The sequence below is a fragment of the Rhodococcus sp. 05-2256-B1 genome (assembly GCF_002258465.1).
Taxonomy (GTDB): Bacteria; Actinomycetota; Actinomycetes; order Mycobacteriales; family Mycobacteriaceae; genus Rhodococcoides; species Rhodococcoides fascians.
Genome location: NZ_NOZA01000017.1, coordinates 395,819 through 453,489 on the forward strand (window position 1 = coordinate 395,819; position 57,671 = coordinate 453,489).

General features: G+C 65.3%; 48 protein-coding genes (2 of these 48 running past the window's edge). 21 read left to right on the forward strand and 27 right to left on the reverse strand.

The genetic code is table 11. From position 1 onward, the window contains the following. A protein-coding gene (locus CH285_RS10150) for an AMP-binding protein (protein WP_052066530.1) crosses the window boundary here: on the reverse strand, nucleotides 1–1,359 show its 5' portion. The gene continues 186 nt to the left of window position 1, outside the view; the window shows 1,359 of its 1,545 coding nt (coding positions 1–1,359); its start codon is at nucleotides 1,357–1,359; the stop codon falls past the left edge of the window. Between the two features lie 161 nt (nucleotides 1,360–1,520). Between CH285_RS10150 and CH285_RS10155 the strand changes: the two genes are divergently transcribed. Genes CH285_RS10155 through CH285_RS10180 form a run of 6 tightly spaced genes read left to right on the forward strand, consistent with a single transcriptional unit; the run spans nucleotide 1,521 to nucleotide 7,894 of the window. After that, nucleotides 1,521–2,549, forward strand: a complete 1,029-nt coding sequence (locus tag CH285_RS10155; RefSeq protein ID WP_230591693.1) for a thiamine pyrophosphate-dependent dehydrogenase E1 component subunit alpha — start codon at nucleotides 1,521–1,523, stop codon at nucleotides 2,547–2,549. A 21-nt stretch (nucleotides 2,550–2,570) separates the two neighbouring features. Continuing rightward, a complete protein-coding gene (locus tag CH285_RS10160; protein WP_217900714.1) occupies nucleotides 2,571–3,608 on the forward strand; it encodes an alpha-ketoacid dehydrogenase subunit beta in 1,038 nt (345 codons plus the stop codon). 3 nt (nucleotides 3,609–3,611) lie between these two features. Then, nucleotides 3,612–5,093 carry a 2-oxo acid dehydrogenase subunit E2 gene (locus CH285_RS10165; RefSeq protein WP_032389127.1) on the forward strand — a complete coding sequence of 494 codons (1,482 nt, stop codon included), beginning with the start codon at nucleotides 3,612–3,614 and terminating at the stop codon, nucleotides 5,091–5,093. 5 nt (nucleotides 5,094–5,098) lie between these two features. Continuing rightward, nucleotides 5,099–5,479 carry a Zn-ribbon domain-containing OB-fold protein gene (locus CH285_RS10170; protein WP_032369194.1) on the forward strand — a complete coding sequence of 127 codons (381 nt, stop codon included), beginning with the start codon at nucleotides 5,099–5,101 and terminating at the stop codon, nucleotides 5,477–5,479. Then, on the forward strand, nucleotides 5,476–6,630 hold the full coding sequence (locus tag CH285_RS10175; RefSeq protein WP_032369193.1) for a thiolase family protein: 1,155 nt from the start codon (nucleotides 5,476–5,478) through the stop codon (nucleotides 6,628–6,630). Before CH285_RS10170 ends, CH285_RS10175 begins: the two co-directional genes overlap by 4 nt. A gap of 13 nt (nucleotides 6,631–6,643) precedes the next feature. Continuing rightward, nucleotides 6,644–7,894: an acyl-CoA dehydrogenase family protein gene (locus tag CH285_RS10180; RefSeq protein ID WP_032369192.1), complete on the forward strand. Its 1,251-nt coding sequence runs from the start codon at nucleotides 6,644–6,646 to the stop codon at nucleotides 7,892–7,894. 6 nt (nucleotides 7,895–7,900) lie between these two features. On the opposite strand, the gene CH285_RS10185 is transcribed toward CH285_RS10180, so the two are convergent. The 3 genes from CH285_RS10185 to CH285_RS10195 are packed head-to-tail and all read right to left on the reverse strand — an operon-like array spanning nucleotide 7,901 to nucleotide 12,149. After that, entirely contained in the window at nucleotides 7,901–8,971 is a 1,071-nt protein-coding gene (locus CH285_RS10185) for an acyl-CoA dehydrogenase family protein (protein ID WP_032381560.1), read from the reverse strand. 11 nt (nucleotides 8,972–8,982) lie between these two features. Next, nucleotides 8,983–11,526, reverse strand: a complete 2,544-nt coding sequence (locus CH285_RS10190; RefSeq protein WP_032389126.1) for a putative PEP-binding protein — start codon at nucleotides 11,524–11,526, stop codon at nucleotides 8,983–8,985. Further along, a complete protein-coding gene (locus tag CH285_RS10195; protein WP_032369190.1) occupies nucleotides 11,523–12,149 on the reverse strand; it encodes a hypothetical protein in 627 nt (208 codons plus the stop codon). Before CH285_RS10195 ends, CH285_RS10190 begins: the two co-directional genes overlap by 4 nt. A gap of 242 nt (nucleotides 12,150–12,391) precedes the next feature. Here CH285_RS10195 and CH285_RS10200 point away from each other — a divergent pair, with 242 nt between their 5' ends. Both CH285_RS10200 and CH285_RS10205 read left to right on the forward strand, forming a co-directional pair. Further along, nucleotides 12,392–13,834, forward strand: a complete 1,443-nt coding sequence (locus CH285_RS10200) for an aldehyde dehydrogenase family protein (RefSeq protein ID WP_032369189.1) — start codon at nucleotides 12,392–12,394, stop codon at nucleotides 13,832–13,834. A 1-nt stretch (nucleotide 13,835) separates the two neighbouring features. After that, the gene (locus CH285_RS10205) at nucleotides 13,836–14,309 is read left to right on the forward strand and encodes a nuclear transport factor 2 family protein (protein WP_032381486.1); all 474 of its coding nucleotides are present in this window, start codon (nucleotides 13,836–13,838) and stop codon (nucleotides 14,307–14,309) included. A gap of 21 nt (nucleotides 14,310–14,330) precedes the next feature. Here CH285_RS10205 and CH285_RS10210 read toward each other — a convergent pair whose 3' ends face one another. After that, the gene (locus CH285_RS10210) at nucleotides 14,331–14,819 is read right to left on the reverse strand and encodes a VOC family protein (RefSeq protein WP_094643462.1); all 489 of its coding nucleotides are present in this window, start codon (nucleotides 14,817–14,819) and stop codon (nucleotides 14,331–14,333) included. 238 nt (nucleotides 14,820–15,057) lie between these two features. Here CH285_RS10210 and CH285_RS10215 point away from each other — a divergent pair, with 238 nt between their 5' ends. Genes CH285_RS10215 through CH285_RS10235 form a run of 5 tightly spaced genes read left to right on the forward strand, consistent with a single transcriptional unit; the run spans nucleotide 15,058 to nucleotide 20,719 of the window. Next, the gene (locus CH285_RS10215) at nucleotides 15,058–16,602 is read left to right on the forward strand and encodes a sugar ABC transporter ATP-binding protein (protein ID WP_094643463.1); all 1,545 of its coding nucleotides are present in this window, start codon (nucleotides 15,058–15,060) and stop codon (nucleotides 16,600–16,602) included. A 10-nt stretch (nucleotides 16,603–16,612) separates the two neighbouring features. Beyond that, nucleotides 16,613–17,641, forward strand: coding sequence for an ABC transporter permease (locus CH285_RS10220; RefSeq protein ID WP_052053442.1), 1,029 nt, complete (start codon nucleotides 16,613–16,615; stop codon nucleotides 17,639–17,641). A gap of 19 nt (nucleotides 17,642–17,660) precedes the next feature. Next, the gene (locus tag CH285_RS10225; RefSeq protein ID WP_176458456.1) at nucleotides 17,661–18,785 is read left to right on the forward strand and encodes a sugar ABC transporter substrate-binding protein; all 1,125 of its coding nucleotides are present in this window, start codon (nucleotides 17,661–17,663) and stop codon (nucleotides 18,783–18,785) included. A 6-nt stretch (nucleotides 18,786–18,791) separates the two neighbouring features. Next, nucleotides 18,792–19,634 (forward strand): sugar phosphate isomerase/epimerase family protein, encoded by an 843-nt coding sequence (locus CH285_RS10230; RefSeq protein WP_032381490.1) that lies wholly within the window; start codon nucleotides 18,792–18,794, stop codon nucleotides 19,632–19,634. A 38-nt stretch (nucleotides 19,635–19,672) separates the two neighbouring features. Further along, the gene (locus CH285_RS10235) at nucleotides 19,673–20,719 is read left to right on the forward strand and encodes a zinc-dependent alcohol dehydrogenase (RefSeq protein WP_094643534.1); all 1,047 of its coding nucleotides are present in this window, start codon (nucleotides 19,673–19,675) and stop codon (nucleotides 20,717–20,719) included. Here the strand turns inward: CH285_RS10235 and CH285_RS10240 are convergent. The 3 genes from CH285_RS10240 to CH285_RS10250 form a co-directional block, all read right to left on the reverse strand. Further along, nucleotides 20,716–21,483, reverse strand: coding sequence for an SDR family NAD(P)-dependent oxidoreductase (locus CH285_RS10240; protein ID WP_255032517.1), 768 nt, complete (start codon nucleotides 21,481–21,483; stop codon nucleotides 20,716–20,718). The two genes, CH285_RS10235 and CH285_RS10240, sit on opposite strands and share 4 nt — an antisense overlap. 64 nt (nucleotides 21,484–21,547) lie before the next feature. After that, entirely contained in the window at nucleotides 21,548–22,492 is a 945-nt protein-coding gene (locus tag CH285_RS10245; protein ID WP_094643465.1) for a TIGR03619 family F420-dependent LLM class oxidoreductase, read from the reverse strand. Further along, nucleotides 22,489–24,228 carry a PEP-utilizing enzyme gene (locus CH285_RS10250; RefSeq protein WP_094643466.1) on the reverse strand — a complete coding sequence of 580 codons (1,740 nt, stop codon included), beginning with the start codon at nucleotides 24,226–24,228 and terminating at the stop codon, nucleotides 22,489–22,491. Before CH285_RS10250 ends, CH285_RS10245 begins: the two co-directional genes overlap by 4 nt. A 232-nt stretch (nucleotides 24,229–24,460) precedes the next feature. On the opposite strand from CH285_RS10250, the gene CH285_RS10255 reads away from it, so the two are divergent. Then, nucleotides 24,461–27,844 carry a pyruvate carboxylase gene (locus CH285_RS10255; protein WP_094643467.1) on the forward strand — a complete coding sequence of 1,128 codons (3,384 nt, stop codon included), beginning with the start codon at nucleotides 24,461–24,463 and terminating at the stop codon, nucleotides 27,842–27,844. Nucleotides 27,845–27,861: 17 nt separating this feature from the next. Here CH285_RS10255 and CH285_RS10260 read toward each other — a convergent pair whose 3' ends face one another. From CH285_RS10260 to CH285_RS10275, 4 genes are read right to left on the reverse strand one after another with little or no spacing between them, the layout of a single operon-like run. After that, the gene (locus tag CH285_RS10260) at nucleotides 27,862–28,914 is read right to left on the reverse strand and encodes an acyl-CoA dehydrogenase family protein (RefSeq protein ID WP_032391853.1); all 1,053 of its coding nucleotides are present in this window, start codon (nucleotides 28,912–28,914) and stop codon (nucleotides 27,862–27,864) included. A gap of 9 nt (nucleotides 28,915–28,923) precedes the next feature. Then, the gene (locus tag CH285_RS10265; RefSeq protein WP_094643468.1) at nucleotides 28,924–30,114 is read right to left on the reverse strand and encodes an acyl-CoA dehydrogenase family protein; all 1,191 of its coding nucleotides are present in this window, start codon (nucleotides 30,112–30,114) and stop codon (nucleotides 28,924–28,926) included. Continuing rightward, complete coding sequence (locus CH285_RS10270) at nucleotides 30,111–30,908, reverse strand: enoyl-CoA hydratase-related protein (protein WP_052053443.1); 798 nt, start codon at nucleotides 30,906–30,908, stop codon at nucleotides 30,111–30,113. The genes CH285_RS10265 and CH285_RS10270 overlap by 4 nt, the downstream gene beginning before the upstream one ends. 8 nt (nucleotides 30,909–30,916) lie before the next feature. Beyond that, nucleotides 30,917–32,548 (reverse strand): AMP-binding protein, encoded by a 1,632-nt coding sequence (locus tag CH285_RS10275; RefSeq protein WP_032389116.1) that lies wholly within the window; start codon nucleotides 32,546–32,548, stop codon nucleotides 30,917–30,919. A gap of 115 nt (nucleotides 32,549–32,663) precedes the next feature. Between CH285_RS10275 and CH285_RS10280 the strand changes: the two genes are divergently transcribed. Then, nucleotides 32,664–33,413, forward strand: a complete 750-nt coding sequence (locus CH285_RS10280) for a FadR/GntR family transcriptional regulator (RefSeq protein WP_032369176.1) — start codon at nucleotides 32,664–32,666, stop codon at nucleotides 33,411–33,413. Nucleotides 33,414–33,937: 524 nt separating this feature from the next. On the opposite strand, the gene CH285_RS10285 is transcribed toward CH285_RS10280, so the two are convergent. Both CH285_RS10285 and CH285_RS10290 read right to left on the reverse strand, forming a co-directional pair. Next, the gene (locus CH285_RS10285; protein WP_094643469.1) at nucleotides 33,938–34,348 is read right to left on the reverse strand and encodes a nuclear transport factor 2 family protein; all 411 of its coding nucleotides are present in this window, start codon (nucleotides 34,346–34,348) and stop codon (nucleotides 33,938–33,940) included. 95 nt (nucleotides 34,349–34,443) lie between these two features. Beyond that, nucleotides 34,444–35,004: a PadR family transcriptional regulator gene (locus tag CH285_RS10290; protein ID WP_094643470.1), complete on the reverse strand. Its 561-nt coding sequence runs from the start codon at nucleotides 35,002–35,004 to the stop codon at nucleotides 34,444–34,446. 93 nt (nucleotides 35,005–35,097) lie between these two features. Here CH285_RS10290 and CH285_RS10295 point away from each other — a divergent pair, with 93 nt between their 5' ends. Next, nucleotides 35,098–35,874, forward strand: a complete 777-nt coding sequence (locus CH285_RS10295; protein WP_094643536.1) for an SGNH/GDSL hydrolase family protein — start codon at nucleotides 35,098–35,100, stop codon at nucleotides 35,872–35,874. A gap of 41 nt (nucleotides 35,875–35,915) precedes the next feature. Here CH285_RS10295 and CH285_RS10300 read toward each other — a convergent pair whose 3' ends face one another. From CH285_RS10300 to CH285_RS10310, 3 genes are read right to left on the reverse strand one after another with little or no spacing between them, the layout of a single operon-like run. Continuing rightward, on the reverse strand, nucleotides 35,916–37,232 hold the full coding sequence (locus tag CH285_RS10300) for an esterase/lipase family protein (protein WP_141214932.1): 1,317 nt from the start codon (nucleotides 37,230–37,232) through the stop codon (nucleotides 35,916–35,918). Nucleotides 37,233–37,286: 54 nt separating this feature from the next. Further along, the gene (locus tag CH285_RS10305) at nucleotides 37,287–38,273 is read right to left on the reverse strand and encodes a phytanoyl-CoA dioxygenase family protein (protein WP_094643472.1); all 987 of its coding nucleotides are present in this window, start codon (nucleotides 38,271–38,273) and stop codon (nucleotides 37,287–37,289) included. Continuing rightward, a complete protein-coding gene (locus CH285_RS10310; RefSeq protein WP_027495686.1) occupies nucleotides 38,264–39,076 on the reverse strand; it encodes a class I SAM-dependent methyltransferase in 813 nt (270 codons plus the stop codon). Before CH285_RS10310 ends, CH285_RS10305 begins: the two co-directional genes overlap by 10 nt. Nucleotides 39,077–39,139: 63 nt before the next feature. Between CH285_RS10310 and CH285_RS10315 the strand changes: the two genes are divergently transcribed. Further along, nucleotides 39,140–40,000 carry a class I SAM-dependent methyltransferase gene (locus CH285_RS10315; RefSeq protein WP_027495687.1) on the forward strand — a complete coding sequence of 287 codons (861 nt, stop codon included), beginning with the start codon at nucleotides 39,140–39,142 and terminating at the stop codon, nucleotides 39,998–40,000. A 65-nt stretch (nucleotides 40,001–40,065) separates the two neighbouring features. Here CH285_RS10315 and CH285_RS10320 read toward each other — a convergent pair whose 3' ends face one another. From CH285_RS10320 to CH285_RS10335, 4 genes are read right to left on the reverse strand one after another with little or no spacing between them, the layout of a single operon-like run. Continuing rightward, nucleotides 40,066–40,995 (reverse strand): aldo/keto reductase, encoded by a 930-nt coding sequence (locus CH285_RS10320; RefSeq protein WP_037219064.1) that lies wholly within the window; start codon nucleotides 40,993–40,995, stop codon nucleotides 40,066–40,068. Nucleotides 40,996–41,053: 58 nt separating this feature from the next. Continuing rightward, nucleotides 41,054–43,939 (reverse strand): aminotransferase, encoded by a 2,886-nt coding sequence (locus CH285_RS10325; protein WP_094643473.1) that lies wholly within the window; start codon nucleotides 43,937–43,939, stop codon nucleotides 41,054–41,056. Further along, nucleotides 43,932–44,297 carry an amidohydrolase family protein gene (locus CH285_RS10330; protein ID WP_032369169.1) on the reverse strand — a complete coding sequence of 122 codons (366 nt, stop codon included), beginning with the start codon at nucleotides 44,295–44,297 and terminating at the stop codon, nucleotides 43,932–43,934. The genes CH285_RS10325 and CH285_RS10330 overlap by 8 nt, the downstream gene beginning before the upstream one ends. Nucleotides 44,298–44,299: 2 nt before the next feature. Continuing rightward, complete coding sequence (locus CH285_RS10335) at nucleotides 44,300–46,324, reverse strand: amidase (protein WP_094643474.1); 2,025 nt, start codon at nucleotides 46,322–46,324, stop codon at nucleotides 44,300–44,302. 105 nt (nucleotides 46,325–46,429) lie between these two features. Between CH285_RS10335 and CH285_RS10340 the strand changes: the two genes are divergently transcribed. Then, nucleotides 46,430–47,053 (forward strand): TetR/AcrR family transcriptional regulator, encoded by a 624-nt coding sequence (locus CH285_RS10340; RefSeq protein ID WP_032367318.1) that lies wholly within the window; start codon nucleotides 46,430–46,432, stop codon nucleotides 47,051–47,053. Between the two features lie 24 nt (nucleotides 47,054–47,077). Here the strand turns inward: CH285_RS10340 and CH285_RS10345 are convergent, their stop codons facing one another. Next, nucleotides 47,078–49,288 (reverse strand): sensor domain-containing protein, encoded by a 2,211-nt coding sequence (locus tag CH285_RS10345; RefSeq protein WP_094643475.1) that lies wholly within the window; start codon nucleotides 49,286–49,288, stop codon nucleotides 47,078–47,080. A 227-nt stretch (nucleotides 49,289–49,515) separates the two neighbouring features. After that, nucleotides 49,516–50,115, reverse strand: a complete 600-nt coding sequence (gene wrbA / locus CH285_RS10350) for an NAD(P)H:quinone oxidoreductase (protein WP_027495694.1) — start codon at nucleotides 50,113–50,115, stop codon at nucleotides 49,516–49,518. A 151-nt stretch (nucleotides 50,116–50,266) separates the two neighbouring features. Here wrbA and CH285_RS10355 point away from each other — a divergent pair, with 151 nt between their 5' ends. Beyond that, nucleotides 50,267–51,445 (forward strand): acyl-CoA dehydrogenase family protein, encoded by a 1,179-nt coding sequence (locus CH285_RS10355; protein WP_032389109.1) that lies wholly within the window; start codon nucleotides 50,267–50,269, stop codon nucleotides 51,443–51,445. A gap of 29 nt (nucleotides 51,446–51,474) precedes the next feature. Here the strand turns inward: CH285_RS10355 and CH285_RS10360 are convergent, their stop codons facing one another. Next, nucleotides 51,475–52,080: an NAD(P)H-dependent oxidoreductase gene (locus tag CH285_RS10360; RefSeq protein WP_032389108.1), complete on the reverse strand. Its 606-nt coding sequence runs from the start codon at nucleotides 52,078–52,080 to the stop codon at nucleotides 51,475–51,477. Between the two features lie 79 nt (nucleotides 52,081–52,159). Here CH285_RS10360 and CH285_RS10365 point away from each other — a divergent pair, with 79 nt between their 5' ends. After that, entirely contained in the window at nucleotides 52,160–52,735 is a 576-nt protein-coding gene (locus CH285_RS10365; protein ID WP_032389107.1) for a TetR/AcrR family transcriptional regulator, read from the forward strand. Between the two features lie 19 nt (nucleotides 52,736–52,754). Here CH285_RS10365 and CH285_RS10370 read toward each other — a convergent pair whose 3' ends face one another. Then, the gene (locus CH285_RS10370) at nucleotides 52,755–54,179 is read right to left on the reverse strand and encodes an amidase (RefSeq protein WP_094643476.1); all 1,425 of its coding nucleotides are present in this window, start codon (nucleotides 54,177–54,179) and stop codon (nucleotides 52,755–52,757) included. Nucleotides 54,180–54,430: 251 nt separating this feature from the next. On the opposite strand from CH285_RS10370, the gene CH285_RS10375 reads away from it, so the two are divergent. Next, nucleotides 54,431–56,005, forward strand: a complete 1,575-nt coding sequence (locus tag CH285_RS10375) for an AbgT family transporter (protein WP_080729091.1) — start codon at nucleotides 54,431–54,433, stop codon at nucleotides 56,003–56,005. A gap of 27 nt (nucleotides 56,006–56,032) precedes the next feature. On the opposite strand, the gene CH285_RS10380 is transcribed toward CH285_RS10375, so the two are convergent. Then, the gene (locus CH285_RS10380) at nucleotides 56,033–57,022 is read right to left on the reverse strand and encodes an Lrp/AsnC family transcriptional regulator (protein WP_094660258.1); all 990 of its coding nucleotides are present in this window, start codon (nucleotides 57,020–57,022) and stop codon (nucleotides 56,033–56,035) included. A gap of 108 nt (nucleotides 57,023–57,130) precedes the next feature. After that, nucleotides 57,131–57,671 carry the 3' portion of a 1-aminocyclopropane-1-carboxylate deaminase gene (locus tag CH285_RS10385; RefSeq protein WP_032381509.1) on the reverse strand. 464 nt of this gene lie beyond the right edge of the window, so the window shows 541 of its 1,005 coding nt (coding positions 465–1,005); its start codon lies beyond the right edge, outside the window — the gene reads right to left on this strand; its stop codon occupies nucleotides 57,131–57,133.

The following is a 57,671-nucleotide window of genomic DNA, read 5'->3' on the forward strand; positions in this document are numbered from 1 at the left end:
CACCACAAGGGCCAGCAAGGCTTCGCCCAGGTCGTCGTTCGGCACGCCGATCACTGCGACTTCCTCGACGGCGGGGTACGTCGACAGAACTCGCTCGCTTTCTGCGGGATATAGGTTCACGCCACCGGAGACCACCATGTCGGCCACTCGATCGGTGATGAACACGTACCCGTCGTCGTCCACGTAACCGACGTCGCCGAGGGTTGCGACGCCCGGCAAAATGTAAGCAGCTGCTGTCTTTTCGGGATCGGCGTGGAAGACGACGCCGCGCTCGGGCGGGGTTCGGAACCCGAGCACCCCCACCTCTCCGCGGCCCAGCTCGACTCCGTCGGATCCGACGACGACGGCTTCGAACGGCGGGACCGCTCGGCCCACCGACCGTGGGTGCTCGAGCCACTCCATCGAGTCGATCTTGCACACCGACCCGATTTCGCTACCGCCGTACGACTCGACGAGTACCGGACCGAACCAGTCGATCATCGAACGCTTCACGTCCTGAGGGCACGCCGAACCCGTGTGCGCGACGTACTCCAGTGAGGAGACGTCGTGGCGCGAGCGGACGCGATCGTCGAGTCCCAGCAGACGCTGGAAGTGCGTGGGAACCATCAGTGTCGACGTGACCCGGTGACGGTCGATCAGCTCCAACGTGCGTTCGGCGTCGAAGCGGCCCATCACCACCACGGGCCGGCCGGAGAGCAGATGGCGTATCGCGGTCAACGGGCCGTTGTGCTGCAGCGGTCCGACGACGAGGTGGACGCCGGCGGGATAGCCGGACCGGGCGGACACCGCGTCGACGAAGTCCGCGGCGGTCTCGGCTGGAGCGGGCAACCAGCGCACCTGCGTACCCCGGGCGCGGCCGGTGGTGCCGGAGGTGTAAACGAGCGGTGGTCGGGCCGGGCGTTCGGGCGCAGGTGCCGACGCGGGCGCGTCCACTTTCGATTCGACGAACTCGGACCAGTCGACGCCGCCGAAGGCGTCGGCATTGTGGATGATCACTGCCCGAAGGCCTACCTCGACGCCCGCTTCGAGGGACGACATCAGACCGAGTGGCCCCGTCACCACCGCCACGGACCCGGAGTCCAGCAGCTGATCGGCCATTTCATCGGGCTTGAGCTGTCGGGAGACGGCTACCGTGCCGACGCCGCGCCGGATCCCGGCTACGTGCGCCAGCAGAGTCTCGACGGTGTTCTCTCCGATCACCGCGACGCGTTCGTCCGAGTTCGGTGCGATGGCGATCAGTCTCTCGCCCAGGGCATCGACGGTGGTGGCGACGTCCATCCAGGTCATCGCTCTACGGTCGTCCACCAGAGCCAGGCCGTGCGGGTCGGCCGTCGCTCGGTCCCTGATCAGGTCGAGCATGGCTCACTCCTTCAACGGTTCGGTCCTCGGATGTGCAATAGTAACTTTATAGTGATTCTACTTACATTCGGCTACTGTTGCAGCCATACTGTAGAAGACGTAAACAAAGTCCTCGCCGTAATGCTCGTTGCATCGTTCGGACCAGAGAAGAGGTGTACGTGGTGACTTCGACCGCGACCGACCCAACCCGTGAGGCCGTCGAGCCCATCGGATCCAACGATCCGACACCGAGCCGGGAGATCCTGCTGGATTTGCACCGGCGCATGGTTCGGATCAGGCAATTCGAGACCGAGGCCGGCCGACTGATGGAAGGCGGCAAGCTGCCCGGGTTCCTGCACCTCTACGTCGGCCAGGAAGCCGTCGCAGCCGGTGCGATGAGCAACCTTCGCGACACCGATCAAATCTCCTCGACCCACCGCGGACACGGTCACGCCGTCGCGAAGGGTGCCCAGTTCCGCGAGATGTTCGCCGAACTCTTCGGCCGCGTCGACGGATACTGCAAGGGTCGCGGTGGCTCGATGCACATCAACGACCTGTCCATCGGAATGCTCGGCGCGAACGGCATCGTCGGCGGCGGTATCCCGATCGCCGTCGGTGCCGCGTTCGCCGCCAAGTACCGCGGCGAGGACTCCGTCGCCATCCCGTTCTTCGGTGACGGGGCCAGCAACATCGGCGCGTTCCACGAGGCCGCGAACATGGCCGGCATCCTCGAACTCCCGGTCGTATTCGTTTGCGAGAACAACGGATACGCGGAATTCACCGCACTGCGGGATCACATGAAGCTCGAGAACGTCGCCGATCGCGCACCGGCCTACGGATTTCCCAGCGAGATCTGCGACGGCATGGATGCGATTGCGGTGCGTGCCGCCGTCGGGCGTGCGGTCGAACGGGCTCGCAACGGCGGTGGACCCACTCTGGTGGAGGCCAAGACCTACCGCTACTACGACCACCAGGGCGTGAAGGGACTTCGCAAGACCTACCGCACCCAGGAAGAGGTCGAGGCGTGGAAGGAACGCGACGCCATCAAACTCCTCGAAGCCCGGGCCGTCTCGGAAGGCCTGGTGACCGAATCCGAGTTCGCCACCGTCTGGGCCGAAGTGGACGCGGACATCGCAGAATCCGTGAGCTTCGCCGAGGCCAGTCCATTCCCGGACGTGGCCGACTTCGCCCTCAACGTCTACAGCGACTGAAGAACCGAAAAGGCTGAAACGATGTCCACTGCAACAGAAACATCTCCGAACACGACCACTTCGGCCGAGTCCTCGACGGCTCGCATCACCACCTACGTCAAGGCGTACAACGAGGCCGTCGCGCAAACTATGCGTGAGAACGAGGACGTCTTCGTCATCGGCGAGGACGTGGCCGGGTACGGCGGCGTCTTCCACATGTACGACGGGCTTCTCGACGAGTTCGGGCCGCGGCGCATGGTCGACACGCCGATCGCCGAGATGGGTCTCATCGGTCTCGGCGTCGGTGCGGCAGCGCGAGGGCTGCGTCCCGTCGTCGACATCATGTTCATGGACTTCCTGGCCGTCGCCCTCGACCAGGTGGTGAACCAGGCCGCCAAGATGAAGTTCATGTACGGCGGCGAGGTCAAGGTCCCGATGGTCATCGCGGTCGCCTACGGCGCAGGCGTGAGCGCGGGTGCGCAACATTCGCAGTCGCTCGAAGCCTGGCTGGCCCACACCCCGGGACTGAAGGTATTGATGCCGTCCAACGCGTACGACGCCAAGGGCCTGATGGTCTCGGCCGTACGCGATGACAATCCTGTCGTGTTCATGCTGAACAAGGTGCTCCTCGGAGCGCGCGCCGAGGTGCCGGAGGAGATCTACTCGATCCCCATCGGTCAGGCCGCGATTCCGCGTGAGGGTGACGACATCACCATCGTCGCCTTCGGTCGCATGGTCACCGAGGCACTGAAGGCCGCTGACATTCTCGCCGAATCCGGAGTCTCGGTCGAGGTCGTGGACCCGCGATCGGTGCAGCCTCTCGACACCGCCACTATCGTGAAATCGGCCTCGAAGACCAACCGCATCCTCGTGGTACACGAGGCCGTCACGTTCGGTGGCATCGGTGCCGAAGTGGCCGCGCAGATCCAGGAAGAAGCGTTCGACTACCTCGACGCACCGGTCCTGCGTGTCGGCGCGCCGTTCACCCCCGTGCCGTTCAGCACCCCGCTCGAAAAGGCCTACGTGCCCGACGCCGACCGCATAGTCGCCGGAGCCCGCCGCCTGCTCGAAAGGAACTGAGAAGTGGCTCAGCAGATTGTGCTTCCGAAGCTGGGTCTCACCATGCAGGAAGGCGTCATCGGGGAATGGGTGGCCGAGGCGGGCCAGCGCATCGGCCTCGGTGACGTGCTCCTGCGTCTCGAGACCGACAAGGTCGATGTCGACGTGGAAGCCGAAGCCGAAGGTATTCTCGCCACCACCGCGAAGGCCGGCGACGTCCTTCCGGTCGGCGCGGTGATCGGCTGGCTCCTCGGTGAAGGAGAGCAGGCACCGAACGGGGCCGCCCCCGCGACGGACGCCGCCCCCGCGACGGACGCCGCCGCCGTCGACGACACCACATCGGCCGTGGCTCCCGCGGCAGCACCGGTTCCGGCCGACGGCACTCGACTCAAGTCGTCGCCGAACGCCCGTCGCGTCGCTGCGGCGTCGAATGTCGACCTCGCTGCCGTACGGGGCACCGGCCCCGGTGGGCGCATCGTTTCCGAAGACGTCGAGGAGTTCCTCGCCGCATCCCCGGCTCCCGCATCTGAGCTACCCGCATCTCCGGCACCCGCATCTCCGGCACCCCTGAGCGTGGCATCCGAGCCGACGATCATGTCCGAGTCCAGCGTCTCCGAGCCGAACAGTGCGGCCGAACAGTTCGTCGGCCCGCTGGTACGTCGCCGGGCCGCCGAGCTCGGTGTCGACCTGACCCAGCTCGTCGGCACCGGAATCGGTGGCCGCGTCACCACAGCCGACGTGGAGAACGCGGTTGCGCCACAGCAAGTTTCGACTGCCTCAGCGCCCAAGCCCGCACGTGTCTCCGGTCCGCAGCCCGGTGACGTCATTCCGCTCTCGGGTATGCGCGGCGCGATCGCCCGCAACATGGTCGACAGCCTCCACACCATGGCTCAGCTCACCCACGGTTACGAGGTGGACGTCACCGCGCTCGTCGCCGTTCGCGCACAACTCAAGACCGAAAGCGCGCAGACCGATTCGAGGCCGCCGAGTCTGAACGACTTCGTCGTCAAGGCTGCCGCTCTTGCGTTGCAACAGCATCCGGTGCTGAACGCCGGGATCGCCGACGACAAGGTGACACTGTTCGAGGAGATCAACATCGGAATCGCGGTCGCAGTAGACGGCGGACTCGTGGTTCCCGTTGTGCGCAATGCCGACGCTCTGTCGCTCGCCGTGATCGCCGGCCGCACCGCCGCGGTGGCCACCGCGGCTCGGACGGGCAAACTGGGGTTGACGGATATGGAGGGTGCGACGTTCTCGGTCAGCACACTCGGTGCCTACGGTGTCGACTTCTTCACCCCGGTGGTCAATCCGGGCAACGTGGCCATTCTCGGTGTCGGCCGGGTCAAGGACGGGTTCCGTTGGGAGGGGGAGACTCCGGTGCGGACGCAGGTCATGACCCTGAGCCTGACCTTCGATCACAGAGCGGTGGATGGCGCTCCCGCGGCGGAGTACCTGCGCACTCTCGGCATGATTCTGGCCCGGCCGCTGAGTTTGCTGGCCGGATAGCGCGCATGCTCGCGGTCGACGAAGCGCTCTTCGTGCAACTGGATCCACCTGTGCTGGCCGGAAGTGCGTGCGACGACTGCGAGGTCGTCGCGTTTCCGTCAGCGGCACGGTGCCCGGGGTGCGCCGGTACTGCGGTGTCGCGGCGCGCGCTTCCGACACGAGGGACGGTCTGGACCTGGACCACCCAGGCATACGCGCCGAAGCCCCCGTTCGAGGAGCCCCCGTCGGGGTTCGAACCGTTCGTCGTCGGTTACGTGGATCTCGGCGGCGTGCTGGTGGAGTCCCGCATCATCGGCGCTGTCGCGATAGGTGACGAGGTCGAATTGCGGTTGCTTTCGGTCAGCGACACCGAGGTCACGTTCGCCTTCGAGAAGGTCGAGCGATGAGCGACGACGGTATCTACATCATCGGGGCCGGCATGCACGCCTTCGGTCGGCACGACGGGGTCTCGGGCCTGGACATGGGTGAGTACGCGCTGCGCGCCGGCCTGGCCGACGCCGGACTCGAGTGGTCCGACGTCGACGCCGCCGTCGGGGGCAGCAACGTCTCTGGAAAGCCGGACTCGCTGGTCTCCCGTCTTGGCCTGACCGGAATCCCGTTCACCACTGTCAAGAACGGTTGTGCCACAGGGGGAGTGGCGCTGGCGACCGCCACCGACATGCTGACCGCACGCCGCGCGAAGGTGGTGGCGGTGGTCGGCTTCGACAAACACCCGCGCGGTGCGTTCGCGTCGGACCCGGCCGCCTACGGTCTCGACCCCTGGTACGCCCGGACCGGCATGATGGTCACCACCCAGTACTTCGCGATGAAGACTCGCCGGTATTTCCACGAGCACGGACTGGACGAGTTCGCGCTGGCAGCAGTGTCCGAGCGCGCCTTCGCCAACGGGGCGGCACATCCCATGGCGTGGCGGCGACAAGAACTCACCGCCGAGCAGGTCCGCGCGTCCGCCATGGTCAACGACCCGCTCACGCGATACATGTTCTGTTCGCCGGGTGAGGGCGGTGTGGCACTCGTTCTCGCACGCGGCGACCGAGCACACGACCTGTGCGACAGACCGGTTCGGCTTGCTGCGGTGGAGGTGCGCACCCGGCGGTCCGGATCGTTCGAGGTGTTCTCGCCGTGGCTCGCTCCCCGTCCGATACACAGCCCGAGCATCGATGCGGCGGCGGCGGCGTTCGCCGCTGCCGGCCTCGAGCCCGGCGACGTCCACGTGGCGCAGTTGCAGGACACGGACTCCGGCTCCGAGATCATTCATATGGCGGAGACAGGTCTGTGCGAGCACGGCGAGCAGGCGAAGTTGCTCGACTCCGGTGCCACACACCACGACGGCTCCATACCGATCAATACCGACGGCGGGTGCTTGGCGGGCGGCGAGCCGATAGGCGCGTCGGGGCTGCGTCAGGTACACGAGGTCGTGCGGCAATTGCAGGGCCGGGCAGAGGGCAATCAGGTGCCGGGCCGGCCGACGATCGGCTTCACCCACGTCTACGGCGCACCCGGGTTGTCGGCGTGCACCGTCCTGACTGCGGAATGACGAAAGGTCCATTGTGACGACGAGTTTCGGTGACAACTTCGAACTGACCGACTTTCAGGCGGACGTGCGCTCGTGGCTGGGCTCGATCCTTCCGCCTCGACCGGCGCCGTCACCGCAGGACCGGCCCGACCTCGCCGTCTTCCGCAACTTGTCCGACGAGGACGAAATTTCGTTGCTCGACGCCGCCCGGCAGTACCGCAGACAACGGTTCGACGCCGGCTACGGCGCGGTTACCCTGTCCGTCGAGCACGGCGGTCGCGGACTGCCCGCGTCCTACGCCTCGGCCATAGCGCAGGCAGAGCGTGAATTCGACGTACCGCCGTCCACTGAACTGATCAGCGTCACAACGGGTCTCGTCGGACCTGCGGTGGCGATGTTCGGAAGTGACGATCAGCGGCGTGCCTACGCAAACCCGTTGCTCCGCACCGACCTCCTCGCGTGCCAGTTGTTCAGCGAGCCCGGCGCCGGATCGGACTTGGCGGCACTGGGGTGTCGCGGCGTCCGCCGCGGCGACGACTGGGTGTTCGACGGGCAGAAGGTGTGGTCTTCCGGAGCGCGCTTCGCCGATCTCGGGATGCTCCTGGCCCGCACCGATCCGGATGCACCGAAACACAAGGGCATCACGGCGTTTCTGGTTCCCCTCGACCTCGCGGGCGTCGAAATTCGCCCGATTCGACAAATGAGTGGAGGATCCTCGTTCAACGAGGTGTTCCTCCACGAGGTTCGGGTGCCGGACAGCATGCGTCTCGGTGAGGTGGGTCAAGGGTGGAAGGTAGCCAATGCCACGCTGGCCTTCGAACGCACTGCCTCCGGATCGGTGACGCGCAAGAAGGGTGGCTCGGTGGCCGAATTGATCTCGCTGGCACAATCTCTCGGGGCCGCGAACGATCCGTTGGTACGGCAGAACCTCGCGGACGTGTACATCCGATCGGAACTGCGGGCGGCCACCGCAGATCGGGTTGCCCGCGCCGCTGCGGCGGGTGTTTCTCCCGGGCCGGCAGCATCGGTCGGCAAACTGATGGCGTCGGACGTTCTGGGCAAGATCGGCGAGATCGCGGCGGACCTGCTGGGTACCGAGATCACCGCTGCAGTCGACGACGACCGCTTCGCGTGGACCGAACACTTACTGGGAAGCCCGGGTTACCGGCTCGCAGGTGGTACCGATCAGATCCAGCGCAACGTCATCGGCGAGCGGGTTCTCGGGTTGCCCCCGGAGCCGCGGGAGAACCGCGACCAGCCGTGGTCCCAGCGCGACAAGCGCTGAACGCTGTCACCAGGCGAGAGAAGTGGCGAGCCGTTCCCGATGGAACGCGGCCCCGCCGAAGAGCTGAGCGTCGGCGCGGGCTCGCCGAAAATACAGATGGCAGTGGTGTTCCCACGTGAAGCCGACACCTCCGTGCAGTTGTACGGCTTCGGCGGTCACGGTCCGGTAGGCGTCCGAACACCACGCCTGCGCCACCGCGCCTGCCTCGGTGAGGTTGGTGGCCTCGACCGCGCGAACCACTGCCGATCGGCAGGACTCCACGAGAATCAGCATGTCGGCGAGCGTGTGCTTGACGGCTTGGAAGCTGCCGATGGCCCGCCCGAACTGGCGTCGTTCCTTTGCGTAAGCGGCGGTGCGATCGAGGCTCACCTGAGCGCCACCGAGTTGCTCGGCGGCCAGCACGATGCAGGCCACGTCCAGCGCTGGGCCGACGGCAGCCGAGGCGCTTCCCCCGATTGTCAGCCGCCGGGCCGGTGTACTCGACAGGGTCAGTGCGGCCTGCGCGCGCGACAGGTCGAGAGTTCGCAGCGGTATGACCGCGGGTTTCGTTGCGGCAGTGTCCACCACGAAGACGTCGGGACCGTCCGACGTGTGGGCTACGGCCACGAGCCACCGAGCTCCGGCGGCACCGAGGACAGCCGGTGCGTGGCCGGACAGAGACCACCCGGCACCAGTCTCGGTGGCGGTGAAAGTCTCGTGGCCGGGCGACCACCAGCCACGCCTGTCGAGTCCCGCGAACGCCGCCGGTCGGCCCTCGGCGATGTCCGTGATCACGTCGTCGGCACCGGCGGCGTGGACGAGCACCTGTCCGGCGAGGATCGTCGACAGTAACGGGATCGGAAGCAGTCCGGCACCGATTTCTTCGGCGGCCACGGCGAGTTCGGCCAGACCGCCGAGGCCGCCGCAGGATTCGGGCAGTCCCAAGCCGGCGACCCCGATCTGACCCGCCATGACCGACCATGCGTCGGCATCCCAACCCGGGCCCGCGGAATCGAGCGAGCGGCACAGATCGGGTCCACCGAGATCGGCCGCCGCACCACGCACAGCGGCGCGCAGGTCGTCGAGTTCGGTACTCACGCCGGCTGTGCTCACTTACCGTCGAGAGCTGCGTGCGCAGCCGCCAATCGGGCCACGGGAACACGCCTGGGGGAACACGAGACGTAATGCAGCCCGACCGAATCGAGGAACGCGATGGACTCCGGGTCGCCTCCGTGCTCACCGCAGACGCCCAACTTGACGTCGGGGCGCACGGAGCGCGCATTGTCTGCGGCCAGGGAGACCAGGGCACCGACCCCGTCACGGTCGAGTACCGCGAACGGACTGTCGGTCAGCAGTCCGTGCTCGAGGTAGTGCGCGAGCATCGTCTTCTCGACGTCGTCTCGCGAGAATCCGTACGTCAGCTGGGTCAGATCGTTGGTGCCGAACGAGAGAAATTGCGCCTCGGCGGCCAATGGTGCCGCGAGCAGCGCAGCCCGCGGAGTCTCGATCATGCTGCCGACGAGATAGGGAACCGTGACCCCGGTGTCCGCGGCGACCGTCTCGGCGGCGCGGTGCACCTGTGCGATGGCCTCGGTCAGCTCCCCTGGCAGAGATACCAGCGGGATCATGACTTCGAGTGCAGGCGTGAGTCCCTCGGCATTCACCGTGACCCATGCGCGGAACAATGCTTCCGCCTGTGCGGGGTAGAGGCGGGTCTGCACCATGGCGAAGCGCACCCCGCGTAAACCGAGCATCGGGTTCGACTCGTGTGTGGCAGCAGCTCGTTCGGCCTGGGCATCGTCTCGGTAGTGCCCGTCCGACGGCAGAAATTCGTGCAGCGGTGCATCGAGGAGCCGGACGGTGATGGGCCTGTCGCCCACGACGCGCAGCAGTTCGGTGAAGTCCGATTGCTGAGCCGCCGTCAGAGCAGCGATCGCCTCGATCTCCTCGGCTTCGCTCTCGGCGAGAACGAGCCGCTGCACCAGCGGCAGTTGATCACCCAGGAATTGATGTTCGGTGCGGCACAGCCCGATTCCCTCGGCACCGAGACGGAACGCGGTCGCGGCGTCTTCGGCGTTGTCGGCGTTGGTGCGCACACCCAGTTCACGGATCTCGTCCGCCCACCCGAGTAACACCTCGAGCTCCGGCGATGGTTCCGCGGGCCGGATCGGCACGGCACCTGCGTAGACGTCGCCGGTTCGGCCGTTGACGGACACTGTGTCACCCTCGGACAGGGTGATGCCGTCGGACGTCACGGTGGCGGCACCGAGGTCGATGCGTAGTGTCGTCGCCCCGCACACGGCCGGACGGCCTGCGCCGCGCGCGACGACAGCCGCATGCGACGCCAATCCACCGTTGGACGTGATCACCGCGGTCGCGGCGAGCAGGGCGGGGACATCTGCCGGGCTGGTCTCCGACGCGACCAGGATGACGTTCTTGCCTTCGGCGGCGAGCCGGAGGGCCCGCTCGCTCGACAGGGCGATCTCGCCGATCGCTGCGCCCGGCGACGCGGGAAGACCATGGGCGAGTAGTTGTTCCCGGCCGCTGAGCGTGAGCTGGGCGTGGAGGAGGTCCTGCATCAGATCGGGTTCGAGCATGCGGACGGCCTCGCTGCGTCCGATCGACTGACCGGTGGCGAGATCGACGGCAAGATTGGTGACCGCACGTGGGCCCGGGTGTTCCAGCGCGCCGGCGCTGAGCAGTGCGAGTTGGCGGTCGCGGACCTCGAACTCCACTTCGGCGACCGCGCGGAGATGCGGCTCGAGCGTGGCGAAGATCTGGTCGAGAATCTGCACGCCACCGGGAGTGTGGGTGAGCGGTGCGCCCGGACCGGGGTTGGGGTCGGCCCGGCGAACTCCGAGATGAAAGACGCCGTGAGGCGCGTATTTTCCGCTCTCCAGGTCGCGACTGATCGCCGACCCGTATCCGGACTCGTCCCAGGAACCGAGCCGTAGGGCGCGAACGTGGAGAGCGATTCCCAGGTCGCCCGGCAAAGAAAGGGCTTTGCGCGCCCGCTGTCCGCGTGGAGAGGCCCAGCGGGCGAGCATGGCTTTCGCGGCGAGGCCGAGCTGTTCGGCAGGATCCGTGGGAAACGCTGCACCGGTGGACTTCTCGATCAACTCGAGAAGAGCCGGTACGCGAGCGCGGCTGTCGGGGTGGTCGTCGTCGAGGTCATCGAGATCGTCGGTGTCGATCTCCAGAGCGCCCTCGGCGACGAACCGCAGGTTGGCCGCCCAGGAGTCGTAGATGTCGCGTTCGCGGCCGATCACCTCGACGAGCGCGTCGATGTTGCGGCTCGACAGACCGATGGCCGAGATGGCCGGCGGCAGAGCGGATACTGCCACCGGAGCGCTGCAGCGCAGATGCATCAACATGGGCCTGCGTTCGGTACGAACCTCGGGCCAAATTCCGCGAACTGCCAGCTTTTCGAGCAGATCGATTGCAGTGGAGGCGGTCTCGCGGTTCTCGAGTCCGGTACCGGACCCGATCGGCACGGTCAGCCCCGGCACCACCGGCAGCCCGAGCGCCACGAGATTGTCCATCTCCACACCGTGAACACCCAGTACGTCGGCACCGAGTCCACGGGCCCGGCCCTGACCGTATGGCACAGCCGCTCGTGTCGAAGCATGAATGACGTTGTCGGACACGGTCATTCTGGGCTACCGGATACAAGCTTCTCTTCGAGGGCCTCGTCCTCGGCCCGGGTCATGCCCAGCATCATGAGAACGTGCTGATGCAGCCACATCCACACGGTGTGGTAACCGTCGGTCAGAGGCGACGTAAGAGACGCGGTGTCGCCGTTGTCGAAGCGCTCGAGCGCCACGACGAGTCGCTCGCGGTAGTCCAGGAGCGGGGGACACTGCTTGGCCGACCGGCGGAGCATCTTGGCCACGTCGGTGTGAATGTCTTCGAGCTGATCGCGGATCTTCGCGTCGTACTGGGCGTCCGAATGGTCGTTTGCGGAGCCGTCGGGGCGGCACTGCCATGCGGTGCACAGTTCGCGCAGGCGACGGTTGACCGGAAGGAAGACATGGAGCAGGTCGGTGACGGCCCTGGCCTCGTCGCTGCCCTCGGGGAGGCGAACCTGCGCTCCCGCGTGGGCGATACCGGCCTGTGTCGGCATCACGACGGGACCCTTCGCGACGGCATCTCCGGCGTCGACCACTGCCTGCAGTTCGGGCGTGATCGGGCCGCGGACCATGCCCTTGACCACCAGATCGACCAACTCGCTCGTGACGACGGTCGGTGCGGACGTGTTGATCGCGAGGTCGTTCATGGTGTTCCTCGTTCTTCTCCGGTCCCTGTCGGGACGGTCATCGGCGAGTGATCTGGCACTCGCTGTCAGGGGACTGTGACGGTGCTCATAACCTACCCAATTAGTAGTGGATGTCAAGAAACAACCGCTAACTATGTACAGACTTGATTCGACGTAGTTACTTGACAACAAGTCGTCTAACATCGTTAGGGTGATTGTGATGGCCGCCACTCGGCCGTACAGCAGACGAAGTGAGGCTTCGAATGAACGACCGGCACGAGCTCTACATCGGCGGTAAATGGGTTCCGTCGTCAGGCGGTGGAACGATCGACGTGCTGGAAGCGGCAACGGGACAGCTGCTGGCCCGGGTACCGGCCGGCACCGAATCCGATGTCGACGACGCCGTCGCCGCAGCGCGTTCCGCCTTCGGCGAATGGTCCCAGTCGACGATCGCCGAACGCGTGAGAGTGCTGCGGCAGATCGCCGACGGGCTCGTCGAGCGTGAGACCGAGCTCGCCGAGATGATGGCGCGCGAAGTCGGTACGCCCATTGCGCGGTCGCGGACCGTGCAAGTCGGACTGGGCGTCACGATCTTCCGATCGATGGCCGACACCCTCGAGGGCATCTCGCTCGAGGAGCGCCGAGGTACGTCGCTGATCATCAAGGTGGGTATCGGGGTCGTCGGAGCGATCACCCCGTGGAACTACCCGCTCTATCAGCTGGCAGCCAAGGTGGCACCTGCGATCGCGGCTGGTTGCACCACCGTGGTCAAACCCAGCAGCGTCGCGCCGCTGGCGGCGTTCGTCGTCGCCGAGATCGCCCACTCGGCCGGGCTGCCGCCGGGCGTGCTGAACATCGTGACCGGTGCGGGCGGCCGGGTCGGGGAGCGATTGGCCGGCCATCCGGACGTCGACCTGGTGAGCCTCACCGGTTCGACTTCGGCCGGTGCCCGCGTCGGACAGGTAGCTGCAGCCGGAATCAAGAAAGTGACCTTGGAGCTCGGCGGCAAGTCCGCATTCATCGTCGCTCCCGACGCCGACCTGGACGCCGCGATCACCGCAGCAGTTCGGGGCTGCTACGTCAACAACGGTCAGACATGTACTGCCACCACACGATTGCTGGTTCCCGCCGAGCGCATCGACGAGGTGGAGAAGAAGCTGGTGGAACTCGTGGGGTCGCAGACGGTCGGCGACCCTCTCGACGAGTCGGTGGACATCGGACCGATGGCGTCGCAGGAACAGCAGCAGTCCGTGCTGAAACATCTGGCAGAGGTGCCGCAGGGCGCGGTCTTCCTGGTCGGTGGACCCGGCGACGTCCAGGGACTCGACGCGGATCTGCGATCGGGATTCTTCGTGCGCCCGACTGTGGTCTCCCGCGTGGACAACACGTCCGCGATCGCGCGCGAAGAGGTGTTCGGTCCCGTCCTCACCGTGATCACCTACGACGGCATCGACGACGCGGTCGAGATCGCGAACGACTCCGACTACGGACTCTCGGGAGCGGTGTTCGCCGGCGACGACGACGCCGCGATCGCCATCGCTCGCCGGTTGCGCACGGGCCAGGTCTCCGTCAACGGTGGCCGGTTCAACGCGGCCGCACCGTTCGGTGGCTTCAAGAAATCGGGAATCGGCCGTGAGCTCGGGCCGGACGGCCTCGACGAGTACTTCGAGACGGTTTCGCTGCAGCTGCCCGCGAAAGCGACGTGACATGAGTGCCGACGATCATCGGGAGATCACGAAGCTCATGGCCCGCTTCGCGCGCGGAATCGATCTGCGGGACTGGGCTATGTACCGGTCGGTGTTCACCGACGACATCGAGATCGACTACACGAGCTACCGCGCGGGCAACGGTGGTCCGTTCACGGCGGACGACTGGGTGCAGCGAGGGCGGATGCTCTTTCCGGGACTCGCAGCGTCGCAGCACTTTCTGTCCAATCTCGACATCACCGTCGACGGCGACAGCGGAACGGTCATCTCGTACGTGCGCGCGGAGCACGTGCTCCCCAACACGGGCGGGGACGCGATGTTCACCATCGGCGGCTACTACACCGATTCGCTTCGGCGGGTCGACGGTGAGTGGAAGATCTGCAAGAAGCAACTGACGGTGCTGTGGAACTCGGGTAACCCGCAGATTCTGGCCATGGCCCGAGAACGTGCGGCCGCCTTGCTCGCAGACGTCTGACCGGTTCGGCACCGACCGCCGTCACAGGTCACGAACCGGGTTGGTGCCGTCCCAGTTCGTGGCTGCGTCGGCGACGCGACGGTACAACGCCAGAATGCTCGGCCGCGGTTCGTAGATCTCGACGAGATGTCCCAGTTCGCCGCGGGCATCGTGGAACGCAAAGCTGTTTCCGTTCGGCGTGGTCGAAGAAAACAGTGCGGGCCAGCCGCTTTCGGTGAAGATGCGTTGCTGCTCGGCGAACGAGTTCACCATGATCGCAACATGGTGAACGCAGTGTCGTGCCGTCGTGGTCTCCGCGAACTCCGGTGGAGTTGCCGCATGGGTCTGCACCAATTCGATCTGGGTGCGCCCCCACTGGCCGTAGGCCGAGGTGTGATCGAACGCTCCGGGATTATGCCGGACGAAGAACGGCCCTGCTCCGGTGCGGGACGAGAAGTCCGCGGCCGCCTCCCGTGCGTCATCGACCATGTAGGCGATCTGTACGACGCCGCCCAGCGGATACTCGCTCATGGGCTTCTCCTTGGGGGACCTTGTCCAACTTGGCATCGACTATAAATACTCCGACGGTGCGAAAGGCCGGTTTCCGCGCCAGCGCCCGTCGAGTGCGCGCCCTATCGGTCCTATTTTGGCACGTCAGTGCACAAAACGAACTTTCTCGGAATGCTGGACTTATTCATGTACATAGTTGAGTATGACCTAGGTAACAACAGCAGCATTCAAGTTACTCACCTCACGTAGGTAGGATTCCATGACAGATGCGCTGAGCATCAACGGTCTCTCCAAGACTTTCGGCGGCCATCGGGCACTCGACGACGTCGAACTTCTCCTCGCACCCGGCGAGATCCGGGGCCTGGTCGGGCAGAACGGGTGCGGCAAGTCCACTCTCATCAAAGTGCTTGCCGGATATCACGATCCCGACGACGGTGCATCGATCGCGGTCGGCGGTGACCAGCTGCATGTCGGAACTCCTGGTAGCGGCGAGGCTGCCGGTCTTCGCTTCGTTCACCAGGAACTCGGACTGGTCGAGAGCCTCGACGTGGTCGACAACCTCGCGCTCGGGCACGGATACAAGACCACCGCCATCGGCACCATCGACTTCAGGGCAGAACGCGCTGGGGCCAAGGCTGCTCTCGCCGAGCTCGGTGTCGACCTCGCCCTCGACAAGCTCGCCGGGGCGTTGACCATGAGTGAACGCACCATGCTGGCCATCGCCCGTGCGGTCCAGGACCGATCCGGCGAGGCCCGTGTGCTGGTACTCGACGAACCCACCGCGAATCTCCCTGCCGCAGAGGCGGTCCGGTTGTTCGATCTGGTCCGCCGAATTCGCGACCGCGGGGTAGCCGTGCTGTTCGTCTCGCATCACCTGAACGAGATCTTTTCCCTGTGCGACAGCGTGACGGTCATGCGAGACGGCAAGATCGTGACCACGAGGGCCCTCGACGGTCTCGACGAATCAGGTCTCGTCGAACTGATGATCGGCCGCCGCGTCGAGGAGTTCCTCGCCGAGCCGGAGGAGACCACCGACTCCCTCGGTGACCCCGTTCTGCAGATCGTCGACTTGTCCTGTGGCGCAATGGAAGAATTCAGTTTCTCGATTCGTTCCGGTGAAGTACTCGGCATCGCCGGCATCACCGGCTCCGGTCGAGAGCAGATAGTGCCCGCGCTCTTCGGTGCGGAGACCCGCGGCGGCACGATTACCGTGGACGGGAAGACCGTCGAACAAGGTCGCCCGGACCTGGCGATGTCGGCGGGTATCGGCTGTGTGCCGGCCGAACGCCTGTCCAACGCAGCGTTCGCAACAGCGTCGTTGCGAGAGAACGTGTCGGTTGCCGATCCGTGGGGTTTCGCCAAGGGCGGTCTGGTGCGCGTCAAGCGTGAGAAATCCGATGTGGCGCACTGGCTCGAACGTCTCGGAGTGCGGCCCACGGGTGATACCGAACGACATCTGAGCACCCTCAGCGGCGGCAACCAACAGAAGGTCGTGCTCGCGCGGTGGCTGCGTCGCAATCCCCGAGTGCTTCTCCTCGACGAGCCCACACAGGGCGTCGACATCGGCGCGAAGGCCGACATTCACGCTCTCGTGGACGCCGCCGCTCAGGCCGGCGCAGCGGTACTGGTGGTGTCCACGGACCACGGCGAGCTCACCCGACTCTGCGACCGGGTGATCGTGCTGTCCGTCGGCCGTGTTGTCGACGAATTCTCGCGGCCCCGGATCGACCCCGATCGGCTGACCGCCTCCACGTTGAAGAAACCTGCTCCCGCCGCGTCCCTCGCCGGCACTCGGACTCGGTGAAAGGATCACCATGACAACACAATCCCACGAAGAAGCGGCGGCCGCGCCCGCGAGCCCACCATCGGGCGGAAGCGACGGCGCGGGTGCCCGAACCAAGGGGCGCACGTTCTCACTCGGACTCGATCGCTTCAGCGGTCTGTACGTGTGGGTCGCCATCATCGTGCTGTTCGCGATCTGGATTCCCGACACCTTCATGACCCAGGGCAACTTTCGCATCGTCGCCGGTGATCAAGCGATCACCGCCATCTTGGCCATCGGCCTCATCGTGCCGTTGGCCGCGGGTGTGTTCGACCTGTCCATCGCCGGCGTCATGGGGTTCTCGGTCGCTATGGTGTCCTACCAACTCTCTCAGGGCATCAGTACGCCTGTCGCCATCGTCACCACCCTGCTGTGCGGCGCGCTGATCGGTGCCGTCAACGGCTTCGTCGTGGTCAAACTGCACGTCGACTCGTTCATCGCGACCCTCGGTATGTCGAGCATCCTGCTGGCCGGAACGTACTGGGTGACCGACGGAAAGCAGATCACCGAGGGCTTCACCGACGGCTTCCTCGACATGGGCAGCAAGCCCTTCCTCGGCCTGCCGCTGCCGTTCTTCTACATGATCGCCGTCGCTGCGGTGATGTACGTCCTGCTCGAGAAGACACCGTTGGGCCGCTACCTGTACGCCACCGGCGGCAATCGTCAGGCAGCACGACTCGCCGGATTGCGTGTCGAACGAATCATGTTCGGTGCCTTGATGACTTCGGCAACGATCGCTGCGCTCACCGGGGTGGTGCTGGCTGCCAAGCTGGGCACCGCCGCGCCCGATATCGGGCCGTCGTACCTGCTTCCCGCCTTCTCCGCCGTGTTCCTCGGCTCCACCCAGATCCGCGCCGGCCGCGTCAACGTACTCGGCACGCTGATCGCCATCTACCTTCTCGCCACCGGCGTGAAGGGCCTGCAACTGGCCGGCGCACCCAGCTTCGTCAACGACCTCTTCAACGGACTCGCCCTCATCGTCGCCGTCGCGCTCGCCGCGCGGACCGCTCGCCGCAATTAGTTCTTCGAAAGGAACTCACGTGAAAACCACTACTTGGACGAAGGCGTTGGCCGGCATTGCCGCCGCGAGCCTGGTCCTGACCGGCTGCAGCAGCTCGGAGGACACGACCACCGGCGAGGCGGCAGACGTCGCCGGTGCGCAGGCGGTCGCCGACCAGTACGAGGCCGCACCTACCGATCTCGTGCTGACCACACCGTTGAGCAAGGCACCGGAGGAGGGCAAGTACGTCATCAGTATCGAGACGCCCCAGCCCATCTCCAGCGCCAAGAACGACGCCATTCAAGAGGCCGCCGACGTACTCGGGTGGCGATACCAGCGTGTTCTGATGGGTACCGACGCCGAAGCGGCACCGAAGGCCATGGATCAGGCCATTGCCCTGAAGCCGGACGCCATCCACATCTCCGGCACACCGTTGACGATGCTGTCGAAGCAGATCGCCTCGGCCGAGGCCGCCGGCATTCCGGTGGTTGCGGACAGCATTGCGGGAGAGCCGGTTCCGGGTGTCATCTCCACCGCTCTCGACGGCGATGCGCAGGTGCAGGAGTGGGGCAGGATGGTGGCCAGTCAGGTGGTAGCGGACAGCAACGGTGAGGCCAATGTCGCGATCTTCTCGATCACCGACTACTCGATCCTCAACGTCTTCACCGATGCCTTCACCGCGCAGCTGGAAAGTCAGTGCCCGGACTGCAAGGTTCAGCTCGTCAACCAGCAGGTCACCGATCTCGGAACCAAGACCCCGCAGAGCGTCGTCAGCACGCTCCAGCGTGACCCGACCATCAACTACGCGGTCTTCTCCTTCGGGGACCTCGTCCTCGGTGTCGATGCGGCACTGCGCGGAGCGAGCCTGCAGGATCAGGTCACGTTCGCCGGTCAGACGCCGACGCCGGACAACCTGCAGTCGCTGAAGGACGGCGACAACAGTGTGTGGGTAGGTTTCCCGGTCCAGATTCTCGGCTGGCGTGTGCTCGACACGTTGGCCCGCCAGTTCAACGGTGACGATGTCGCCGAAGCGGACGCGGCGTTCATGCCGACTCAGTTGCTGAACAAAGACAACATCGAGGCGGCGGTGCTCGACGAGGAGACCGGTTACTACGTGGGTGTCGCCGACTACCAGGATCAGTTCAAGACGCTCTGGAAGAAGTAGATTCGCATGATCCACGCGGCAGCCGAGCGCATCGTGTCGTTGTCGTCCCTGTCCGCGATCGAGGTACCGCCTCCACAGTTCGTCGAATTCGCCGCCGCGGGCGGGTTCGACGCGGTGGGTGTCCGAGCGGCGCAGACCGGGCGGGACAGGGGATTTCAGCTCCCTGCCGGGTCCGCGCTGCTCCGAGATACCAAGTCCGCTCTGGCGGACAACGGGATGCGCGTGCTCGACGTCGAAGTGGTGAAACTGCATCCCGGGAGCTCACGCGGTGATTGGTCGGCGGTGCTCGATGCCGGCGCGGAACTCGGCGCTGACCATCTTCTCGTCACAGTGCTCGACGACGATCGGGTTCGCGCCGAGAGCAACTTCGCGGAACTCGCAGAACTGTCCGGCGACTACGGACTTCGCACCTGCCTGGAACCGATGATCTTCTCGTCGGTGCGGGACGTGACGGCGGCCGCAGCATTCGTCGAGGGTGTGGCCGGCCGGGCGGGCGTGCTCGTCGATGCGTTGCACTGGGCGCGTGCGGGTTCCGAGGTCGCCGACATCAGCGCCGTCGCGGAGGATCTGCTGCCGTACTGCCAGCTGTGCGACGCGGTGTCGGCAGCCCCGTCGACGGATCCGAACGCGGCCATCACCGAGGCCCGAACCCACCGTCTGGCACCGGGCACGGGTGCCCTTCCGCTCGTCGAATTTCTGCGCGCACTCCCGGCGTCGGCTGCCGTGAGCGTGGAAGCACCCTCGGCCCGGAGCGTCACCGATCCGGGCGGGTGGATCGTCGAACTCGGCCGGGCGACGCGGACGGTGCTCGACAGGCTTGCGGACACGAATGAGAAACTGTACTCATGAGCAAAAAAGTTGATGCCGACCGGAAAGCGAACGCTGACATGACATCTGCAGTCGAGAACAAGTTCGTCCACGTCGTCGCACCCAAGGAAGCGGAGACCGTGGTCGAGGATACGGTGACACCGGCCCCGGACGGGGTGGTCGTCGACATTCGGTACTGCGGCATCTGCGCGACCGACACGCACGGATACGCGTCGGCAGCGTTGCCGCCTGCGGTGTTCGGACATGAATGGACGGGGACGATCAGCGCGGTCGGTGCCGAGGTGACGACGGTGCGTGTCGGGCAGCGTGTAATTGCGGGCGTCGGGCCGGCGTGCGGGGTGTGCGCTCAGTGTCGCGCCGGGCACGCGGCCAACTGCGATCTCGCGTTTGCGGAGGCCAACGGAATCACCGACGATGCACCGGCCCACGGTGGCTTTGCCACCAGGTTGAAAGTGTCCGCACGGCGAGCGATTCCGGTGCTGGACGCGCTGACCGACGAAGAGGCCGCGTTGATGGAGCCGGCTACCGTGACGTTCCATGCCGTCAAGCGCGCGGCCATCACGCTCGGGTCGATCGTCGTGGTCCAGGGCGCAGGACCGATCGGCTTGTTGACCGCGCAGCACGCGCGCACCGCCGGCGCCGGTCGAGTGCTGGTGAGCGAACCGTCGCCCGCGCGTCGTTCGGCGGCAACCGATCTGGGCTTCACCGACGTGGTGGAGCCCGGGGACCTCGCTACTCTGATCGATGACGTCACCGACGGTCTCGGTGCAGACGTGTTGTTCGAATGCACCGGCGTGGCCGCGCTGTTCCAGCCCTCGGCGGAGTTGGTAAGGCGAGGTGGAACGCTGGCGCTGCTCGGCTATCCGGGAACCGACTCGTCGGTGAGCTACGGGGATTGGCAGTCCCGAGAACTGACCGTCATCGGTTCGCTGGCGTACTCGCACGAAGACTTCAAGGGCACGATGACGCTGATTGCCGAGGGCCGAATCGACGTGAAGTCGTTGCACACCGGGACGATCGGTTTGGGTGAGCTGGTGGACATGTTCGACGAGCTCGACAGCGGTACCAGCACCCACGCCAAGGTGCTGGTCGACCCGAAACTCTAGAGGCCTGCGGGGACCGGGACGGTTTGGCCGCTGCCGCAGGTTGCGCCGCCGTCGACAGGGATCGCCGCCCCGGTGACGAACGATGCGAGCGGAGAGGCGAGGAAGGCGATGACCTCGCCCACCTCGCGGGCGGTGCCCCAACGGTGCAGGGGCACCATGCTTTTGAGCGACTCGTAGCGGTCTGGCGTGTTCTCTTCGATGCGCTTGGTCATTCCGGTAGTGATCGGACCGGGGCAGACTGCGTTGACACGAATGCCGTCGTTGGCAAGGTCGAGGGCGAACGACCGCGCCATGTTGACCGCGCCCGCTTTCGCGGCGGCATACGGCCACCGGTTTGGTTCACCGCCCAGCGCGGTCGCCGACGCGGTGATGACGACCGCGCCGCCTCCGGAGCGGCGGAACGCCGGAATCGCCTCGCGCACACCCAGTGCGATAGCGCGTAGGTTCACGTCGATCGACCGGTCGAAGACATCCATGTCGAGTGTCTCGATCGAGCCCGACGCCGCAACTCCGGCGTTCAGTACCAGGGCATCGAGTCGGCCAAAGCACAATTCGGCCTGCTCGACCGCGGCCCGGTTGTCTTCGGATCGGGTGACGTCACCGACGAAGGCCACCGCATGGTCGTTGCCCGCCAACCAGTCCAGCGACTCCGGGGTCGTGTCGAAGGCAACCACCGACCCGCCACGTTCGAGGATGATTTCGACTGCGGCACGGCCGATTCCGGATGCTGCGCCGGTCACGACCGCCACCAGACCGGCGGTCACAACGATTGCTCCAGCCGCACCGGACCGGTCGACGACGGACAGGTGCTCTCGGACACTGTGGATTTCATAGTGCACTCGCTTTCGGCGGGGTCAATTCTGCGGCGGTGTCGAGCAGGGTGGCCAGTCGTTCCGGTGCCGCAGCCCAATCGGCGGGTGAACGCATGTCGTCCCAGAAGTTGACCTCGACGATCAGCTGCTCCGCGCCGGCGGCGATCGCGGTCCGGATGTCCTTCTCGACACCCTCGATGCCTTGCCCGGCCGAGCCGACGGCATCCGTCGGTCGCTGCAGATAGGACCGCAGGAACAGCCGGACGGGATCCAGACCCGCGGGCCGCATTCCGGCCATGGTGTCGAGTTGGTCCAGCAGTGCGTCGGGACTGCCGCTGCTCGGATTCCAGATATCGAACAGTGCTGCGGTGCGTGCCAATCCGGTTGCCGACCGGAGACCGGACAACAGTGGCGGATGTGGTTGCTGCACGGGTTTGGGTCGAACGACGGAGCGGGGGATGGTGAAGAATTCGCCGTCGAACTGCACGGGATCAGGACCCCAGCACGCTTGAACGGCGTGCACGAGTTCACTCATCCGTCGACCTCGGGTACGTGGATCGACATCCATCTGGGCGTGTTCCTCGTCGGACCAGCCGGCACCGAGGCCCGCGACGAGACGCCCGCCGGAAAGGATGTCCAGAGTCGAAAGTCGTTGCGCCAGTTCGATAGGACGGTGGTAGCCGGCGACCAGGATGCTGCTGCCGATCGTGACCGTCCGAGTGCAGGCCGCCACGTACGCCATGAGTTCTGTGGCACCGAGCACCGAGCGATAGGCCGGGTGGACGCTCGTGGTGTGGCGACCACCGTAGATCGATTCGTTCTCTTCCGGATAGAACAGATGTTCCTGGACCCACAGGCTCGCGAACCCGAGTTCCTCGGCCGAGGTAGCGAACTCGCGCACCGCACCGACGTCGACGTGTTCGCCGAGCTGGGGGAGGCTCAATCCGACACGGAGACTCACAGGACGGTCACCGTTCCGGTGTTGCCGTCGACCTCGATCATCGCGCCGTCGGGAATCCGGGACGTGGCGTCCTGCACCGACACGGCACAGGGGATGCCGAGCTCGCGGCAGACGATCGACGAGTGGGTGATGGTGGCACCGACGTTGACCACCACACCGCCGGCGAAGACGAACAGTGGCGTCCACGCCGGATCGGTCTGCGGCGCAACGATGATGTCGCCCTCGGCCAGATCGCCGACCTGGTACGGATCGTGCAGGATTCGGGCACGGCCACGGCTCACGCCCGGTGCGCCACCCACACCGGACAGCGCGTCGCCCGGCGCTGCGATCTGTGCCTTGTGCTCGGTCCGCCTGGGCCACTGTGACAACGGAAGTTTTTCGAACAGGAAGAACGGTGGTTCGAGGTCGAACAGTGCCAGATATTGCTCACGCCGGTCCGCAATGGTGTCCACGAACGACTCGGGGTCCGCCACGAAGGCGTCGAGTTCGTCGTCGAGCAACATGGTGACGTCGTGGTGATCGCCCATGACTCCTCGATCCACCATGCGATGGCCCAACTCGTACAGAGCTGTCCGCATTTCGCCCATGACCTTCACGCATGCGGTCTTGGTTCGTTCACGCCACGGCATGAACTTGGTGATGGATTTGGCTGCGTCGAGAAAGCTCTGCCGAGTGGCGTCGTCGGGCATCTTGGCGGCGAGTTCGGCGGTGAGCGCGATGCGCTTGGCCTGGTTACGCTCTCGGATGAGCTCCGGGTCGTTCTCGGCGGGGCTCATCCGCATGCCGTTGACGGCAAGCAGCGCCAGGACCGGCTTGGATTCCCAACTGTCCGAGCGGATGTCCCATTCGTTCGGTGCGCGCGATCCGTACTTGTAAAGGAAGTCGTCGAAGTCCGTTCGGAACTGTTTCGCGTCGGGGGTGCCGCTCGCATCGACGGCCTCGAGCAACGTGGCGAGGCCGTCGTCGAACAGAGCGGTCAGTTCTGCTGACCCGGCGACGAGGCGGCCCATGCTCCACAGCGCGTAGGAGGGCTCCGCGGAGTCGACTCCGCCGAGGCCGCTGAGAAGATCGCCGAGCTTGTCTGCCTCGCCGATGGATTCGAGCAGCGCGCCCGCCACGGCCGGCCCCATCGTCGACAGGGTGGTGGTGACGGGGTGGTAGGCGTAGCAGAAGATCAGGTCCGGAACGAAGGAGCGGGCGTGATCGACGAGCGCCTGGTCATTCATGGCCGTGACATCGGGACGATTCGCGCGCGCGAGATCGGCACGGTGCTTGGCTTCTTCGGCCTCGGGGAACGTGTCGGTGGTCAGCGACCACGCGGTCTTCTCCGCCAGGCCCGCGGTCAGTTGGGCGTTCTGGTGGCCGGGCTGCTCGACGTACTCGGGGATGTCCGGATGGTCGCCGACCCACAGGCTGTTCCAGACCGGGACGGTCAGTCCGGGAAGTCGGGCACCGTTGAGTTCTGTCATCGAGAAGTTCGTGTAGTGGTACCCGCCGAAGTTGCCGATGATCTCCGGCATCTCCTCGTCGATCTCGGACGCGAGGTGAGTCCCGAGGTGCTCGACGTAGCCTTCACGCCAACCGATGTTCAAACCCTTGTTCCACACGAGGGTCACGTTGAGCGGACTCGACGGGTCGGGCAGAACCTCACCGGCGTTCGCCCGTGTGTAGACCGGGTACCGCTCGCTGAACTCCCAATCGGTGATCCAGCTGTCGGGATTCTGGTCGCTGCTCATCGGGTCCTCCTCATCCGTGGTCGTGGACTGTATTTCAAGTCACACTATAGAAACAACGGGTCAATAGAAACATGCACAGAGATATTGCGCAGCAGTTTGAGGAGCTGATTCCTGAGAAGGTTCCGCTGCACTAACTTTACTTGTGATCTAGTAAGTAGTCCGGTTGTGTGGGAGACTCAGCTCACACCCCGTCTGTCGCCCTTTTCGTCGGCCCCTACCCGGGAGGAACATCGTGTTCGCAAAAGTCCTCGTTGCAAACCGCGGAGAAATTGCCGTCCGCGCATTCCGTGCGGCGGTCGAACTCGGTGCCTCGACCGTCGCCGTCTATCCCTACGAGGACCGCAACTCTGCGCACCGCGCCAAGGCGTTCGAGTCGTATCAGATCGGCGAGCCGGGTCACCCGGTCCGCGCCTACCTCTCGGTGGACGAGATCATCGCGGCGGCACGCAAAGCCGGTGCCGATGCGGTCTATCCGGGGTACGGCTTCTTGTCGGAGAACGCCGCCTTGGCCGCAGCCTGCAAGGCGGCAGATATCACGTTCGTCGGCCCGTCCGCCGAGATCCTCGAGCTCACCGGCGACAAGTCGCGCGCCGTTGCCGCAGCCGCCGCGGCAGGGCTTCCGGTCCTCGCATCATCGGCTCCGTCGGAGGATCCCGACGTGTTGCTCGCGGCGGCCGTGACGATGTCGTTTCCGATGTTCGTCAAGGCGATCGCCGGCGGTGGCGGTCGCGGAATGCGCCGGGTGGCCGCGCCGGAAGATCTACGCGACGCCATCGAAGCCGCATCCCGTGAGGCGAGGACCGCGTTCGGCGACGGCACCGTGTTTCTCGAACAGGCGGTGGTCGACCCCCGGCACATCGAGGTACAGATTCTCGGCGACGCGACGGGTGAGGTCATCCATCTGTTCGAGCGTGACTGTTCTCTGCAGAGGCGGCATCAGAAGGTAGTCGAGGTCGCCCCGGCACCCGGACTCGATCCCGAACTGCGAGAACGAATCTGCGCAGACGCGGTCAGGTTCGCCCGCCACATCGGATACACGTGCGCGGGTACCGTCGAATTCCTGCTCGACCCGCACGGGAATTACGTGTTCATAGAGATGAATCCGAGAATTCAGGTCGAACATACGGTGACCGAGGAGATCACCGACGTGGATCTGGTGGGCTCGCAACTGCGCATCGCGTCCGGGGAAAGCCTGGCCGATCTGGGATTGAGCCAAGAGTCCATCGTGATCCGCGGCTTCGCGATGCAGTGCCGCATCACCACCGAGGATCCGACCGACGGTTTCCGTCCTGATACCGGGCGCGTCACCGCCTACCGCACCCCAGGAGGATCGGGTGTGCGCCTCGACGGAAATGTCGGTGTGGGGTCGGAGATCGGGTCGCATTTCGATTCGATGCTCGTCAAATTGACCTGCCGCGGGCGTGATTTCGCGACCGCGTCCGCGAGATCACGACGGGCGATCGCCGAATTCCGGGTACGCGGCGTCGCGACGAACATTCCGTTCCTGCAGGCGGTGCTGGACAACCATGACTTCCTCTCGTGGAAGGTCACCACGACCTTCATCGAGGAGCATCCGGAACTGTTGACGCAGAACATCTCTGCCGATCGTGGCTCACGCATCCGGCAGTACCTGGCCGACATCACCGTCAACCGCCCGCACGGCGAGCGACCGTCGCCGGTCTATCCGATCGACAAGCTTCCATCCGTCGACACCCGGTTCCCGCCTCCGGCCGGTTCCAGGGACCGGCTGATCGCTCTCGGACCGACCGGTTTCGCAACCGAGCTGCGATCCGCCACCGCACTTGCGGTCACCGACACCACTTTCCGCGACGCACACCAGTCCCTGCTGGCTACCAGGGTGCGCACCCGGGATCTCGTCGAGGTGGCACCCCACGTTGCGCGCCTCACCCCGCAATTGCTCTCGGTGGAGGCCTGGGGCGGCGCGACGTACGATGTCGCGCTTCGGTTTCTGCACGAGGACCCGTGGGAACGACTCGCCGCCCTGCGCGCGGAGATGCCCAACATCTGTCTGCAGATGCTGCTCCGTGGGCAAAACACGGTCGGGTACACAGCGTACCCCGATCGCGTCACGCACGCCTTCGTCCAGGAAGCCACCGACACCGGAATCGACATCTTCCGAATCTTCGACGCTCTGAACAACGTCGATCAGATGAAACCGGCCATCGATGCAGTCCGGGACACCGGGACCGCTGTCGCGGAGGTGGCGATGTCCTACACCGGAGATCTGGCCGATCCGAACGAAACCCTGTACGACCTCGACTACTATCTGCGCCTGGCCGAACGGATCGTCGACGCGGGTGCCCATGTCCTGGCGATCAAGGACATGGCCGGCCTGCTACGCCCGCCTGCCGCAGCGACTCTGGTCTCCGCGCTGCGGTCGCGCTTCGATCTACCCGTGCACCTCCACACCCATGACACCCCCGGCGGCCAACTGGCGACGTATTACGCGGCGTGGCAAGCCGGCGTCGATGCCGTCGACGGGGCGAGTGCGGCCTTGGCCGGCACGACGAGTCAGCCCGCGTTGTCGGCGATCGTCGCGGCAACAGACAACACCGACCGCGCCACAGGACTCGATCTCGCGGCGGTCTGCGACCTCGAACCGTATTGGGCAGCAGTGCGTTCGACGTACGCGCCGTTCGAGTCCGGCCTCCCGTCGCCGACCGGGCGCGTCTACACCCACGAGATCCCGGGCGGTCAGCTCTCCAATCTGCGCCAACAGGCGTCCGCGCTGGGGCTCGCGCACCGTTTCGAGGACATCGAGGCTGCCTACGCCGGGGCGGATCGGGTGCTGGGCCGACTCGTCAAGGTCACGCCGTCGTCGAAGGTGGTGGGCGACCTCGCGCTGGCCCTGGTCGGCGCCGACGCGACGGCCGCCGAATTTGCCGAGGACCCATCGAGTTACGACATTCCGGGGTCGGTGATCGACTTCCTCCGCGGCGATCTCGGCGAACCCGCGGGTGGTTGGCCGGAACCGCTGCGAAGCCGGGCGCTGACCGGCCGGGCCGAGCCGCACCCCTCAACTCCGTTGACCGACGCGGACGAGCTCACGCTGTCCGTGCCCGGTCGTGCACGACGAACCACGCTGAACCGCTTACTCTTTCCGGCCCCTGCGCGGGAGTTCGAGAAGCATCGCGAGGATTACGGCGACACCTCACAGCTGTCGACCAACCAGTACTTCTACGGTTTGCGGCAGGGGGAGGAACACCGTGTTCGGCTCGAGCAGGGCGTCGAACTGCTGATCGGGCTCGAGGCCATATCCGACCCGGACGCCGAGGGAATCCGCAACGTTCTGTGCATCCTGAACGGACAGCTGCGTCCGGTGCCGATCCGTGACCGGAGCATCGAAACCACCACCCGGTCTGCCGAGAAGGCCGATCGCACCGACCCCGGTCACATACCCGCACCGTTCAGTGGTGTCGTGACGCTGTCGGTCAAGGAGGGCGAGGTGGTCGCGCAAGGTGAATCTGTCGGCTCGATCGAGGCCATGAAGATGGAAGCGACGATCACCGCGACCAAGGCCGGTACGGTCACCCGCGTTCCGATCGGCCGTGCCTCCCAGGTCGACGGTGGAGATCTTCTGTTGGTGGTGGCGTAACAGCCCGCCGCCCTGACTCAGATCAGGGCGGCGGCGATCGTCTCGGCGTGCACGCTGGTGGTGCCGAACAGCAACTCACTGGTCTTTGCCCGCCGAAAGTAGTGGTGCAGGGGGTGTTCCCAGGTGAAGCCGATTCCCCCGTGGACCTGAATCGATTCTTCGGCGGCGAAGGTGGCCGCACGGGACGCGAGCACTCGGGCAGTCGCGGCGGCGGCGACGAACTCGCCAGTGCTGCGCGCGTCGGCCCCGGCTGCATCGAGCACCGCCGCCTCGGCCAGTTCGGTCGCGATGAGCATGTCCGTGAGACGATGCTTGATCGCCTGGAACGACCCGATCGCCCGTCCGAATTGCCGACGGGTTTTTGCATACTCCACCGACATGTCCAGGCATGCGCGAGCCGATCCCACCTGTTCGGCCGCAAGAGCTGTGATAGCGGCCGCTTGTGCCCGGTCGAGGCCGGCACCGATGTCGTCGCCCGTCGCCCGGTGAGCGACCGCTCCAGAAAACTCGACTCGTGCCAGCCCTCTGGTGAAGTCCAACGCCTCACGTGGTGTTCGGACCACTCCCTCAGCGGTACCCTCGATCACTGCCAGCTCGGTGCCGTCCGGACCCACGGCCACCACGATCAGCAGATCCGCATCGGCCCCGTCCACCACGGCGTCTTGGAGGCCGTCGAGCACGAGGGTGCCGCCGCTGCCCGCCGAAGCCTGGATGGAGGACGCGGCGAAGGGGAACGAGGCCACCAGCGCGGCCGTCTCGGTACCGTCGGCGATCGCCGGAAGACTCTGCGAGCAAGCACGTTCGGACCCTGCATGCAGGAGACAGAAGCCTGCCAGGACGATCGACGACAGGTAAGGGGCGCTGCCGAGCGAGCGACCCAGCTCGGTCATCACCACTGCTGTGTCCTTCAGAGTGAAGCCGGCACCGCCGAACCGTTCCGGGAACGGGATTTCGGTGAGGCCCATTTCCACCAATGCCGGTCGAACGTCCTCGCCGACTGTCGTTCTGGCCAAGGACGAACGAAGGCCGGCCTGCAGATCCCGTTGCTCGACGGTCAATTCGAGTGTCATGACAAGCTCCTATCGTGGTTCGCGAGGCAAGCCGAGCCCGCGCTCGCCGATGATGTTGCGCTGGATCTCGTCCGAACCGCCGGCGATTCGATACCCGGGAGCTCCGAGAAGATGTTCGGTCCACGCGAAGGTGTCGGGTGCACCGGTGTCCGCCAGGATCCGGGGCCCGAGGAATGCCGCGGCCGCGTCGCCGATGCGTTTGAGATTCTGAGTCCACACCAGTTTGCCGATCGAACCCTCCACTCCGGGAACAGCTCCGGCCAATTCGCGCTCGGCGTACCTGGCGACCATGAGTGCCGACGCTCGTTCGTAGACAGCAACTTCGGCCAGTTGTTGCCGGACGAGCGGATCGTCCGAGATACCGAGGCTCTTGGCGAGCCGGACAAGATCGGCGCCGTTTCCGCCGGCGCTCACGATCCCGGCGCTCGAACTCCGCTCGAACCCGAGTGTCGTCAGCGCGACGGTCCAGCCGTCGCCCTCGTCACCGAGCCTCGACGAGTCGGGCAACTCGACGTCGGCGAGAAACACCTCGTTGAACGTCGACCCGCCGGACATTTGCCGAATGGGTCTGATGTCGACCCCGGGTGCGTCCATGGGCATCATGAACGCAGTCATGCCGCGGTGTTTCGGGACGGTTGTGTCTGTGCGGGCGATGAGCAGACCCCACTTGGAGAACTGCGCCCCCGAACTCCAGACCTTCTGGCCGTTCACGCGCCAGCCGCCGCCGGACTTGACTGCCTTGGTCGACAATCCGGCAAGGTCGGAGCCTGCTCCGGGTTCGGAGAATAGTTGGCAGCAGAGCTCGTCGGCCCGCAGGAAGGGCTCGACGAATGTCTTCTTCTGATCGGGGGAACCCACAGCGTGGATGGTCGGTGCCACCAATTCGACTGTCACCAGAATGGTCTCGTGTCGCTCCGGTGCTTCGTACCGCCGTTCGAGCCCGACGTACGCGCGCTCGTGGCTCGCGGTGAGACCCGGGCCACCCCATTCGGGTGCCCAGGTGATCGCACCGAATCCGGCATCGACACGGCGGCTCTGCCACTGTGCCGCAGCCTCGATCAGCTCGCGTTCCTCGTCGTGACTGCGGTTGTGAAAGATCGCATAGTTGGGGTCGGACATCGTGGTGTTCGTCCGGGGTTCGAGGTTCTCTGCGAGCCACGCCTCGGACTTCTCGGCGAATGCCTGTACGTCGATCGTCATGACTTCGTTCCTCCCGACATCTCCGCGATCCGCGCCTCGACCGCGATCTTGGAATCCGGGTGTTCGGACAGGCGAAGGGTGTACGACTGCTCGAGCTCGTACCCGCGTTTGATGTCGACGTCCTCGCAACCGTTCAGGGACTGTTTGGCCAAGGTCAGCGCATAGCGGCTCTTGGCTGCGATCGACCGTGCGCGGGACATCGCGGTGGCCATGAACGTCTCGTGCGCAACGACTTCGATCGGAGCACCCCAGTTCTTCAACGTTGCCGCGTCCACTGCCTCGGCGGTGAAGAACATCCGACGCATTGCTTGTTGCGGCAGCATCCGAGCGGTGAAGCGTCCACCGCCGAGGACACCGACGCCCATTTCGGGGAGACCGAAGGTGGCCCGTTCCGAGGCGACCACCAGATCGCACACCGATGTGAGACCGAATCCACTACCGAGGCAGGGGCCGTTGATCGCGCCGATCACGGGCAGGGCGCAGTCCAGCACTCCGAAGATCGCGCGCTTGGCCTCGCGCATGTCCACCACGCCGCTCGTCGCATCCATGACGCGGAAACTACCGAGATCGTTTCCGGCGCAGAATATGCGGCCGCGCCCGGTCAATACCACCACGCGGACGTCCTGGTTGTCCGACAGTGCCTCGAAGACGGTGGCGATCTCCCGATACATCTGCGTGTCGATCGCGTTGACCTTGCCCCGGGCCAATTCGACCACTGCGATGCCGGGCTCGGGCTCGGTGACCACAACGTGGTCGACTCCGGCAGGCTGTAATGACTCGGTCTGTGAAGACATGGGAGCCTCTATCTCTCGTGTGACGCGGCGAAGGTCATCGCCGCCATCTGCGCCGGTACGGCGGCGCGATCGCGGGTCCAGTTGCGCAGTGCGAATTTCTGCACCTTGCCACTGGCGGTCTTGGGTAGCGAGTCCACCACGAAGATGCTTTCGGGAATCTTCTGTACGGCTATGTCGCGGTCGACGAGGAATCGGTGGACTTCATCGAGGGTGAGGTCTCGGCGATCGCGAGTGACGACGAACGCGCAACCCCGTTCTCCCGTAAGGGAATCGGGTCCTGCGACGACGGCGACCTCGATCACGGACGGGTGCGCACCGAGCTGGTTCTCGACATCGTGGGCGCTGATCTTCTCCCCGGAACGGTTGATGATGTCCTTGATTCTCCCCACCACGTGAATGGCACCGTCGCTGTCGAAGCGGCCGAGGTCACCGGTCCTGAAGAAGCCGTCGTCGGTGAAGGCGTCATCGTTGAGGGTGGGGTCGAGATAGCCCAGAAACGTATCCGGTCCGCGCCAGAGTATCTCGCCGACGCCGCCCGCTCCGTTCGACACGATGACCTCGGTGGGTGCGATGGGGCGTCCGTCGGATTTCTGGCGCACGGCCGAGGAATCCCACCGATCGGCAGTGGTGACCGACGGACCTTCGGTGGCCCCGTACATGCGAACGACGGTGCCTAGGCGAGTCGTGGCCGCCGCGGTGAGTGTGTCGGGTACGTCGGCTCCGCCGCACACGATGTACCTGATCGACGGTGTCCGAACCTGCGCCGACTCGGCTTCGTCGAGCAGTCCGCGGAGGAACGGCGTCGAAAAGATCATGAAGCTGCACTGTTCGTCGACGATGTGGCCGAGCGCGACAGCAGGATCCCACGTTTGTTGTAGGACAACGGATGTACCGAGAAGAAACGGCAGAACGAGGGCGCAATTGACGCCGGTGACGTGGGTGACCGGCGACGGGTTGAAGATCACGTCGGTCTCGTTGAGTCCGAACCAGTCGATCATCGACGAGTTCTCGTAGACCAGGGTGTTGTGGCTGTGCAGGGCACCCTTGGGGTCGGCGGTAGTACCGGATGTGTAGAGCAACAGGCAGACCTCGTCGGCGGAAGGTGCTGTGCGCGAACGCAATTCCGAGATCATCTCGTCCGTGACTCGGTCGAGCAGATCGTCCCACCCCGCCAAGGACACGACGAATTCGAGGCCCGGCAGATCGTCTGCCAGATCGCGATACATGGCGTCCACGTCGACTCCGCGCAACTCGGCGGGGACGAATGCGACCTTCGCTCGTGACTGTCCGAGAATGAAACGGAGCTCTCGGGACCGATAGATGGGCACGATGGGGTTGGCGACCGCACCCAGCTTCATGACGGCCTGAAAGACGACTACTGCCTCGACGCAATTCGGGAGCTGAAACGACACGACGTCGTCGGACGTGACGCCGCGGGCGTGCAGGGCGGCGGCCAATCGCGTCGCATCTCGATCGATCTCGGCAAACGTGACGCGGCGCGCGCCGTCGACCACGGCCACGGCGTCCGGGTACATGCGAGCGGCACGCGTCAGGTAGTACCCGATCGGCCGGTCGTTCCACTGCCCGCCGGTCCGGTACGAGTGCGCGAGGTCGGCGCTCGGCGGCCTGGTCGGCAACATCGCTACTCCCTACCTCGAGGTTCGATACTTTTCTGACAACAACTACAGTAACTAACCACACAAACTATGTATAGGTTTAAGCTAGATCACACACGCTCGACGCTATGGTTGTCCCATGGTGACCACAGACGGTGAGATCGTCCCGCGCGCGCGGGCACCCAAGATGTCCGCCAAGATAGCGAACCTCATCGCCGACCAGATCCTGACCGGCGGCATCATCGAGGGGCAGCGGCTGCCGACCGAGAAGGACATGGTCGCAGAGCACGGCGTCGCACGGACCACCGTCCGCGAGGCGCTTCGGCTCCTGGAGAGCCGTGACCTGGTCACCATCAAATCGGGCATCGGTGGTGGGCCGGTGGCGAAACGCCCTAAGCTGGAATCGCTGGGCAACACGATGAAGCTGTTCCTACAGATCGACGGAGCCAACATCAGCGACGTCATCGACGTTCGGCTGATGCTCGAACCGATCGTGGCGCGCGAAGCCGCGGCGAACATCACCGACGAACAGGTCGGGGTCATGCAGACCGCGTTGGACCGAATGCGCGAGGACCCAGGCGACTACGGCAACTTTCAGGACAACAATGCGGCCTTTCAGCGCAGCGTGTACGACGCCGCAGGAAACCCGGTCCTGAACATCGTGATGGAGACTCTCTGGCTGCTGGTGCGGGACGCCGAGCCGAACGAGCACCCCATCGCCACACGGCTCGCCGCAATCGAGATGCAGCAGGACGTCCTCGACGCGATGCGGGCCCGCGACGAGGATGCGGCAGCCGACACCATGAGCGCGTTCGTCCAGGAAACCGCGAAATACTACCGTCGCCGGCTGTCCAAGATCATTTCCAGGCCGGTTCGGTGGCAGATGTGATCAAAGGAGTCAGTACCGGAGAACGAACCTTCGGAATCTGCACTCATTGTTTCGAGACCGTCGTGACGGCTATTCAGTGCGGCGATGGCGCACGCTCCCCGCGATGCGACCGCTGATACGGATTTTCGCCGTTCGCTCGTCCCAGATGTGCAGACGTATCAGGTTTGGGGGCAAAGTGCTGCAGGTGTCCAAAACTTCGGAGCTGATCGAGCGGACGGCCCGCATCTACGCCCTTCGTCGGAATCCACACCCTTCGTAGGAGGTGTCGATTCCGATTGGGGGCGTGGATTCAAGTCTTCGCTGCGCAACCGCGGGCCCACCACATCGCTACGAGGCGGAATACGACGAGCCGAGTCGTCGTTGACTCCATCGACGGTGTTCGATCCCAATGCCCCGGGTACCAACCATCAGCCGCTACGAGCGGCCACCTGCCGAGAGGCGCACTGGCGAACACCGTCACCCAAATACTGATCAGAGCCGCGCACCAAGAGGTGCGCGGCTCTCTTCGTTCCACAAGTCCTGAATCACTGCTTGTCTTGCTTCTCCGCGGAAGCCATCGAACCCATTTCGGCGGCGAATTCTGTCGCCATGGCTTTGGAGAGTGCCTGCGCAGCCGACAGCGGACGCACCATCACGGTGAAATTGTCGATCAGGCCGTCGGAGTTCAGGTGGAGGATGTCGCAACCGTGGACGGTCACGTCGTCGATGCGGGTCTCGAAGAGCAGGACGTGATCACGGCCGCCGATGTCTTCGACGGTTTTCACGTAGCGGAGGTCCTGGAAGACGCGCGTGACGGCGCGCAGTATCGCCGCGGTCAGCTCCTTGCCGCGGTACGGCTTGAATGCGACGGGGGAGCTGAAGACGACGTCGTCGGCCAGGGTGGCGGCCATGGCATCGTGGTCGTTGGCCTCGACGGCCTGTCGGAACTGCTGCACGCGTCATCTCCTGGGTGGGGCCAGGGCCTGAGACACCCTCGGCTGGTGACCGAACCATACACAATTTTGCGACTATGAACGGGTGATCGGCGTTTTCATCTGCGTCCCGCGCGGGTGTCGAGTACTTCGAGGACGCGGGCACCCCAGCGAAGCGATTCCTCCTCGAACATCCGTCCGCGCATCAGGGTGAGATATGGGCCGATGCGATCGGCGGTGGCCAGGAACTCGGTCTCGGTACGTCCGTCGAGCAGGCGGTGCGCCATCCGGTCGTACCGAGCCAGCTTGTCTCGTGAGAGCTGCATTCGTTCTCGGATCGCATCGGTCATTGGCTCGAGGTCCCCGGCTTCGAGAGCGTGGATCGCAACCAGGTGCTCGTCGCGAATGGCCGGAAGCTTCGGTTGCCGATGGCTGACCTGGCGTAGCGCCGTCCGTCCTTTCTCGGTGAGGCTGAACAGGCGTTTGTTGGGTCGACCGTCCTGTTCGACCAATCGCGCCGAGATCACCTCGTCCTGGTCCATTCGGTCGAGTTCGCGATAGAGCTGTTGGGGAGTGGCAGTCCAGAAGTTGGCGACGGTTGCGTCGAACGCCTTGGACAGGTCGTAACCCGACATCTCCCCGTCGACCAGTGCGGCGAGCACGGCATCACGTAGCGACATGATCCAGCACAGTACCCGTCGCGAGGCGGCGGGCAGGCCAGGCGCTAGACAATTTGTTGTATATTGACGTCGAGCGAAAGAACGGTGGACGTGGTGGATCGGACGAAACAATTGCGATACGTAGCCCTGGGCGACAGCCAGACGGAAGGGCTGAACGACGGCAACGACGACACGGGCTTTCGTGGTTGGGCTGATCGGCTCGCCGAGCTCATGGCCGAGAGCGCAGACGAGGTCGTCTATGCCAACCTCGCGGTACGTGGTCGTAAGGCCGCGCAGGTCAAAGCCGAGCAGTTGCCGGCCGCTTTGGCGTTGAAGCCGACGGTCGCGTCCGTCGCTGCCGGTGTCAACGACATCTTGCGTCCGCAGTTCGATGCCCGGACCGTGGCAGGTGAAGTGGGCGCAATGTTCGCCGCGCTCCGAGCGGCCGACTGCACCGTGATCACCATGACGTTCCCCCGCCTCGCTCACCCGGTCCCCGGAAGGACCGTCATCGCCAGGCGTATGACCGAGCTGAACGCCGAGATTCGCAGAGTCGCAGCCGAATCCGATGTCGTCGTGATCGACCTCGAGAAGCACGCTGTGGCCTCCGATCCTCGGCTGTGGAGCTGGGACCGCCTGCATCTGAACGAGACAGGGCACGCGCGACTCGCTGCGGCCGCCGCCTACGCCCTCGGTCTACCGGGCGCTACCGACGCATGGAATCTCCCGTTGGCACCGCTCGCCAGCCCGCGCCTGCACTCCCGAGTTCGCGCCGACCTCACCTGGGCCGGAATGTTCCTCGCGCCGTGGTTGACTCGTCGAATCCGCAGACGATCCTCGGGCGACCGCCGTATGGCCAAGCGGCCGGAGCTGACCTCGGTACTCGGGTAGAGCCGGGCGATCCGAACCGAGTAGACCGGGCAACTTCTGACTCAGAATGTCGGGCCGAGATCTGCAGTGTTATCGATCAGGCTGCGCCGCATCCAGCTGTACACCCTCTCGTCGTTGAGCAGGGTGAAATGGTGAGCACTGTAGATCGCGAGACCGTCGTCCGGTCGAAGTCCTATGTTGCGGAGCTTGTTTCGACCTCCGGCGCTGTCGGTACGGACCAGACCGTCGCCCACGAAGACTCCGACCGGGTTGCGCGGACTTCCGGTGACGACCGCGGACGCGTGATGATGACGCACCCGTTCCGGAACCGAGATGTCCATGGCTGCACCGATATCGAAGCTGTCGGTGTAACGAGCATGACCGTCCTCGTCGGTGATCGCTCCGTGGATCAGATCACGGATTCCGGCACTTCGACGCGCCAGTAGGTTCGCGAACGGCCGGGTCTCGGGTACGAGTGCCATTGCGGCCGCGGCGACGTGGACGCCGTGAGCAAGTGGCGCGCCCAGATGTGGTGTCCCCAGAGTGAATACGTCCGTCAGCAGATCCACCCATCGTCGACCGCTTTCGGCGGCGTGATGAGCGGCGCTGCGTGAGACCAGCCCGCCCATGGAATGTCCGACCAACGTGATCCGGTGTACCCGGACGGGCCATGCCGGTACGAGCTGCTCCAACAAGTCCGACAGGTCGACGCCATTCGACGCAATTCGCCGTCCGGTGTTGTAGCGCAAAAAGATCGAGGTCGTCCCGGCTTCGGCGTCCAGCCGCTCTCCGTATGTGGGCCGCCCACCGAGCCGCCATGCGTATTCCGTTTCGACCAGCCCATGGACGAACACCACGAGGTGCGCTCCCGCAGTGGGAAACCCGGCGGCCAAGGCTCGGTACTCCGGGGGTACAGGGCGTCCGTCGACTCGAATCGACATCGGATGGGCCAGTACCCGGGCTGTTCTCTCCATGTCGTCGCCGATGAGACCGTTCAGAACGGCGATGGTTTGCGCGCCACGGCTGGTGTGCGACGGTGACGGCCGCGAGTCGTCCTCGGCCACGTCGTCGCCGTCGGTCAGGGAGCCGTCAGCCAGGGAGCCGTCGGTCAAGGAGCCGACGACCTTGGCTGCGCCGGTGCAGGCGGCCGCGATGCTCGCGTACGTGCCGGCGGCGATCGCGTCGTGCATCAGTTGTGTCGGCAGGGCGGCGGGACCGATACCGAGCTTCACGGCAGCAAACGTGCGTCGTGCAATTGCCGAGTGGACGGCGCGAACGCCACCCGCAGCCGATGCCAACTCGCGGAGCGTGAGCTCGCCGAGCTCACCCCACTCCTGTGTGCGCCGAGATTTCTTCCCCGGTCCAGGTTTCGTCCCCACTGGATTCAGTGTACGCACGTCCACTGAAACTGCTGACTCCGCAGAATCGGCGTCTCAGTCTCGTTGGCCGACCACCGGGTTGAGCTCGGAGTTCGCGAGGCCACCGGGCTCGATGCCGGGGAGGAATTCGCGCCAGGTGCCGCTGATCAGGGTCGGCGACTCGACGACGCGGGTGCCGTCGGCGAAGTAGGTGGTGGCCAGTGCGCGACGCGGCTGTGTCGTCCGGTTCGGGCCTGCGGTGTGGAAGCACAGCGCGGAGTGGAACGATACGTCTCCCACGGCGAACGGCTCGGACTCCACCGCCACGTTGCGCGTGCGGAAGCGCTGGGTGACGGCCTCGTCGTAGGAGGTGCCGACCTTGTCGAATTTGAGGTCTGCGACTTCGCCGAGAACGTCGCGTCCGCGCGCGAACGACAGTGGACCCATCGGGCCCGGAATGGCCGACATCGGCATCCAGGCGGTGACGGCGTCGGTGGTCTGCAACGGGAAGTGCTCGGCGTCGTGGTGCCACGGTGTGCGTCCGCAGCCGGGCTCCTTGGACAGCGCATTGTCGTGGTACAGCCGAACGCCGGGCACGTCGAGCAGTGCCGCGGCCAGGCCGCCGATCCGGGGTGACAGTGCTACGGCACGCATCAGGTCGTCGTGGAGCCACATCTGCTCGAGCGCGGTGAACCGGCCCGCAACGTCATCGCCGTGCTCGGCTCGGAGTAACTCCTCGAGCCGCTCGGCGAGGCGTCGTACGACGGCAGGCGAGAACACCGCGGGCAGCCGCACGAAGGCGTGTCGCGCGAATGCGTCGACGGCCGCCGGGTCGAGATCGTAGGGCTCGGCGAGTTCACGCTCGACTTGTTCGTCCGTGGCGGCCTCGACATCCGGCAGTCCAGGGCCATCGACGAGTTCGGCGGGTGCGGCGTCGTTGGCGGCCAGCGTGACGTACCAGTCCCACCAGTCCTGATCGTTGCCCGCCCAGTCCTGGTCGATACCGCCCTCGCGATTGCGTTCGGGCAGAAGCTCGTTGGTGGCAGGGTTGTTCAGAGCCACAGCAGGGCCGCCTCGTGCGAGAAGGTGTAGGAACCGGACGCGTCGCGGCACGAAGCGAGGTAGTCGCCGAGCACGGGGGCCGCCTCCATCTCGTCGAGGGACACGGAGTCGTCGAAGGCGCAGCGCTGCAGAAAGCCTTCGGCGACAGCGCGATCGGACGTTCCGGTGGTGTACGAGACGCGCTGATCGCGCACGTCCGCGCCCGCGCGGATCAGCGCGTCGCGCACCTGCTCGGCCGTCGTGTACGGCGTTGCTTCGCGTACGCCGGCGCGGAAGGCATCGTAGAACGCGATGTAGTGGGAGGCTTCCGTAGCCTGCGCGACCAGACCGAGACCACCGGGAGCCAGTGCGGCCACGAATCTTTCGGCTGCGGCATCCAACTCCGCGGGCGGAAGGGCGTAGAGCGCGTGAGTGGCCCACACGACGTCGTAGCCGACGTGATCTGCGGGCAGATCCTGCAGCGTCATCACCAGATCGTGCCGGGCGACGAAAGGCGCGGCCAGAGCTCCGCGTGCCTCGGCCACCGAGAATTCGGATGGGTCGAGCAGGTCGTAGGCGACCTCGGGTACCGCGGACAGGTCGGTGTACCGGCGGAGCGCAGTGGGGAATTTACCGCTGCCGCAAGCCACGTCGAGTAGCGACCAGCCCTCGTGAGCCCGGCCGGCGAGCAGCGTCGGCCAATCGGCTGCCAACGCCAGCTGGTGATAGTCCTCGGTGGCCAGAGCGTAGAACGCCTCCATACCCGTGCGGCCCGCCTCGCTCCAGTGCTCGAGACTGCGTTCGGCTGTGTCTCCGCTGCTCACGAGATTCCTCCTAGGAAGCCAACTACGACGCACCGGACGGGGCGTCATGGTTGACTCGGTCCAATGTCCAACATAGCTCCGAATTCGCCGACAGACACTGCCGTCGTGCTCATCGACGGATTGCGGGCGATGCGGCGCGGGGCCGAGGCGCTGGCGGGCCTGCCGCCCGAGTCCTACGCCGAGCACCACGCCGCCTTCGAGATGCTCTCCGATCAGCGCGGTCTGATCGCCCAGCACTTCGCAGATCGGCTGGCCGGGATGGGGAATGGACCGCTCTCGGTGCTGTCGGTGGGCTGCGGAGACGGTTCGCTCGATGCCAGGCTTGCAGCGGGCCTGGTGCTGCGGGCACCCGGCCGCACGGTCAGGTACGTCGGCATCGACCCCTGGATCGGCAGTACCGAGCTCTTCGCCGCCACGATGGCGGCGCTCGAGGCCACCGAACTCGACGCTCGCGCATACGTCGCATCGTTCGACGACGCACCCGTCGACGAGACTTTCGACGTCGTGATGTTCGTGCACTCGATGTACTACGTCGCAGACTTACGAGCAACGTTGCGTGCCGCGCTCGCCCTGCTGCGACCCGGCGGCGAACTGTGGGTGGCGATTGCGCCGACGGCCGCGCTCAACGCACTCGTCGAAGTCCTCGCCCCTCCACTCGAGGGCCATCGGCAGTGGTTCAGCGCCGACGTCGAGAAAGCATTCGTCGACGCCGAGATCGTCCTCGACGACACGGTGACTCTCGATGCGCTGGTCGATCTTTCCGCCGCGAGCGACGACGTGCTGGACTTCGCGGTGCAAGCCCGGTTGACGCCCGAGCTGCACGAGCCGGTGCGGGCCTACCTCGCGGCGGTATCGGTTCCGGATGCGGTTGGCGGGCTTCGAGTTCCGCATCCGGTCGACGTGTTCAGCGCGACCCGTCACTGAATGCCTCGACGTCACTGAATGCCTCGACGCCACTGAACGCGCCGATTCGGGAAGGTGGACGGAGGTCAGGTCCAGGCCATGCGGGAGCGGTTGTCCCAGTAACTCTGCGGCGACTCGGCAATGTCCAGGTCGGCAATGCTCAGGTCGCCGGGCGCGATCACGGCGCGGTCGATGGAGAGCGCAGTGATGTTCTGTTCGAGTTGCGCCACCGTGGCGGCACCGGAGAGCACCACATCGGCCCACGGTTGCGCGAGGGCGACGGCCAGTGCGAGCGCGTCGCGGCCGACTCCGGCCGAGTCGGCGCGCGCGGCGAGTGCGGAGTTCTCAGCGACAAGTCGACCGTTCGCCATCGCCTCTTTGACGACGACGAACCAGCCGGCCTGGTGCGCTTCCGCCAGGGCGGGGGCGACGGACGGTTCGAGAGGGTTCCACGTCGACTGCACCGAGCCGAACACCCCGCTAGCGAGCGCGGCACGCACGACATCGGCCTGGTGCGGCCCGCTGGTGCTGATGCCGATGCGGGTGCCACCGGCTGCCAGCGCGCGTAGATCGTCGAGCAGGGCTGCGTCGCGAAGGGCAGGGCTGTCCGGGGTGACGCTGTGAATCAGGTAGTGGTCGGGCGTTCCGCCGAGGTCGCGCACGGTCTGCGGCCACTGTTCGGCCAGGCGTGCGACCGAGTGTTCCTTGACCTCGTGTACCTCCGCGCCCCGCTGGAAGTCGGCGACATAGGCGTAGCCCCACTTCGAGCCGATCACGAGTTCCTCGCGCCGGTTCGGACGGGCAGACAACCAGCTGCCGAGGAACTGCTCGGCCAGGCCGTAGGAGCGGGCGACGTCGAAGTGCCGAATGCCACTGTCCCAGGCGGCGTCCAGTACTGCGTGGCAATGTTGCTCGAGCGCAGCCGGGTCGAACCGCCCGTCCACCGCACGCGAATGCCCGATGGTCAAATACTCCGGGCGTCCGAGTGCGGCAAGTCCGAGGCCGAGTTGCGTCATGCCCTGAATACTCTCATCACTGCCGCCCGCGGAGCCCCGCCGAGGAGCCGATTCGCCCTTACCAGCCGGTGGTCAGGACTCTGTTCAACGAGTCGACGAAGTAGTCGACCGATTCCTTCGAGACACACAGGGGCGGTTTGATCTTGAGCACGTTCTGGTGGTCGCCGGTCGGTTGCATGATCACTCCCAGTTCGAGGAGTCGATTGCAGATGGCCTCGGTTTCCTCGGTGGCGGGCTCGAGTGTGGAGTGGTCGCGGATGAATTCGAGTCCGAGATACAACCCTGAGCCGTGCACCGTGCCCACGATGGGGTGCTCGGCCGCGAGGGCCTGCAGTCGAGACTTCAGGTGGCCACCGACCACACGCGCGTTCTCCTGCAACCCCTCTTGTTGGATGACGTCGAGCACGGCGAGACCGATCACCGACGACACCGGGGATCCGCCCGTGGAGGAGAAGAAGTAGCCACCGGTGCGATAGCGGTCGGCGATCTTTCGGGTGGTGACAACGACGCCGACAGGTTGGCCGGTACCGATGGATTTCGCGACTGCGATGACGTCGGGAATCGCCTGCTGCTGCTCGAAGCCCCAGAACCATTCGCCGAGTCGGCCGTAACCGACCTGCACTTCGTCGGAGATCGCGACGCCACCGTGCTTGCGGACGGCGGCGTAGACCTGCTGGAGGTAGCCGTCGGGAAGTGCGACTCCTCCGGCGTTGCCGTAGTAGGACTCGCAGATGAACCCGGCGGGGAGAGTGCCTGCCGCAGCCAGGTCGTCGATGAACTGTACGGCCTCGGGTGCGTACCTCGAGGCGTCGTCACCGCGGTGCTTTCCTCGGTAGGAGTTCGCGGCATCGACGGTGTGTACCCAGTCCGGCCGGGTGGCAAGGGCGTTGGGATTGTCGGCTATCGAGGTCGAGACGGCGTCGCTGGCGAAGGTCCACCCGTGGTAGGCCTCCTTCATGGCCACGATATCGGTACGTCCGGTCGCGGCCATCGCGATCCGGATGGCGAGATCGGTTGCCTCCGAACCGGAGTTGACGAAGAACACGGTGTCGAGTTCGTCGGGGAGGGTCGCGGTGATGCGTTCTGCGAATTCCGTGATCGCACGATAGTTGAAGCGCGAGTTGGTGTTCAGCAGTTGCATCTGCCGATGGGCGGCCGCCACCACCTTCGGGTGGGCATGGCCGACGGAGGCGACGTTGTTGACCATGTCGAGATAGACCCGGCCGTCGACGTCGGCCAGATACTCACGCCATCCACGCTCGATGCGGGGCGGCTCCGCGTAGTAGTGCTCCTGGACCTCGGCGAGCAGCCGTTCGCGGCGCTCGAGGGTGTCGTCCTCGGGGGCGACGACGGTAGCGGGCAGCCCGAGTGCCGGCGCTGGGTCACCGGCGAGTACCGACCAACCGTGGGAGTACGAGGGCTCGACGCGCAGTGGTATCGGCCCCGAGTTCGATCGGGTGAGCTGAACGTCGATCGGTGTACGCGCCGGCAGCACCAGGGTATTCGGTGAGTTCGGTACGCCCACGAAGTGGACGGCGTCGTCACCGGACGTGACGGTGATGCCGTCGTCGGTGTGCGTGTTGTAGCAGTCTGCAGGTACGTCGAGCGTGGTGTCCTGGGCGAGCCAGATGGTCAGCGCAGTCGAGATCGTGGCCGGCTCTGTGGGAGTGCGGCTGGGTCCACCGGTGAGCCGAGCAGACCACGCAGGTACCACTGCGGCGGGAGCGCCTGCATCGAGTGCGGCAAGCGCGGCGGCCGTCAGGGTGTGTCGGTCGAGCCAGCGCCCTTCGTCGTTGACGGTCGACGTGGTGCCCGCGTCGATGGTCACGGCGTCGGACATACCGGCGACCAACGGTTCGCCCTGCCAGGTCGGTCGCGGCCGGGCGTCCAAACCCAGAACCCGACGGATGGTTTCGGTCATCACGGCGCAGGGCACCGATGCTGCTTGGGTGAGGATGCAGAATTCGCGATCCAGCGCGGAGTCGGCGTACGAGTTCCCGGCGTCGAGGCGTACCTGCTGACGGCCGCTGAGTACGAGGACCACTCCGCGCAGGGTGACCAATGGCCACAGTGCCTCGATCTCGTTCTCGCTCAGCGGACGTGCGGCATGGAAGGCGAGGATGGCGGGCAGTGCGTCGACCGGCGCGAAGCCGTCGTGGTGCAGCAGCGAGGACAAGGTCACCGCAATTTCGTTGACCGCCCACGATCGACTGACATCGCCGAAGTCGATGACGGCGTCGGGGAGCGACCCGGGTGCCGTCGGCGCGAGAACGTTGTCGTCGGTGATGTCGAAGTGACCGAGTTGAAGTGGCAGGTCGGCCGACACCGAATGCAACTGACGCAAGGCCGATGCGGTGACGTCGGTGATGAAATCGCTGACATCCTGGTCCGGCTCGTCGGGCAACAGCGTCGCGATGACGCGATCGGCATGGCGCAGATCCCATTGCAGCACCCGGCCCGACGCCGGGTGGTCGACATCGGAGAGTGCGACGCTTACCTTTCCTGCGAGTTCACCCATCCGCGCGGTCGTGGCGGGGGAGAGATAGTTCGAGCCCATCAGCGTTGTGCCCGAGATGAATTCGATGACACGGCCGTGGATGCGCCCCTGCGACGAGTTCCACCATGCGGACATCGGTCCGCGCGGGCCGACGACCACCTTGGGGGTACGCAGCGTCGGCTCTCGCTCGGCAACGATGCTTGCGGCGAGGTCCTGCAACTCGATCTCGGACTCGCTGAACACCGGGTTGCTCAGCTTGAGGACGCCGACCGGGGTGCCGCTGTCGATGTCGCGAACCACGAAGTTCTGGTCCTGCTGGCTGCCGAGTTCGGTGAGGGTGCAGGCCAATCCGAAGTTTTCGTCCATCAGCCTACGAACCTCGTCGGACTCGAGGGTCGGCGTCGGTAGCTCGGGCTGGGCGAAGAAGTCGAACACGGTGTCAGACATGGGTTTCCTCGGTCTCTTTCTCGAACACGGTCTTGCCGCCGACGATGGTGCGTACGACCGACACAGCCAACAGATTGCCTCCGTCGAGTACGTCACCGTCCAGTACGACGAGGTCGGCGTACATGCCGGGTTGCACTCGACCGACCCGCGAATCGGCATCGAAGGACGCGGCGGAGTCGAATGTCGCGTGGCGTAGGGCGGCGTCGAGCGGCACCGCGAACTGCGGCTCGTTCGGTGGTAGCGAGTGGTCGGTGGCCGAGCGTCTCGTGGTGGCGATGTCGGACATACCGAATGTCGACGTCGCTCGTCGAGTGTTCAGTGGAAGCCGGGTGGCGTCGGGCGTCAGTGGAATGGTCATGATCAGAGAGGCGATCCGTCGGTGGTCGCCATGGCACCGGCGACACCACCGTCTGCGCAGCGGGCGACGGCGACGACGAGGGGACCGTACGGTGCCCGCCACTCACTGTGCAGGGTGTCGTACGAACCCGGAGGAATCGACACTGTCCCGGTGACGGCGCTGCCCGTCGTGTGGAGCGGCACTCTCACTCCGTCGACGAAAGCCTGTACGTCGTCGATGGAACCGCCGTCGATCCGGACGGCGAAGGTGAGTTCGTCGCCCGCGGATCCCGGCCGAATCTGCACGTCGGTCACTGCGATGGAGGCATCCGAGTCACCGGCACCGACGATGCCGTCGAACACGTGCTCGTCGGTCAGTGCCGGGGTGCGTGCGGGAGCCATTCGTCGGGCCCCGAGGGCGTCGACGGAACGGGCGAGACGCAGCAGGGTCGAATCGGAGTAGGCAGCACCGGCCAGGGTCAAGCCGACCGGCATCGACGTGTCGCTCATCGACCCCATGGGAACGGTGACGGTGGGTATGCCGAGGTGGCGGGGCACGAGATTGCCGTTGGCCACCCAGACTCCGTTGCGCCAGGCGATGTCGGCGGACGCGACGTCGACATCGGCGTCGGCGGGGCCGACATCGGCAACGGCCGGAAAGACGACTGCGTCGAAGCGGTTGTCCTGCAACCACTTCTCGAAGTCGACGCGGCGGACCTCTTCCAATCCGCGCATGCCGGCCTCCACGGACGGAATGCGATCGAACGGCGTCACCCCTGCTTTCGCCATGGGAACGTAGTCCGCCAGATCGTAGGCCGTGTCGAACGGCAGAATGCCGTAGCGATCGGGTAGCGCGCCCGTGGGATGCGGGAAGATGCGCGCCCCGTCGGTCTCGGCCAGGCCGCGCAGGCCTGGCTGACCGTTCGCGGTGAGGAAGCTGTCGAACGCCCACACGGAGAGTTCTTCCAGCTCGCGTTCGAGGAACTCGGCGGGAACGAGACCGCGGTCGACCATGGTCTGCGAGTTCGGGTGCAGGCCTTCGTAGTTCTCCACGACGGGGAAGTCGGTGTCGATCACTTCTGCGCCTGCAGCGACCAGATCGTCACGCATGGTCTGCCACAGGGTCATCACCGAATCGCGGGTGTGGATCGGATATGCGCTGTCGGGATCGCCGTTGACGTACAGGCGAGGTACGGCGAGGCGGAGCCCCTGCAACGGCAGTGGCGGCAGATCGGTGAAGGACGCGGGCCGAACATCCGAGGCCGGCGGGATCGACACCCATTCCTGCATGCGCCACAGGTCGCCCTCGGTGACCGCGTCGTCGGCCACGACCACGTCCAGTAGGTGCAGTAGGTCGTCGACCGTACGGGCATGCGGCACAACGACATCCATCGTGGGCACCAACGGCCAGTTGCCCCGCACCGAGATCACCCCGCGAGAGGGCGTGTAGGCGACGAGCGCATTGTTCGACGCGGGTGCGCGGCCCGAGGACCAGGTTTCCTCGGCGAGCCCGAAGGCGGCGAAACTCGCAGCTGTCGCCGTACCCGAGCCGTTGGAGGATCCCGAGCCGAACGCCGAGGTGAGAAACTGTGCGGAGTAGGGACTTTCGGCGCGTCCGTAGAGTCCGCGCTGCATTCCACCCGCTGCCATCGGCGGCATGTTGGTCAGGCCCAGGCAGATCGCGCCTGCCGCTCGCAGCTGGGCCACGGCGAAGGCGTCGTCGGTCGCGACGAGGGTCTCGAATGCGGGCGAGCCGGCCGTCACCGGAAGACCGCGCACCTTGTAGCTGGACTTGGCGGTGTAGGGGATTCCGTCCATCGGGCCGAGAGTCTGCCCAGCGCTCCGGCGCCGGTCGGCTGCGCGGGCTTCCTCGAACGCGTCCGGGTTCAGTACAGGGACGGCGTTGAGGCTGATGCCGGTGCGGTCGTAGTGCCCGATTCGATTGAGGTAACGCGCTACCAGTTCGACGCTCGTCACAGTGCCCTCGGCGAGCGCGGCGGAAACGCCGGCGACATCGGCCTCGACCACGGTGAAGGAAGCAGAAGTCATGACAGAACTAAAACACACACTGTCGGTTTTGGGAACGGGTGAATCGAAAAAAATCCCGACATGCAAGGCTGTCCGTACTCGACGACTGCCCGAGAGGAGGCGACCATGGCACGACCACCTCGCGCCATTCTCAGCCGTGACCTGATCGCCCGCACCGCATTGGCCCTGGTCGATCGGCACGGAGCCGACGGTGCGAGCATGCGGGGCGTGGCGCTGAAATTGGGCGTGAACCCTACTTCCCTCTACAATCACGTCGCCGACCGCGCGGCGATGATCGAAGACGTCCGAGCGCTGGTCTCGGCCCGAATCGACTCGGCACCGCTACGCGAATTGCCGTGGGAGGAGGGCCTCGTCGAATGGGCGAGGTCCTATCGATTGGCGTTCGCGGAGCATCACCGCGCCGTTCCCCTCCTCATGACCACACGCGCATCGACCCCGGTGCTGTTGGCGGAGTACGAGGATTTCTCTGTTGCCGCAGAGGCGGTGGGCTGGGCGAGCAGGGATGTGTTACCTCTGCTGACCGCGTTCGAATCGTTCATCCTCGGCAGTGTCCTCGACATGTCCGGCCCGAGTGTCGTATTCGATCCTGCCGGCCAGGAGGAGGCTTTCCCGCGGTTGGCCGCGGCCTACGAGACCGTCCAACACGAGGATGCCGACGATCCCATTGCCACCCGCGCCTTCGAGATGGGTCTGGCGATGCTCGTCGCATCGGCGCGCCCCCGGCGGTGAGATCGAGACCCGTGTTCGACGCGCTCAGCGTTGTCGCGCTGCGCTCTCACGGGACAGCAGCAGTGCCGTGTGCTCGGCGTCGGCGGGCCGACCCAGCAGAAATCCTTGCACCAGATTGCATCCCGCTGCGGTGAGAGCGTCGAGCTGCGCCTGCGTTTCGACGCCTTCGCCCACGACTGTCACGCCGTAGGCTTTCGCCAGTGACACGATGGCGGTCAACACTTCTCGTCCTCGCTCGGTGTCGAGAGCGTCGATGTACGTTCGGTCGATCTTGAAGCTGCCGATCACCGGGAAGCGTTCGAGGTAGGCCAGGCTGCTGTAGCCCTTCCCGACATCGTCGAGTGACAACGCAACTCCCATCTCGTGGAGTCTCGCCAAATTGGACGCAACGGTGCCGGTGTCGGCGAGCCATTCCGTCTCGGTGAGTTCGAGAACGACGCCGTCAGCGTGCGCACCGGTGGTGAGCAGGGCGGCAGCCACTCGATCGGGAAAGGCCGGGTCGCGCAGTTGCAGCGCGCTGATGTTGACGCGCATGCCGACGCAGCCCAGCCCGCGCCAGTCGACGAGTTGTCGACAGGCGGTGGTGAGGGCCCAATCGTCGAGAAGCGTTGCCACACCGGTGCGTTCGGCCACGGCAACGAATTCGGACGGTTCGATGGAACCGAGATTCGGGTGCTGCCAACGCGCCAGAGCTTCGACGGAAACGATGTGTCCGGTCTCGACGTCGATCACGGGTTGGTAGTCCAGTGTCAGGTCGCCGGAGGCCACGGCGCGGCGCAGGTCCACCGACATGGAGCGCACCCGGTCGGCGTCGTAGAGGTCGCTGGAGTCGAAGACGGCGTGCCCGGCCCTGGTGTCCTTGGCGCGGTACATCGCCAGGTCGGCCGATCGAAGGAGCTCGCGTCGGGTCGAGCCCGCAGTGGACACCGCAACTCCGATGCTGGCGCTCACCGGAATCGGGTCGTCGCCCTCGTCTTCCGCGGTAGGGGCCGTGAGAGCGGAACGGATGCACTCGGCGACGCGTTCGGCATGTGCGACGTCGTCGATGTGATTGCAGATCATCAGGAATTCGTCGCCGCCGAGCCTGGCCACGGTATCGCCAGGTCTCGCGGTCGCGGCCAGGCGGCGTGAGAAGTGCACGAGTGCGCGGTCTCCGACGTCGTGGCCGAGGCTGTCGTTGATGATCTTGAAATCGTCGACGTCGAGCAACAGCAGGGCCACTCGGCCGCCGGTGTCCGCGACCTGTGCGAGCGCAGTGTCGATCGCATCGTACGCCACCGCGCGATTCGGCAGTTCGGTCAAGGGATCGTGCGCGCTGCGCCAGCGCAGCTCGCGGTCGAGTTCCACTCGTTCGAGTGCAGCGGAGAGCACTCCGGCGACTGCGGAGACGAACGCGATGTCTCCGTCGCCGAAAACGTGTGGTTCTCGGCCGAACAGGATCAGTACGCCCCACAGCCCGGCACCGATGGTGATCGGAACGGCGGCACCGCTGCGAAAGCCCAGGGCAGCCATGGCCGAGGTGTCGAATCGTGTTTCGGATTCGACGTCGGAACACACGGTGATCGCCCTTCGCGCCAGGGCGTAACCGGTCAACGACCCGTCGCCGGTGGCAAGCACGAAATCGTGTGGGAGCGTGCGGGTGATCGCGTCGACGGACAGAAGCGGGTCGGTCGAGTCCTCCGAACGTCGGGCCAGGGCCGCAGACTCGACGCCCACCAACTTGGCCGCCGTGCTCGTGGCCGCAGTCAGCACAGTATCGAAGTCCGCCGTGACGGCAAGTGCGCTCAATTCGGCCAGTGCCCGTTGCTCGACTGCGATTCTCTCCGCCGATACAGCCGCGGCCAGCAGGTCCAGGTCGCGCTGGTGGCCACGGGTGCGGTCGCGGACGATCGTGGCGATCAGGTCGGGTTCTCGCCCGGAACGTCTGACGACGAACGTGGACAGGGCAACGGGAATGCCCGCGCCGGAGACGAAGTGGCGTAATTCGGTACGGCCCTGCCAGTGACCGGTCGTCTGCAACGCATGTTCGACGTCACCGGAGACTTCGAGCCCGCGGGCCGTGAAGAAATCTGCTGTGAACAGGCCTGTCGACGGCAGTTCCTCCAGGCCGACCAGGCGGAGGCCGACCGGATTGACGTCGATCACGCTGCCGGAGAACGCGGACAGGGCCACCATGTCGGGCGATTCGTCGAACAGGGCGCGGAGAACGAGCGGATCGAAGCCGGGATCCTTCATCGATGTCCGTTTCGCACTGGTCGCAGCGACGAGTCGGTGGGCGACGCCACCGACCGCTCGCAGAAGTCAGCGGAGTTGCTGTTCCCTGCACACAGCATGGCGGTGCGCGCCCGAGATGACAAACACGCCGTTTGTCATCACGCATGTACTACGTCCGGGTCCGCACTGGCGATGTGCGGACCCGGACGCGAATCGGTCGGTCTTCTCGAGGTGACGAGAGCCGGCCTTTACTTCGCCAGAGCCTCGGCGATGGTGACGACGCGCGTGGCCATGTGGGTCAGCGCTGCGGTGGTCGCGTCGTCCAGTTCGTTCTTGTTCTCGGGTCCGGTGACGTGGCTGACGCCGTAGGGGTTGCCGTCGGCGAACTTCAGTCCGTCGGTGTATCCGGGCGGAACCAGGACGCCGCCGAAGTGCATCAGCGAGGTGTAGAGACCGATGAGGGTGGTCTCCTGGCCGCCGTGCGCGGTCTGGCTCGAGGTGAAGGCTGCGTATGCCTTGTTCGCAAGTTCACCCTTGGCCCAGTAGCCGCCGAGTGAGTCCATGAAGTTCTGGAACGGAGCTGCGGTGCTACCGAAACGCGTCGGAGATCCGAGGATGACACCGTCGGCCCAGACGATGTCGTCGCCGCTGGCAGCGGGAAGATCCTTGGTCGCCTCGTAATTGGCGGACCAGGCCGGGTTCTCGGCGAAGGTGCTGGGGTCGCGCGTCTCCGCGATGTGCCGCACGCGTACTTCGGCTCCTGCTGCCGTCGCTGCGTCGGCGAGCTTGTTCGCCATCGTGGATCCGTGGCCGGTCGCGGAGTAGTAGATGATTGCGATCTTCGTCATCGATCAGACCTTTCGTCGGGTGGACATCCGAAGTAGTTGCGATGTCAACTGTATTCGATGGTACCCACTATGATTGTTGTGTCAACTACTCGCGGTTGTCGGTTGTCGGTTGTCGGTTGTCCGATCCGTGGGCAGCGTCGATAGTGGTGCCATGACCGTGCGCAATGCCGAGGTACCCGACGACGTCTTCGCGGACGTGAAGAAGCAGGTCTCCCAGTTCGTCCGATCGCGGGTGGTTCCGCGTGAACTCGAGATCATGAACGCCGATTCGATTCCCGACGATCTCCGGAGACAGTCCGCCGAGATGGGGTTGTTCGGATACGCGATTCCGCAAGAGTTCGGTGGTCTCGGCCTGGACTTGGTTCAGGATGTCGAGATTGCCATGGAGCTCGGCTACACCACACTGTCGTTGCGGTCGATGTTCGGCACCAACAACGGAATCGCGGGCCAGGTGCTCGTCGGGTTCGGCACCGACGAGCAGAAGGCAACGTGGTTGCCCGGCATGGCGGCCGGCGACGTCGTCGCGTCGTTCGCGTTGACCGAGGACGGTGCCGGCTCGAACCCGGCAGGGCTGAGAACGACGGCAGTAGTGGACGGTACTGGCTGGATCATCAGCGGAAGCAAGCGCTACATCACCAATGCGCCCATCGCGGACCTGTTCGTCGTGTTCGCGCGAGTGGACCCGAAGCCGAACAGCGGCAACGGGATCGCGGTGTTTCTGGTCCCCGCCGACGCTGCGGGTGTCGAGGTCGGTGACAAGGACGCGAAGATGGGTCAGCAGGGAGCAGGAACCGCGGATGTGACGTTCACCGACGTCGAGGTCGACGCCGACGCTCTGGTGGGCGGCAACGGTGACATCGGATACCGGGCGGCGATGACGTCGTTGGCGCGTGGCCGCGTCCACATCGCAGCGCTCGCCGTCGGTCAAGCGCAGCGTGCCCTGGACGAATCCGTCTCCTACGCTGCGTCTTCCACGCAGGGTGGCGAGCCCATCGGCAATCATCAACTCGTCCAGGCCATGATCGCCGACCAGCAGACGGGAGTCATGGCAGGCCGGGCCATGGTGCGTGAGGCTGCCCGAGCCTGGGTGGAGGACACCGATCGACGGATCGCGCCATCGGCGGTGAAGCTGTTCTGCACCGAGATGGTCGGCACAGTTGCCGACCTCGCGGTCCAAATCCACGGCGGCGCAGGGTATATGCGCGGCGTTCCCGTCGAGCGAATCTATCGAGATGTCCGTCTTCTCCGCCTGTACGAGGGCACGAGCGAAATTCAGCGGCTGATCGTCGGCGGCGGTTTGATCCGTGCCGAGCAGAAGCGGAATCGCTGACCACCCTCGTCCCGCGTGGCTGTGGCAGGTCAGGTGAGCGCGCGCTGCGCGGCGACCCGGTCCGCGACCGTGCTACCGATAGCGGAGATCTCGGTAGCGAGTTCCGCGCGACTCCTGGTGTCCGACCCGTATACGAAGTTCGTGGATCCCACTGTGGCACCGCAGTATTCGATGATGCCGCGTTCGATCTGCGTTCGAATGGCCTGATGGACGCCATGGCGCTCGAAGCTGTCTGCATCGTCTCCCGCGACGACGACCAGATGGATGGTGAGTCGGTCCAGCTTCTTCACGAATACTCTGTCCCCGTATTCGTAGGCCCAACCCTCGACGAACACGCGGTCGATCCAGCCTTTCAGTAGCGCCGGCATCGACCACCAGTACATCGGGAAGACGAGAACCAGGTGTTCGGCGCGGTCGATCCGTGTCTGCTCCTCGGCTACATCGGACGGTGTGCTCCCGTTTCCACGAAACAGGCTCAGATCTGCAGCCGAAAATCGTGGATCGAAGCTCTCCGCGGCGAGATCTGCGGTCTCCACGGTGGTGCCCGTGGATCGGATGGCCTCGACTACGGAGTGAGCGACCTGATGGGTCAGAGAGTGCGGGTCGGGATGGGAGACTACGACGAGCGTGTTCATGGCTGTTCCTTCGGCTGGGGAAGATCGGCTATGTACGAACAGTAGGTTACTATTAGTATATAAGCAAGGAGGTAGCGGAATGGCACGGACGAGGCTGTCGCGCTCCGATCGAAACGCCCAGTTGATCGAGGTGTCCTGGGCTCTCGTACGCGCCGAAGGGGCCGACGCGTTGACTCTCGGACGGCTCGCAGAACATGCCGGTGTCGCGAAACCGGTGGTGTACAGCCACTTCGCCTCCCGCGCCGAACTTCTTGCCGCTCTGTTCACCGAATTCGATGCCAGGCAGGCGGCGATGCTGGAGGAATCTCTCGACTCGGCACCCATGACGGTCCGCGGTCGGGCGCAGGCCATTGCCGACTCCTACGTGGGGTGCACATTGGCCCAGGGGAGGGAATTGACGGGTGTCCTTGCGGCACTCGAAGGTTCGCCCGAACTCGAACAGGTCAAGCGCACCGCCGAGCGCGCCTACTTCGAGCGGTGTCGGGAGATTCTGCGTCCGTTCACCGATGCCGACGGCATGTCCACGCCATCTCTGACCGCCGTCTTCGGTGCCGCAGACGCGTTGTCCCACGGTGCCGTATCCGGGTCACTCACACCGGCCGAAGCGATCGGGGAGTTGACCGATCTGATCGTCGCCGCGGTCGCCAGGTCCTGAACTCGGCCCGCCGGATCTGTCAGACGGTGGCGGCCGCCGATTCGGGCGCACGACGGTGGAATGCCGTCTCGGCCTCGAAGGCATGCGCGACCCGGAGCAGCAGGTGATCGGCGCGGTCGGCGGTGACGATCTGCAATCCAACCGGAAGACCGGAGGAGCTGAAGCCGCCGGGCATCGACAGTGACGGTAGGCCTGTCGCCGAGATCAGCGAAGCGGCCCGCATCCAATCGAGGTAGTTGTTCATCGGCGTGCCGTCGACGACGGCGGGGTACTCCTCGTCCGCGGGGAACGGAAGTACCTGAACGGCAGGCGCGATCAATACGTCGTATCGCGAGAAGAACTGCCGCACTGCAGTATCGAGATTCTTGCGAGCGGTGTTGGCGGAGATCATGTCTCGTGTCGTGAGCGCCATTCCCTTGTCGACGTTCCACTGCACGGCGCTCTTCATGCGGTGCCGGTGTTCGTCCAACAGGTGCCCGTAGGCGGTGGCGAAGTCGAACGCACGCGTCGTCTGGAACACCTCGTCCGCGTCGGACAGGTCCGGGCAATCGACGTCCACACTGGCACCGAGTTGCTCGAACACGTGCAGTTGGCGGCTCAGGACGTCGATCACCTCACGGTCGACGGGTACGCCGAGACCGAAATCCGTTGTCCACGCTACTTTCAGCCCACGCAGCGAGTCGGCCTCCTCCGAGCGGTACGAGTCGTCGAGCGGGAGACCACGAGGGCTGGACGAATCCGGACCGGCGAGTGCGCGCATCAGAAAGCGCACGTCCTCGATGTCGTGCGCGAGCACGCCCTGCCGAGCGATCCAGGCCCACGGGTTCTTGGCGGGCAGCATCGGAATTCGGCCCAACGACGGCCGGTATCCGACGAGGTTGCAGAACGATCCCGGAGTGCGCAGCGACCCGCCCATGTCCGACCCGTCGCCCGCTGGTTGTATCCCGGCGGCGATGGCGGCGGCGGCACCGCCACTGCTGCCGCCGGCACTGCGAGTCGGATCGTACGGATTGGTGGTGGTACCGAACAGCGGATTGAAAGTGTGTGAACCTGCAGCGAATTCGGGAACGTTGGATTTGCCGGTGGTGTTGACACCTGCGCGCTTGAGGCGGGCGATGATGCCCGAGTCCTCGGTGGGGACGTTGTCGGCCAGAATCGGCGAGCCGAAAGTCGTGCGCAGACCGGCGGTCAGGTGATTGTCCTTGTGCGTCATCGGGACGCCGTGCAGAACGGGCAGTGCCTCGCCGGACACCGTTGCGCGGTCTGCTGCACTCGCACGTTCGGTCGCCCCATCGATGTCGAAGGTCACGATCGCGTTGACGACAGGGTTGACGTCCTCGATGCGAGCCAGATGCGACTCGAGCGCCTCGCGGGCCGAGATCTCGCGATCACGGATGTGTGCCGCGAGCGCGCGCAGGGACAGTGACTGAATGTCGCCGGTCATGAAACTCCTCGCTTCGATCCGGATCGGCCGGAGTTGTTGTCGGAAGCCTGTTTCAAGACTGCACCACCGCGCGGAGCCCACCGGGCTATCGTCGTCCATTGAGCGTTTTCGCCGTTGGATTGGCGGTTTCGCTCAGACGGCCGAAAATTTCACACATGCAACATATCGGCAACGTGAACCGACTTGAGTGAGCAGGACATCCGAGCCCGGGGCTCGGTCGCAATCCGACGGTATGCGAAAGAGAGTCAATCATGTCCAGTCAGATCGACGGTCCACCGGCAACTGCGGATGCGCCCGAAACACGAATGCCCTGGGGACTGAAGACACTGTTCCGTCTCGTGTCCAGCATCGAACGCGTCGGCAACAAACTGCCGCACCCCTTCCTGCTGTTCTGGCTTCTGGCCGCAGTGCTGGCAGTGGTCAGCGCGATCCTGGCCGCACTGGGCACCGGGGTGGTGCTACCCAGCACCGGTGAGGTGTCGATGGTTCGCAGCCTGCTCAGCAGTGACGGCGTAGCCATGATCTTCGGAACGGCACTGGACAACTTCGCGGGGTTCGCGCCGCTCCCCATCATCGTGACCGTCATCCTCGGCGTGTCCGTCGCCGAGCATTCCGGTGTGCTCACCACGCTGCTGCGCGCCACCATCGTGAAGCTGCCCGCCAAGTGGGTGACGTTCTCGGTTGCCTTCGCCGGGACCATGTCTCACGTCATGTTCGACGCGGCATTCATCGTCGTCCTTCCGCTGGCGGCAATGGCGTTCAAAGCGGCGGGCCGAAGTCCTGTACTGGGCATGATGGTGGCGTTCGTCGCCATCGCCGGTGGCTACAACGCGTCACCGTTGATCACACCCAGCGATGCCATCATGTCGTCGTTGACGACCTCCGCCGCTCAGATCGTCGATGCCGACTACAGCGTGACCCCGGTGGACAACTACTTCTTCAGTCTCGCGTCGTCTCTGGTGATTTCGATCTTCATCACCCTGGTGGTGGAGTTGGTGATGGCCAAGCACATGAACCTCGATGCCGACGAGGGCGTCGAGGACGGCGCAGAAAAGCTGGCACTCGATCTCGAGCCGATCGAGAAGAAGGGAATGCGCCGCGCCGGAGCAGCTTTGGCGGTGTACGTGGCCGTCGTCGTCGCGGCACTGCTTCCTCCCTCGTCGCCGCTGCGGGGTGAGGACGGCGGGTTCGTACAGTCGATCGTGCTGCAGAACATCGCGTTCTTCATCGCGATCGCCTTCGTCCTGGTCGGATGGGTGTACGGACGCACCACCGGCAGTCTTCGGCAGCTCCGTGAGATTCCGGAATCGATGGCCGTCGGCATCAAGACCCTTGCTCCGATCCTGGTGCTGTTCTTCGCGATATCGCAGTTTCTCGCCTACTTCAAGTGGACCGGCATCGGCAACGTCGTTGCGGTCGAGGGCGCGGAACTGTTGAAAGCCGGGGGATTACACCCCCTCGTGGTGTTCGCCATGATGCTGGTGCTGATCTCGGTGATGAACCTGCTCGTCACCAGTGGTTCGGCCATGTGGTCGATGTTGGCCCCGGTTCTCGTGCCGATGCTCATGTACATCGATGTCAACCCCGAAACCACCCAGGCCGTCTACCGAATCGCCGATTCCTGCACCAACGCGATGACTCCGATGTCGGCCTACTTCGTGCTCACCCTCGGACTCATCCAGCGCTACAAGAAGAATGCGGGCATCGGTACCCTCGCCTCGTTCACCATCCCCGTCGCGCTGGGCATGCTGATCGTGTGGGCGGCGTTGTTCGCAGTCTGGTACATGCTCGGCATCCCGCTCGGCCCCGGCGCACCGATCCGTTGACCGCAGTGACTGCCGCGTCGTACCGGATCAATACAGGTACGACGCGGAGTCCGCGGCCAGCAGACGGTTGCCGCTGCGCTTGGTGGCCCGCAGAATCGACACCACCGAGATCGCGTCGGCCAGGGTGGCCCAGTCCGAGGCAGTTGTCATGCGATGCAACGCCATTCGGTCCGGGCACGCGAGGTTGACGAGCAGACTGTCCGAGCCCGCGAGGGCCACCGCGTACCGAACCTCGGAATGTGCGAGCAGTAGCTCGACCAGTGCTTCGTGGTGTCGAGGCGGAACCTTGACCCAGGCAAGGGCTTCCGCCGAATACCCCAGCAACGCCGGTTCGACGACCACCCGCAGTCTGGATTTGTTGGTCTGCTCCAGCGTGTCCATGTGGCGTCGGACAGTGTTCTCGGTAGCGCCGACGACGCGCGCGATGTCCGAGGTGGGCGTCCGGGCATCCTCGGCCAGGACGCGCAGAATGCTGCGGTGCAGGGTCGAGATCTCCGGTCCCACGCGGCCGTCCGGTTGGTAGCCCTCGTGTACGGGAGGCGTCAGGGCCGCGATCTGGTGCGCATTCAGAATCGCCGGCCGCCACTCGCGGACCGAGCGATAGACCCGCGTGATGGGATCGACCCGAACGCGTCTGATCCCGGTGATGCCGGGTAGGTCGTCGAGCATCAGATCCGCCAGATGGGCATCGTCGACCAGGACTTCGGCGACGCATTCCTCGTGCCCCGACGTGGCGTACACGAACATCGTGTCGTCGCGGCGCGCCAACCCGACTGCCACCGCACGTGCCATACCGACGTGACATCGAGCTCGCAGAACGACCGCGCCCGTCGCGCCGATGACGCCGACCACGCGTACGTCCCCGGAATCGAGTAGTTCCTTGCCGCGTCGGGTGACGGTGCGCTCCGGTTCACCGAGCGCCTCGGCGATGCTGACCCAGGACGCCCGGGGATTGACCTGCAGCGCCGCCGTGATTCGGCAACTCAGCGAGTCCAATTCGTCGGAGCGCTGCCTCATGCGTACACCTTCGCTCGTCGTGCCGAATCGGGTCGGCCGGTGCAGAAACAGGTCCGGTGCCCGAGGATCACCTGTCGATCCTCGGGCACCGGTACCGCGAAGTCCAGCTCAGAAGATTCCGCTGTACGCGTTGAGGGCGGGTTGACCACCCAGGTGTGCGTAGAGAACGGTGGAGTCCTTGCCGATATCGCCCTGCTGAACCAGATCGATCAGTCCGGCCATGGACTTGCCCTCGTACACCGGGTCGATGATCACGCCTTCGAGACGGCCGGTGAGCTTGATCGCCTCGATCGTGGAGTCGACGGGAATTCCGTAGTAGTCGCCGGCCCAGCCTTCGAGGACGGTGATCTCGTCGTCGCGAAGCTCGCGTCCCAGTTCGATGAGTTCTGCTGTGTTACGGGCGATTCGGGCCACCTGGTCGCGGGTCTGGGCGATCTTGGCGGATGCATCGATGCCGATCACTCGACGTGGCCGTTCCTGTCCGGCGAACCCGGCGATCATGCCGGCATGCGTCGACCCGGTCACGCTGCACACGACGATCGTGTCGAAGAAGACGCCGAGCTCCTCTTCCTGCTTCTGTACTTCGTACGCCCAGTTGGCGAAGCCCAGTCCGCCGAGCTTGTGGTCGGAGCCGCCTGCGGGAATGGCG

Excerpts from the sequence above, each read along its gene's own strand:
- CH285_RS10160 (WP_217900714.1), top strand. The coding sequence starts at position 2,571 with ATGTCCACTGCAACAGAAACATCTCCGAACACGACCACTTCGGCCGAG.
- CH285_RS10170 (WP_032369194.1), top strand. The coding sequence starts at position 5,099 with ATGCTCGCGGTCGACGAAGCGCTCTTCGTGCAACTGGATCCACCTGTG.
- CH285_RS10175 (WP_032369193.1), top strand. The coding sequence starts at position 5,476 with ATGAGCGACGACGGTATCTACATCATCGGGGCCGGCATGCACGCCTTC.
- CH285_RS10190 (WP_032389126.1), bottom strand. The coding sequence starts at position 11,526 with ATGACCGTGTCCGACAACGTCATTCATGCTTCGACACGAGCGGCTGTG.
- CH285_RS10195 (WP_032369190.1), bottom strand. The coding sequence starts at position 12,149 with ATGAACGACCTCGCGATCAACACGTCCGCACCGACCGTCGTCACGAGC.
- CH285_RS10200 (WP_032369189.1), top strand. The coding sequence starts at position 12,392 with ATGAACGACCGGCACGAGCTCTACATCGGCGGTAAATGGGTTCCGTCG.
- CH285_RS10205 (WP_032381486.1), top strand. The coding sequence starts at position 13,836 with ATGAGTGCCGACGATCATCGGGAGATCACGAAGCTCATGGCCCGCTTC.
- CH285_RS10210 (WP_094643462.1), bottom strand. The coding sequence starts at position 14,819 with ATGAGCGAGTATCCGCTGGGCGGCGTCGTACAGATCGCCTACATGGTC.
- CH285_RS10215 (WP_094643463.1), top strand. The coding sequence starts at position 15,058 with ATGACAGATGCGCTGAGCATCAACGGTCTCTCCAAGACTTTCGGCGGC.
- CH285_RS10220 (WP_052053442.1), top strand. The coding sequence starts at position 16,613 with ATGACAACACAATCCCACGAAGAAGCGGCGGCCGCGCCCGCGAGCCCA.
- CH285_RS10230 (WP_032381490.1), top strand. The coding sequence starts at position 18,792 with ATGATCCACGCGGCAGCCGAGCGCATCGTGTCGTTGTCGTCCCTGTCC.
- CH285_RS10235 (WP_094643534.1), top strand. The coding sequence starts at position 19,673 with ATGACATCTGCAGTCGAGAACAAGTTCGTCCACGTCGTCGCACCCAAG.
- CH285_RS10250 (WP_094643466.1), bottom strand. The coding sequence starts at position 24,228 with ATGAGCAGCGACCAGAATCCCGACAGCTGGATCACCGATTGGGAGTTC.
- CH285_RS10260 (WP_032391853.1), bottom strand. The coding sequence starts at position 28,914 with ATGACACTCGAATTGACCGTCGAGCAACGGGATCTGCAGGCCGGCCTT.
- CH285_RS10265 (WP_094643468.1), bottom strand. The coding sequence starts at position 30,114 with ATGACGATCGACGTACAGGCATTCGCCGAGAAGTCCGAGGCGTGGCTC.
- CH285_RS10270 (WP_052053443.1), bottom strand. The coding sequence starts at position 30,908 with ATGTCTTCACAGACCGAGTCATTACAGCCTGCCGGAGTCGACCACGTT.
- CH285_RS10275 (WP_032389116.1), bottom strand. The coding sequence starts at position 32,548 with ATGTTGCCGACCAGGCCGCCGAGCGCCGACCTCGCGCACTCGTACCGG.
- CH285_RS10280 (WP_032369176.1), top strand. The coding sequence starts at position 32,664 with ATGGTGACCACAGACGGTGAGATCGTCCCGCGCGCGCGGGCACCCAAG.
- CH285_RS10290 (WP_094643470.1), bottom strand. The coding sequence starts at position 35,004 with ATGTCGCTACGTGATGCCGTGCTCGCCGCACTGGTCGACGGGGAGATG.
- CH285_RS10315 (WP_027495687.1), top strand. The coding sequence starts at position 39,140 with ATGTCCAACATAGCTCCGAATTCGCCGACAGACACTGCCGTCGTGCTC.
- CH285_RS10320 (WP_037219064.1), bottom strand. The coding sequence starts at position 40,995 with ATGACGCAACTCGGCCTCGGACTTGCCGCACTCGGACGCCCGGAGTAT.
- CH285_RS10325 (WP_094643473.1), bottom strand. The coding sequence starts at position 43,939 with ATGTCTGACACCGTGTTCGACTTCTTCGCCCAGCCCGAGCTACCGACG.
- CH285_RS10330 (WP_032369169.1), bottom strand. The coding sequence starts at position 44,297 with ATGACCATTCCACTGACGCCCGACGCCACCCGGCTTCCACTGAACACT.
- CH285_RS10335 (WP_094643474.1), bottom strand. The coding sequence starts at position 46,324 with ATGACTTCTGCTTCCTTCACCGTGGTCGAGGCCGATGTCGCCGGCGTT.
- CH285_RS10340 (WP_032367318.1), top strand. The coding sequence starts at position 46,430 with ATGGCACGACCACCTCGCGCCATTCTCAGCCGTGACCTGATCGCCCGC.
- CH285_RS10345 (WP_094643475.1), bottom strand. The coding sequence starts at position 49,288 with ATGAAGGATCCCGGCTTCGATCCGCTCGTTCTCCGCGCCCTGTTCGAC.
- wrbA (WP_027495694.1), bottom strand. The coding sequence starts at position 50,115 with ATGACGAAGATCGCAATCATCTACTACTCCGCGACCGGCCACGGATCC.
- CH285_RS10355 (WP_032389109.1), top strand. The coding sequence starts at position 50,267 with ATGACCGTGCGCAATGCCGAGGTACCCGACGACGTCTTCGCGGACGTG.
- CH285_RS10360 (WP_032389108.1), bottom strand. The coding sequence starts at position 52,080 with ATGAACACGCTCGTCGTAGTCTCCCATCCCGACCCGCACTCTCTGACC.
- CH285_RS10365 (WP_032389107.1), top strand. The coding sequence starts at position 52,160 with ATGGCACGGACGAGGCTGTCGCGCTCCGATCGAAACGCCCAGTTGATC.
- CH285_RS10370 (WP_094643476.1), bottom strand. The coding sequence starts at position 54,179 with ATGACCGGCGACATTCAGTCACTGTCCCTGCGCGCGCTCGCGGCACAC.
- CH285_RS10375 (WP_080729091.1), top strand. The coding sequence starts at position 54,431 with ATGTCCAGTCAGATCGACGGTCCACCGGCAACTGCGGATGCGCCCGAA.
- CH285_RS10380 (WP_094660258.1), bottom strand. The coding sequence starts at position 57,022 with ATGAGGCAGCGCTCCGACGAATTGGACTCGCTGAGTTGCCGAATCACG.